55 protein-coding genes and 1 pseudogene (2 of these 56 only partly in view) are annotated in these 54,922 nt (G+C 64.5%); 34 read left to right on the forward strand and 22 right to left on the reverse strand.

Features of this window, described 5'->3' with window-relative positions; genetic code table 11:
* A protein-coding gene (gene gabT / locus TQ98_RS06315; RefSeq protein WP_103103132.1) for a 4-aminobutyrate--2-oxoglutarate transaminase crosses the window boundary here: on the forward strand, positions 1-782 show its 3' portion. Its footprint begins 499 nt before the window's first position; 782 of the gene's 1,281 nt are visible here — the last part of the coding sequence; its start codon lies beyond the left edge, outside the window; it ends in the stop codon at positions 780-782.
* A 924-nt stretch (positions 783-1,706) separates the two neighbouring features.
* Here the strand turns inward: gabT and TQ98_RS06320 are convergent.
* From TQ98_RS06320 to TQ98_RS06335, 4 genes are all read right to left on the reverse strand, one after another.
* Positions 1,707-2,333 carry a DinB family protein gene (locus tag TQ98_RS06320; RefSeq protein WP_197708593.1) on the reverse strand — a complete coding sequence of 209 codons (627 nt, stop codon included), beginning with the start codon at positions 2,331-2,333 and terminating at the stop codon, positions 1,707-1,709.
* A 57-nt stretch (positions 2,334-2,390) separates the two neighbouring features.
* Positions 2,391-3,224, reverse strand: coding sequence for a PhzF family phenazine biosynthesis protein (locus TQ98_RS06325; RefSeq protein ID WP_044875483.1), 834 nt, complete (start codon positions 3,222-3,224; stop codon positions 2,391-2,393).
* Positions 3,225-3,343: 119 nt separating this feature from the next.
* The gene (locus TQ98_RS06330; protein WP_044875125.1) at positions 3,344-3,973 is read right to left on the reverse strand and encodes a LysE family translocator; all 630 of its coding nucleotides are present in this window, start codon (positions 3,971-3,973) and stop codon (positions 3,344-3,346) included.
* A gap of 82 nt (positions 3,974-4,055) precedes the next feature.
* Positions 4,056-4,460 carry a VOC family protein gene (locus TQ98_RS06335; RefSeq protein WP_044875124.1) on the reverse strand — a complete coding sequence of 135 codons (405 nt, stop codon included), beginning with the start codon at positions 4,458-4,460 and terminating at the stop codon, positions 4,056-4,058.
* Positions 4,461-4,599: 139 nt separating this feature from the next.
* Between TQ98_RS06335 and TQ98_RS06340 the strand changes: the two genes are divergently transcribed.
* Both TQ98_RS06340 and egtB read left to right on the forward strand, forming a co-directional pair.
* A complete protein-coding gene (locus tag TQ98_RS06340) occupies positions 4,600-5,958 on the forward strand; it encodes a PLP-dependent aminotransferase family protein (protein WP_044875123.1) in 1,359 nt (452 codons plus the stop codon).
* A 490-nt stretch (positions 5,959-6,448) separates the two neighbouring features.
* Positions 6,449-8,557, forward strand: coding sequence for an ergothioneine biosynthesis protein EgtB (gene egtB, locus TQ98_RS06345; protein ID WP_044875122.1), 2,109 nt, complete (start codon positions 6,449-6,451; stop codon positions 8,555-8,557).
* A gap of 327 nt (positions 8,558-8,884) precedes the next feature.
* Here the strand turns inward: egtB and TQ98_RS06350 are convergent, their stop codons facing one another.
* On the reverse strand, positions 8,885-9,343 hold the full coding sequence (locus tag TQ98_RS06350) for an Ohr family peroxiredoxin (RefSeq protein ID WP_044875121.1): 459 nt from the start codon (positions 9,341-9,343) through the stop codon (positions 8,885-8,887).
* Positions 9,344-9,604: 261 nt separating this feature from the next.
* On the opposite strand from TQ98_RS06350, the gene TQ98_RS06355 reads away from it, so the two are divergent.
* Both TQ98_RS06355 and TQ98_RS06360 read left to right on the forward strand, forming a co-directional pair.
* Positions 9,605-10,081 carry a MarR family transcriptional regulator gene (locus tag TQ98_RS06355; RefSeq protein ID WP_242443055.1) on the forward strand — a complete coding sequence of 159 codons (477 nt, stop codon included), beginning with the start codon at positions 9,605-9,607 and terminating at the stop codon, positions 10,079-10,081.
* Positions 10,082-10,751: 670 nt separating this feature from the next.
* Positions 10,752-11,420 (forward strand): transporter substrate-binding domain-containing protein, encoded by a 669-nt coding sequence (locus TQ98_RS06360; protein ID WP_347337819.1) that lies wholly within the window; start codon positions 10,752-10,754, stop codon positions 11,418-11,420.
* Between the two features lie 126 nt (positions 11,421-11,546).
* On the opposite strand, the gene TQ98_RS06365 is transcribed toward TQ98_RS06360, so the two are convergent.
* On the reverse strand, positions 11,547-12,530 hold the full coding sequence (locus TQ98_RS06365; RefSeq protein WP_044875119.1) for a GlxA family transcriptional regulator: 984 nt from the start codon (positions 12,528-12,530) through the stop codon (positions 11,547-11,549).
* A gap of 207 nt (positions 12,531-12,737) precedes the next feature.
* Here TQ98_RS06365 and TQ98_RS06370 point away from each other — a divergent pair, with 207 nt between their 5' ends.
* Complete coding sequence (locus tag TQ98_RS06370) at positions 12,738-13,526, forward strand: cysteine hydrolase (RefSeq protein ID WP_082073315.1); 789 nt, start codon at positions 12,738-12,740, stop codon at positions 13,524-13,526.
* Between the two features lie 272 nt (positions 13,527-13,798).
* Here the strand turns inward: TQ98_RS06370 and TQ98_RS06375 are convergent, their stop codons facing one another.
* Together TQ98_RS06375 and TQ98_RS06380 are read right to left on the reverse strand one after the other, a co-directional pair.
* A complete protein-coding gene (locus tag TQ98_RS06375) occupies positions 13,799-14,362 on the reverse strand; it encodes a hypothetical protein (protein ID WP_044875118.1) in 564 nt (187 codons plus the stop codon).
* 10 nt (positions 14,363-14,372) lie between these two features.
* Complete coding sequence (locus tag TQ98_RS06380) at positions 14,373-15,701, reverse strand: aspartate aminotransferase family protein (protein ID WP_044875117.1); 1,329 nt, start codon at positions 15,699-15,701, stop codon at positions 14,373-14,375.
* Between the two features lie 385 nt (positions 15,702-16,086).
* Between TQ98_RS06380 and glnH the strand changes: the two genes are divergently transcribed.
* From glnH to TQ98_RS06405, 5 genes are all read left to right on the forward strand, one after another.
* Complete coding sequence (gene glnH, locus TQ98_RS06385) at positions 16,087-16,830, forward strand: glutamine ABC transporter substrate-binding protein GlnH (protein ID WP_044875116.1); 744 nt, start codon at positions 16,087-16,089, stop codon at positions 16,828-16,830.
* Positions 16,831-16,862: 32 nt separating this feature from the next.
* Entirely contained in the window at positions 16,863-17,519 is a 657-nt protein-coding gene (glnP, locus tag TQ98_RS06390) for a glutamine ABC transporter permease GlnP (RefSeq protein WP_044875115.1), read from the forward strand.
* Positions 17,516-18,238 carry a glutamine ABC transporter ATP-binding protein GlnQ gene (gene glnQ / locus TQ98_RS06395; RefSeq protein WP_044875114.1) on the forward strand — a complete coding sequence of 241 codons (723 nt, stop codon included), beginning with the start codon at positions 17,516-17,518 and terminating at the stop codon, positions 18,236-18,238. Before glnP ends, glnQ begins: the two co-directional genes overlap by 4 nt.
* Before the next feature lie 14 nt (positions 18,239-18,252).
* Positions 18,253-19,287 carry an acyl-CoA--6-aminopenicillanic acid acyl-transferase gene (locus TQ98_RS06400; RefSeq protein WP_044875113.1) on the forward strand — a complete coding sequence of 345 codons (1,035 nt, stop codon included), beginning with the start codon at positions 18,253-18,255 and terminating at the stop codon, positions 19,285-19,287.
* A gap of 94 nt (positions 19,288-19,381) precedes the next feature.
* Positions 19,382-20,272, forward strand: coding sequence for a MurR/RpiR family transcriptional regulator (locus TQ98_RS06405; protein WP_103103133.1), 891 nt, complete (start codon positions 19,382-19,384; stop codon positions 20,270-20,272).
* Here the strand turns inward: TQ98_RS06405 and TQ98_RS06410 are convergent.
* The 7 genes from TQ98_RS06410 to TQ98_RS06440 all read right to left on the reverse strand — a co-directional run bounded on the left by TQ98_RS06410 (position 20,256) and on the right by TQ98_RS06440 (position 28,267).
* Positions 20,256-20,894 carry a TetR/AcrR family transcriptional regulator gene (locus tag TQ98_RS06410; protein WP_052659262.1) on the reverse strand — a complete coding sequence of 213 codons (639 nt, stop codon included), beginning with the start codon at positions 20,892-20,894 and terminating at the stop codon, positions 20,256-20,258. The genes TQ98_RS06405 and TQ98_RS06410 overlap by 17 nt on opposite strands.
* 77 nt (positions 20,895-20,971) lie before the next feature.
* Positions 20,972-22,378: a cytosine permease gene (locus tag TQ98_RS06415; RefSeq protein ID WP_044875479.1), complete on the reverse strand. Its 1,407-nt coding sequence runs from the start codon at positions 22,376-22,378 to the stop codon at positions 20,972-20,974.
* Positions 22,379-22,482: 104 nt separating this feature from the next.
* Positions 22,483-23,628, reverse strand: coding sequence for an acyl-CoA dehydrogenase family protein (locus TQ98_RS06420; RefSeq protein WP_044875111.1), 1,146 nt, complete (start codon positions 23,626-23,628; stop codon positions 22,483-22,485).
* 2 nt (positions 23,629-23,630) lie between these two features.
* On the reverse strand, positions 23,631-24,788 hold the full coding sequence (locus tag TQ98_RS06425) for a CoA transferase (protein WP_044875110.1): 1,158 nt from the start codon (positions 24,786-24,788) through the stop codon (positions 23,631-23,633).
* A gap of 11 nt (positions 24,789-24,799) precedes the next feature.
* Entirely contained in the window at positions 24,800-26,476 is a 1,677-nt protein-coding gene (gene hutU / locus TQ98_RS06430; protein ID WP_103102891.1) for a urocanate hydratase, read from the reverse strand.
* 388 nt (positions 26,477-26,864) lie between these two features.
* Positions 26,865-27,617: a histidine utilization repressor gene (gene hutC / locus TQ98_RS06435; RefSeq protein ID WP_103102892.1), complete on the reverse strand. Its 753-nt coding sequence runs from the start codon at positions 27,615-27,617 to the stop codon at positions 26,865-26,867.
* A 95-nt stretch (positions 27,618-27,712) separates the two neighbouring features.
* Positions 27,713-28,267 (reverse strand): DUF4157 domain-containing protein, encoded by a 555-nt coding sequence (locus tag TQ98_RS06440; protein ID WP_242443057.1) that lies wholly within the window; start codon positions 28,265-28,267, stop codon positions 27,713-27,715.
* A 259-nt stretch (positions 28,268-28,526) separates the two neighbouring features.
* Here TQ98_RS06440 and TQ98_RS06445 point away from each other — a divergent pair, with 259 nt between their 5' ends.
* From TQ98_RS06445 to TQ98_RS06475, 7 genes are all read left to right on the forward strand, one after another.
* Positions 28,527-29,297, forward strand: a complete 771-nt coding sequence (locus TQ98_RS06445) for a transporter substrate-binding domain-containing protein (RefSeq protein WP_044873001.1) — start codon at positions 28,527-28,529, stop codon at positions 29,295-29,297.
* 217 nt (positions 29,298-29,514) lie between these two features.
* Positions 29,515-31,140, forward strand: coding sequence for a methyl-accepting chemotaxis protein (locus TQ98_RS06450; RefSeq protein ID WP_044873002.1), 1,626 nt, complete (start codon positions 29,515-29,517; stop codon positions 31,138-31,140).
* A 221-nt stretch (positions 31,141-31,361) separates the two neighbouring features.
* A complete protein-coding gene (locus tag TQ98_RS06455) occupies positions 31,362-31,682 on the forward strand; it encodes a DUF2388 domain-containing protein (protein WP_044873003.1) in 321 nt (106 codons plus the stop codon).
* A gap of 352 nt (positions 31,683-32,034) precedes the next feature.
* Entirely contained in the window at positions 32,035-32,550 is a 516-nt protein-coding gene (locus TQ98_RS06460) for a VOC family protein (RefSeq protein WP_044873004.1), read from the forward strand.
* Between the two features lie 9 nt (positions 32,551-32,559).
* On the forward strand, positions 32,560-33,345 hold the full coding sequence (locus tag TQ98_RS06465; RefSeq protein ID WP_044873005.1) for an SDR family oxidoreductase: 786 nt from the start codon (positions 32,560-32,562) through the stop codon (positions 33,343-33,345).
* An 11-nt stretch (positions 33,346-33,356) separates the two neighbouring features.
* Positions 33,357-34,112, forward strand: a complete 756-nt coding sequence (locus TQ98_RS06470; protein WP_044873006.1) for a glucose 1-dehydrogenase — start codon at positions 33,357-33,359, stop codon at positions 34,110-34,112.
* Positions 34,113-34,246: 134 nt separating this feature from the next.
* Positions 34,247-34,849 (forward strand): TetR/AcrR family transcriptional regulator, encoded by a 603-nt coding sequence (locus TQ98_RS06475; RefSeq protein ID WP_082073245.1) that lies wholly within the window; start codon positions 34,247-34,249, stop codon positions 34,847-34,849.
* A 68-nt stretch (positions 34,850-34,917) separates the two neighbouring features.
* On the opposite strand, the gene TQ98_RS06480 is transcribed toward TQ98_RS06475, so the two are convergent.
* Positions 34,918-36,624: an FAD-dependent oxidoreductase gene (locus TQ98_RS06480; protein WP_103102893.1), complete on the reverse strand. Its 1,707-nt coding sequence runs from the start codon at positions 36,622-36,624 to the stop codon at positions 34,918-34,920.
* 70 nt (positions 36,625-36,694) lie between these two features.
* Between TQ98_RS06480 and TQ98_RS06485 the strand changes: the two genes are divergently transcribed.
* The 4 genes from TQ98_RS06485 (at position 36,695) to TQ98_RS06500 (ending at position 40,133) form a co-directional block, all read left to right on the forward strand.
* A complete protein-coding gene (locus TQ98_RS06485) occupies positions 36,695-37,582 on the forward strand; it encodes a LysR family transcriptional regulator (protein ID WP_044873009.1) in 888 nt (295 codons plus the stop codon).
* A 74-nt stretch (positions 37,583-37,656) separates the two neighbouring features.
* Entirely contained in the window at positions 37,657-38,103 is a 447-nt protein-coding gene (locus TQ98_RS06490; RefSeq protein ID WP_044873010.1) for a nuclear transport factor 2 family protein, read from the forward strand.
* Between the two features lie 222 nt (positions 38,104-38,325).
* Complete coding sequence (locus TQ98_RS06495; protein ID WP_044873011.1) at positions 38,326-38,868, forward strand: helix-turn-helix transcriptional regulator; 543 nt, start codon at positions 38,326-38,328, stop codon at positions 38,866-38,868.
* Positions 38,865-40,133 (forward strand): HipA domain-containing protein, encoded by a 1,269-nt coding sequence (locus TQ98_RS06500; RefSeq protein WP_044873012.1) that lies wholly within the window; start codon positions 38,865-38,867, stop codon positions 40,131-40,133. The genes TQ98_RS06495 and TQ98_RS06500 overlap by 4 nt, the downstream gene beginning before the upstream one ends.
* Here TQ98_RS06500 and TQ98_RS28050 read toward each other — a convergent pair.
* Positions 40,122-40,352: pseudogene (locus tag TQ98_RS28050) on the reverse strand (MFS transporter); the annotation flags it as partial. The gene TQ98_RS06500 and the pseudogene TQ98_RS28050 overlap by 12 nt on opposite strands.
* Positions 40,353-40,713: 361 nt before the next feature.
* Between TQ98_RS28050 and TQ98_RS06510 the strand changes: the two are divergent.
* Positions 40,714-41,211: a hypothetical protein gene (locus tag TQ98_RS06510; RefSeq protein ID WP_044873014.1), complete on the forward strand. Its 498-nt coding sequence runs from the start codon at positions 40,714-40,716 to the stop codon at positions 41,209-41,211.
* A gap of 245 nt (positions 41,212-41,456) precedes the next feature.
* Here TQ98_RS06510 and TQ98_RS06515 read toward each other — a convergent pair whose 3' ends face one another.
* A complete protein-coding gene (locus TQ98_RS06515; RefSeq protein ID WP_044873015.1) occupies positions 41,457-42,086 on the reverse strand; it encodes an XRE family transcriptional regulator in 630 nt (209 codons plus the stop codon).
* A 4-nt stretch (positions 42,087-42,090) separates the two neighbouring features.
* Entirely contained in the window at positions 42,091-42,252 is a 162-nt protein-coding gene (locus tag TQ98_RS27875; RefSeq protein WP_177410162.1) for a hypothetical protein, read from the reverse strand.
* 361 nt (positions 42,253-42,613) lie between these two features.
* Between TQ98_RS27875 and TQ98_RS06520 the strand changes: the two genes are divergently transcribed.
* From TQ98_RS06520 to TQ98_RS06560, 9 genes are all read left to right on the forward strand, one after another.
* The gene (locus tag TQ98_RS06520) at positions 42,614-43,504 is read left to right on the forward strand and encodes a TauD/TfdA family dioxygenase (protein ID WP_044873016.1); all 891 of its coding nucleotides are present in this window, start codon (positions 42,614-42,616) and stop codon (positions 43,502-43,504) included.
* Positions 43,505-43,547: 43 nt separating this feature from the next.
* A complete protein-coding gene (locus tag TQ98_RS06525; RefSeq protein ID WP_103102894.1) occupies positions 43,548-44,594 on the forward strand; it encodes an ABC transporter substrate-binding protein in 1,047 nt (348 codons plus the stop codon).
* Between the two features lie 4 nt (positions 44,595-44,598).
* On the forward strand, positions 44,599-45,456 hold the full coding sequence (locus tag TQ98_RS06530; protein ID WP_044871651.1) for an ABC transporter ATP-binding protein: 858 nt from the start codon (positions 44,599-44,601) through the stop codon (positions 45,454-45,456).
* 13 nt (positions 45,457-45,469) lie between these two features.
* A complete protein-coding gene (locus tag TQ98_RS06535) occupies positions 45,470-46,336 on the forward strand; it encodes an ABC transporter permease (protein ID WP_044871652.1) in 867 nt (288 codons plus the stop codon).
* 129 nt (positions 46,337-46,465) lie between these two features.
* A complete protein-coding gene (locus TQ98_RS06540; RefSeq protein ID WP_044871653.1) occupies positions 46,466-47,683 on the forward strand; it encodes a threonine synthase in 1,218 nt (405 codons plus the stop codon).
* Positions 47,680-48,345: an amino acid ABC transporter permease gene (locus TQ98_RS06545; RefSeq protein WP_044871654.1), complete on the forward strand. Its 666-nt coding sequence runs from the start codon at positions 47,680-47,682 to the stop codon at positions 48,343-48,345. Before TQ98_RS06540 ends, TQ98_RS06545 begins: the two co-directional genes overlap by 4 nt.
* Positions 48,326-48,985, forward strand: a complete 660-nt coding sequence (locus TQ98_RS06550) for an amino acid ABC transporter permease (RefSeq protein WP_044871655.1) — start codon at positions 48,326-48,328, stop codon at positions 48,983-48,985. Before TQ98_RS06545 ends, TQ98_RS06550 begins: the two co-directional genes overlap by 20 nt.
* A complete protein-coding gene (locus TQ98_RS06555) occupies positions 48,982-49,743 on the forward strand; it encodes an amino acid ABC transporter ATP-binding protein (protein ID WP_044871656.1) in 762 nt (253 codons plus the stop codon). The genes TQ98_RS06550 and TQ98_RS06555 overlap by 4 nt, the downstream gene beginning before the upstream one ends.
* Entirely contained in the window at positions 49,740-50,633 is an 894-nt protein-coding gene (locus TQ98_RS06560; protein WP_044871657.1) for a transporter substrate-binding domain-containing protein, read from the forward strand. The genes TQ98_RS06555 and TQ98_RS06560 overlap by 4 nt, the downstream gene beginning before the upstream one ends.
* Positions 50,634-50,793: 160 nt before the next feature.
* Here TQ98_RS06560 and TQ98_RS06565 read toward each other — a convergent pair whose 3' ends face one another.
* The 3 genes from TQ98_RS06565 to TQ98_RS06575 form a co-directional block, all read right to left on the reverse strand.
* Positions 50,794-52,374, reverse strand: coding sequence for an MFS transporter (locus TQ98_RS06565; protein ID WP_044871658.1), 1,581 nt, complete (start codon positions 52,372-52,374; stop codon positions 50,794-50,796).
* 155 nt (positions 52,375-52,529) lie between these two features.
* On the reverse strand, positions 52,530-52,943 hold the full coding sequence (locus tag TQ98_RS06570; RefSeq protein WP_044871659.1) for a DoxX family protein: 414 nt from the start codon (positions 52,941-52,943) through the stop codon (positions 52,530-52,532).
* 202 nt (positions 52,944-53,145) lie between these two features.
* Complete coding sequence (locus tag TQ98_RS06575) at positions 53,146-54,066, reverse strand: LysR family transcriptional regulator (protein WP_044871660.1); 921 nt, start codon at positions 54,064-54,066, stop codon at positions 53,146-53,148.
* Positions 54,067-54,167: 101 nt separating this feature from the next.
* On the opposite strand from TQ98_RS06575, the gene TQ98_RS06580 reads away from it, so the two are divergent.
* Together TQ98_RS06580 and TQ98_RS06585 are read left to right on the forward strand one after the other, a co-directional pair.
* Complete coding sequence (locus TQ98_RS06580) at positions 54,168-54,554, forward strand: hypothetical protein (RefSeq protein WP_044871661.1); 387 nt, start codon at positions 54,168-54,170, stop codon at positions 54,552-54,554.
* Between the two features lie 27 nt (positions 54,555-54,581).
* On the forward strand, positions 54,582-54,922 hold the 5' portion of the coding sequence (locus TQ98_RS06585) for an alkene reductase (RefSeq protein WP_044871662.1). Its footprint extends 772 nt past the window's final position; the window shows 341 of its 1,113 coding nt (coding positions 1-341); its start codon is at positions 54,582-54,584; its stop codon lies beyond the right edge, outside the window.

Genomic DNA, 54,922 nt, shown 5'->3' on the forward strand with positions numbered 1-54,922 from the left:
TGTACCGCGCCCAGTACCCGAACGCCATCCACGGCGTTTCGGTGGACGCGTCCATGGCCAGCATCGAGCGCATCTTCAAGAACGACGCCGCCCCCAGCGACATCGCCGCGATCATCCTCGAACCCGTTCAGGGCGAGGGCGGCTTCAATGTCGCGCCGAAGGACTTCATGGCCCGCCTGCGCGCCCTGTGCGACCAGCACGGCATCCTGCTGATCGCCGACGAAGTGCAGACCGGCGCTGGCCGTACCGGCACTTTCTTCGCCATGGAGCAGATGGGCGTCGCCGCCGACCTCACCACCTTCGCCAAGTCCATCGCCGGTGGCTTCCCGCTGGCGGGCGTGTCCGGCCGTGCTGACGTCATGGACGCCGTGGCCCCGGGCGGCCTGGGTGGCACCTACGCCGGCAGCCCGGTTTCCTGCGCCGCCGCCCTGGCGGTGATCGAAGCTTTCGAAAGCGAGAAGCTGCTGGACCGCGCCAAGTCCGTGGGTGAAATCCTCACCGCTGGCCTGCGCAAGATCGGTGAGCGCCACAACAGCCTGGTGGACGTACGCAACCTCGGCGCCATGGTTGCCGTGGAGCTGTTCGAGGGCGGCAATGTGACCAGGCCGGCTGCCGAACTGACCGGCAAGATCGTCGCCAAGGCCCGCGAGAAAGGCCTGATCCTGCTGTCCTGCGGCACCTACTACAACGTCCTGCGCATCCTGGTACCGCTGACCGTCAGCGATGCCGACCTGGAGCGTGGTCTCTCCATCATCGGCGAGTGCTTCGACGAACTCGCCTAAGCACCACAAAGGTCCTGCGAGCCAGCGAATGACCAGGCGAGGGCGGCTGAGAAAGCGGAGTTCAGGTGTCCTGAATGAGCATTTCGAAGCCGCGCTCAACACCGTCATTCCGACGTGCAGCGGACCTGAGTTTTAGAGCGTCACCCTGGTCCCTGCTCACCCGACCTGCCCGGCCCACCGTCCCAGGCAGGGCGGGCTTTTTTCGTCCCGCGTCTGGTGATCGCGGAGGCCGACGCTGCCCCCAGGGGCACGACAAGAACAAAAGTAATGCCATGCAGACAGATAAGAACAACCTCAGTCACGGGTTGAAGTCCCGACAAAGGCGTGAGGGGCTGAAGCCCCGGGCAACTTCGAGTTGAACGAAAAGACACGCCTTCGGGCGTGTCCTTTTGTTTGGGGGGCGACAGCTCTCGACTGATTCTGTTGAAAAGTCGGTGCTGTCTCGGGGCCTGCTTATCGCGGCTACTGAGGGCCCGCTCTCACGCATTGGAACCTTAAGGGATGCGGGAAATATATCTACGCTAATGGGCTGATCACGATGATGCGGCGGCCTGGAGCCGATTTCGGCGGCAATAAGCAATGCCAAGGCAGTACGTGGCGCTACCTGCACCAACAGAATTTCGAGGCCTGCTCACCTACGGCCATATGCGATTGTCATAGTTTGCGCAGTTGGGCGGCGAAAAGCGGGTTGAACTGGACCCGGCCATGGATCGCCTGGACTTCCACGCGGCAATCGTGGTTATTCAGCCGCTATTGGAGGCACAACCTGACTCCTGTCGCGCTTGAGATAGCCGATAGCGGACCATCGTTCATCTTGCTGGAGCGAACCATGGTCAACGCTAGCCATCGACTCGGAGCGGAGCGCGTCCACGTCTCAAGCGGAATCACTGCCGGCCTGATCCTGCCCACCATAGCGGCATAGACTCACCGAGCTTTGCGATAGTGATCCCTGATGAATACCGGAAGATCGTTTGACGGTGGCGTAAAGGGAACCTGGTACATCATGTCGCCGACGAATCCGCGGTGATAGGTGGCGTGATTGACCAGATGCAACACGATTTCTTCCTGTGTCATGACGCCCTTTCCCCCTCCGACGAACTCGAAATGGACGACTTTGGACAGGTCCTCGACCGACCAGGTGTCGACGAGTTCGATGTACCAGCGGTCCATTGACTGAACCGCGTTCCAGAGGTCGCTCAACGGAGACGGATGTTCGGTGTTGCGGGAAATGTAGTGATGCTTCTTGCCTTGTAGATGGTGTCTGAAAATATCGTCCACCACGTAAACATGGTTCAGTGTATGAACCATGTTTCCAAAGCGCGTCGGCCTGGGGCGAAGCGCCTCGCCATCCGGCAGGTTCATCACGCTTTTGAACGTCAGCTCATTCGCCCAGGCTTTGTAGCGCACCAACATTTTCAACGTGTCCGTGGCGGATGCAGACGGAACAGCGGGGAGGGCGGCTCCGTGGGATGCAAGTTGGTTTTCCGGAGCCGAAGACATGCTTGTAAGTCCTTGTTTGAACACAATTGATGAGTAGATGACGTTCTTCAAAACACATCTCAGTGTTTGCGTGGACCGCTCCTGTCACCCATGCGGCATGCACCATGCCTAACACTCAAGGAGCCCCTGAAGTCGGCCTGCAACCTGTGTGTGCGTTTTGCCGCCGATCCAGAATTGGCCGGCGTTATCGCGAGCCACATGAATACGTCCTTTACGACCGAGGCGAGTGCCTTGGGCGGCGATATAGGCTTCATTGGCCACGCCCGCGGCGAACAGCCACTGCGCCAGTGAGGCGTTAAGGCTTCCCGTGACGGGGTCTTCGACAGTGGTGCCCAGGTGATCGCTGAAAAAGGCACGAACTTCGAATGCAGCCTCACCACGGGAATGAGGTCCCACCACGCCGATGTCGATTCTGCGGGGCCAGCTTCGTTGCGGATTCAGGGAAAGCACTCTCTCTGCCGAAGCCAACCTGATTCCCAGCCATCCGGGACCGTTGTCGATCCAGGCGGCATCGACGACCTCGTGTGTCCCAATCCCCAGAAATTGAACCGCCTCGGTCAATTCTTCCTTCGAGGGAGGGCCGGAACGGATCAGCGGCGGCGCGCCAAAGGAAAGCAGTCCTTGATCACGGCGAATCGTAACGAGTCCAACGCCGCACTCCTGGATGATTTCCGCCTCTTTCATCGGCGCACGCCCAGTCGAAAGCCAGGCATGACAACTGCCCAATGTCGGGTGCCCGGCAAAAGGCATTTCTCTCTCCAGTGTGAAAATCCTCACCCTGTAGTCCGCCTCCGGATGCGTGGGTGATAGCAGAAAGGCGGTCTCCGACAGGTTGAGCCAGCGAGTCAGGCGCTGCATTTCATCGGTTGCCAGCGCGTCTGCGCCCATGACTACCGCCAGCGGGTTTCCGGAAAGAGGTTCGGCGCCGAAAACATCGATCATCTGAATCACACAGTGCACAACACCACTCCTTATGTTCGTGCCAACACGGGCAAGTCCGATCAGCCTTGATGAGGGGCGGATCAATCGCCTCGGCTATCGGTTTCGGTACCCCGGGGACATCAATCTGGCGATACCAGAAGCTTCAATCCCGCGACGGCAAACAGCGCAGAGAAAAGCCCTTGAATCCAGCGTCGAAGCCTGGTGTAGCAAGCAATCATCCGGGACGTCGAAAAGATGATGGCGTAGCCACCGAATATGATGACCCCGAGCAAAGCGCAGCCGCCTATGATCGCGGGCAAGGTGCCGTTGGGGGCGTCCTCCCGGAGCCCCAGCGACATGATCGCCATCCAGGACATGATCGCCTTGGGGTTCCCGATGTGCATGAAGACGCCTTGGCGGTATAGCGGCAGATAGCGTGGGGTTGCCCGTCCGGCATCCACGCCGGTGAAAGCCGAGGTCGGCTGCATGGCGGACCTGCCAGCACGCATCGCCAGATAGAGCAGATAGATACCGCCGATCACTTTGAGGACGAAAAGCGCCTTGGCGTAGGTGGCCAGCAAGGTGGAGACACCGGTCGCCGCCAGCACCGCCCAAAAGAGCGAGCCGGTCATGACACCGGATGCCAGGATGAGGGCGGATGTGCGCCCATCACGCATCGCCGCTCCCATGATCGCCATGTTGCTCGGCCCCGGACTGGCAGCGGCGAGGAAATAAGTGCCAAAGGCGAGTGCGAGCGGACTGCCGATCATTGAGACATCCTCCAGCGCGTATCCCGAAACATCTGCAATGGTTTCGGCGATCCAATCCGCTCCATGGCGTGGGATTTCTTCATCATTCCTGGAGGTCTCCGCGATAGACAATGTGAACCTTGTTCCCATCGGGGTCGCGCAGATACGCGCCGAAATAGCCATCGCCATAGTGAGGACGCGGTCCAGGTATTCCTTCGTCCGTCCCGCCACTCGCAAGGCCCGCAGCGTAGGCAGCTTCCACGGCCTGCTCCGAGGCGGCCAGGAACGCGACCATGCTGCCGTTGCCAATCGTCGATGGCTCGCCATTGCGGGGGATGTAGACATAGAAGCGTGGCAGCGGCGCAGTAGCTGTCACCCAACACAGCGCCGCAGGCCCGCCATCCGGCACGACTGCGCGGCGTTTCAGGCCGAGCGGAGCGAGGGTGGCATCATAGAAATGGCCAGCGCGCTCCAGATCCTGCGCGCCAACAGTCACATGGCTGAACATCCGACCCTCCATTGCCCCGCCATCGCTGTGAGGCTGTTCGACAAACAGTTGAATTTCGCAAACAACCCTAATGCACGTTACACTTTTGATCTATTTAAATAGTGTCACGCGACACTATTAATCAATCTGGACGGAAACCATGCTTCTTCAATCGCCCTGGATGCCGCGTCTTGCGGAGATCGAAGCGAGCGTCGCCGAGCGGCTGGTACTCGCTCTGGCCGACGACATCATCGAGGGGCGACTGAAGGGGGGCGACCGCCTGCCTGCCCATCGAGACCTTGCTTGGCAACTGGGAATCGGCCTGGGATCGGTGACAAAAGCCTATGCAGCCCTTGAGCGGCGGGGGCTGGTGCGCAGCGTCAAGGGCCGGGGAATGTTCGTGGCGATCTGTCAGGCGCATGAGGATCGGGAGATCGATCTCTCGTCCAATGTGCCGCCGGCGATGCTTACCGCCCGACTGCTGGCGCGGACCCTGGCTGGGGTCGCGCGGAAGATCGACGCAGATCATCTCAATCTCTACTCGCCGCCCGCCGGGCACCTGGAGCATCGGCGTCTGTTAGCCCGTTGGCTTGAAACGCTCGGTGTAACGGTCGATCCATCGAATCTGGTGCTGACGAGCAACGCCCGCCAGGCCATATCACTGGCGTTCGATCTTGCCTGTGGCCCTCACGGGGTGATCCTGACAGAAAGAGTCACCTATCCCGGTGCGATTGCCCTGGCCCGGCGCAAAGGGTATCGGATGCAAGGCGTCGAGATCGACGCAGAGGGGATGGTGCCGGAGGCGCTCGCTGATGCCCTCGATGGGGTCGCATCTACCGCCAGCAGAGCGGTTTATCTCACACCGACGCTTCATAACCCGACCACGGCGACGATGGGCATGGCACGAAGGCAGGCTATCGTCGATGTCTGTCGGCGGTCGGGTGCCTGGGTCATCGAGGATGGCGTCTACGCACTGGGACCGCCACTTGCGCCTGCGCTCGCGACCTTGGCTCCCGAGAGAGTCTTCCACGTCAATGGGCTATCCAAGTCCCTTGGTCCCGGATTGAGGATTGGCATGCTCACGCTGCCGGCGGGAATGACTGCCGCGGCGCAAGAAGTCTTGCAAGACGTCCCCATGGCTCCGGCGCCATTGTCCTGTGCCGTGGTGGAGGACTGGCTGTCCAGTGGCGTCATCGCATCCATCCCGCAGGACCTGCGCCATGAAGCGCGCCGCAGATCGAGCCTGGCCACTTCGCTTCTTGGCGCGGTCGAGCTTGTTTCCCATCCGGATGCCTATCACGTCTGGCTACCGATGCCGCGCGACGCTGCCGATCGCTTCGCGACAGCGGCCGCCTCGGTTGGCATCAGAGTGACGGCCCCCGAATCGGTCCTGGTCGACCGCAGTGACCAGGCGGCCGGAATTCGCCTTTGCCTCGGCGGCCCGCCATTCGATGACTTGACGGAAGGACTGACGCTCCTGGCAAGGCTTATGAGGGACAAGACTGGCTCGGTTGCATGACGTCTGGCGAGACTGCGAACAGGCACCAAACATCTGCCGTTTTTCGCATGCACCGAGCGGCTCAATCGCGCCTACTGATTCGGGCTGTCAAAACCGGCCACGGGATTGATCGCGACGGACAGCTGGATAGGTAAGCGGGGAGGACGGGGCAAGGGGCGGTGCTGATGAGAGGACAGGTTATCCATCAGCCCGCGGTGAGGTATCGCTTCGCTCGGCCTATCCTTCTGAATAGCGGCTGTAGGCCAAGCCCGGAAAAGCAGCGAACGCATCTTCCGAAGAGGCAAGGGAAAGGTCTCGCAGCCGCCTTTCGTCAGCGTTCCTGGCGCTGATGCCGGCCGTGGTGCGAACAAGCCGAACTTTCCCCGGCCGCTGCGCATCAGACCTTTAATACCCCCGCCTGGTGACGATCCGTGTCGTTCGCATCGAATGCCCGGACGCCTGTATTCCGCGCATCCAACAGCCCTGGGAACAGCGCTGCAGAGAGACGCCGATGAACAGCACCGCACTGCTCGACCAGTACCTGCAAGTACGCCGCCACAGCGAATCGCTGGTGGCTTCCCTCAGCGAAGAGGACATGGTCGTGCAGTCCATGCCCGATGCCAGCCCCGCCAAGTGGCACCTGGCCCATACCACCTGGTTCTTCGAGACCTTCCTGCTGCGGGAACAGTTGCCCGGCTACCCCGTCTTCGATCCCGTCTTCGCCTATCTCTTCAACTCCTACTACGAGGCCCTCGGGCCACGCCAGCCACGCCCGGAGCGGGGGCTGCTGACCCGGCCGCCCCTGGATCGGGTGCTGGCCTATCGGCGCCATGTGGACAAGCACATGCAAGCGTTTCTGCCGGAAGCCCCTGAAGAGGCGCTGCCCCTGGTAGAACTGGGCTTGGCCCATGAGCAGCAGCACCAGGAGCTGCTGTTGATGGACCTGCTCCATCTGTTCAGCCGCTCACCCCTGCGCCCGGCCTACAACGAACGCTGGCGCGAGCCCGGCGGTGATCGCCCGGGCCGCTTCGTCGGCCTGCCCGGCGGACTGGTGGACATCGGCCACGACGGCGAGGGCTTCGCCTTCGACAACGAGGGGCCGCGCCACAAGGTGTACCTGCAGCCGTTCCAGATCTGTGACCGCCTGGTGACCAATGCCCAGTGGCTGGAATTCATCGAGGCGGGCGGTTATGGGCGCGCCGATCTCTGGCTTTCCGAAGGTTGGGCGCGGGTACAGGAAGACGGCTGGCAAGCGCCCATGTATTGGCAGCAGCAAGAGGGTGCCTGGATGGAGATGGGCCTGGGCGGCCTGCACCCGCTGGTGTCGGCCGCGCCGGTCAGTCATATCAGCTACTACGAGGCCTGCGCCTTCGCGGCCTGGGTCGATGCCCGCCTGCCCACCGAAGCGGAGTGGGAAGTGGCCGCCCGCGCCGGGGTGCTCGGCCAGGTGGAGGACTGCGCCTGGCAGTGGACCGCCAGTGCCTATGCACCTTATCCCGGCTTCCGGCCGTCCCGCGATGCGGTGGGCGAGTACAACGGCAAGTTCATGGTGAGCCAGATGGTGCTGCGCGGCGGCGCCAGCATCACCCCTGCCGGCCACGCCCGGCCCAGCTACCGCAACTTCTTCTATCCGGCCCAGCGCTGGATGTTCTCTGGCCTGCGCCTGGCGCGGGATGCCGTGGTCGGCCAGGCGGTGGGCGAGCATGAAACCTTCGCCGAGGACGTGCGCGCCGGCCTGTCAGCGCCGGAGAAAAGCCTGCCGCCCAAGTACTTCTACGATGCGGTGGGTTCGGAGCTGTTCGAGGCCATCTGCAACACCCGGGAGTATTACCCCACCCGCACCGAGACAGCGCTGCTGCGCAGTATCGCCGCCGAGCTGTCCACGGTGATTCCCCAGGGGGCGGCGCTGGTGGAGTTCGGCAGCGGCGCCAGCCTGAAGACGCGGCTGCTGCTGGATGCCGCGCCGCAGATCGGCCTCTACCTGCCCATCGACATCAGCGAGTCGGCCCTGCGCAAGGCCACCGCCATGCTCCAGGGCGCCTATCCCGACCTGCGGGTGCTGCCCCAGGTGGGCGACTTCACCCACTTGCCCCATCTGCCGGCGGAAGCCGCACGGCGCCCACGGGTCGCGTTCTTCCCCGGCTCCACCCTGGGCAACTTCACCCCGGAGGAGTCCCGGCGCTTCCTGCGTTCGGTGCGTCGCTACCTGGGACGCGAGTCGCGCTTCATCCTCGGCCTGGACATGCAGAAGGATGTCGCCACGCTGGAAGCGGCCTACGACGACGCGGACGGCATCACCGAACAGTTCAACAAGAATCTCCTGGCGCGTATCAACCGCGAACTGGGCGGCGACTTCGACCTGGACGCCTTCGATCACCTGGCCCGCTGGAATCCGGAGCGAAGCTGCATGGAGATATTCCTGGTCAGCCGCCGCAATCAGAAGGTTCAGGCGGCCGGCCGGACATTCGAGTTCCGCGCCGGAGAGCGCCTGCACACCGAGAACTCGCACAAGTACAGCCTGACGCAGGTCGTGGATCTGGCTGCAGAGTCGGGCTGGCACCTGGGGCGTTACTGGCTGAGCCCGGACCCTCAGGTGGGCATATTCGTGCTGGAGGCCTGAGCCCCTCTGCACAGATTCAGGCAATGAGTCGGCATCAGGGTTGCCGCGCCCTGTCAGGCGCGAGTCCCCCCTCGCCCTTTGGGAGAGGGGCCGGGGGAGGGGGATGCATCAGATCGGTGCGGAGGTCTGGAAGGCCTGTACTAGACGTTTCTGATCGGTAACTCAGAGCTGGCCTTTGCAATGCTCTTCAGGCATCCAGCAATGCCTGGCTACCGTCCCAGGAAGGCGAGCGTGTGCGGCTGGCGATCCGTTCGCCTGCACTGTCGAACTCGGCCCCTGCCGAACTCACACGTCTGTCGACGCAGCTGGCAGGGGCCGTGCCTTGCGTTAATCCGCGATCACGTTCAGGGCGACGTCGATATTGCCGTGCGTGGCTTTGGAGTACGGGCAGATCTCGTGCGCTTCCTTGGCAATGGCCTCGGCAACCTCGTAGGGAACGCCCGGGAAGCTGACGTTGAACCGCGCCTGGATGAAGTAGGCGTTACCCGTCATGCCCAGGTCGACCTCGATTTCGACGGCCAGATCCTGCGGCAGCACAACCTTCCTTTCCTGGGCCACCAGCCCGATGGCGCTGATATAGCAGGCCGACCAGGCGCCGGCGAACAGTTGCTCCGCCGTGGGGTGGGGCAAGGTGGCATCGAAGCTGAGTTCCGAATTCGCTCCGGCGCCGCGGGGTGCCGAGAGCTTGATATCGACGCGGCCGTGATCCTTGCGCGAAGCGCCTTCACGGTGGGCTACGGTGGTGTGGGTTTTGCCGGTGAACAGGACTTTTTCGATCTTGGTCATGGGGGAGTTCCTCATCGTTTCGTGCGTTTGAATAGTGGCCAGGGCCGTTTTAAGTTTAATCGCATACGAATAAATCGTATGCGATGAATTAATCTTTGCGCACAAACAAATTGCCGTCAATAGGGGCTCGTCGCGCTTCTGGACGAACGGTTGCCCGCATGATTTCGATCCTGCAGAGCAAATCGGTGCCGAACTACTCGCATCCGATGTATCCTGCGTCGGGCTACGGAGCGGGTTACGACACTAGTGAGAGAGGCGTTTATGAAGGGAATGCAGACCGGATCGAATGGGCCGATCGAGGTTACGGACGTGAAGCTGGCCGACTTCCTGTGTTTTGCCGTGTATTCGACGAACCTGGCGTTCGGCAAGGTTTACAGGCCGATCCTCGAAGAGCTGGGCCTTACCTACACGCAGTACGTCACGATCATCGCGCTATGGGAGGAGGACGATCAGACCGTCAGTGGCCTGGGCGAGAAGCTTTTCCTTGAATCGAACACCCTCACGCCGATCCTCAAGAAGCTCGAGTCGATGGGCTACCTGACGCGTGAGCGCGACAAGGCCAACGAACGCCAGGTGCGCATCAGCCTGACGGAGAGCGGAAGGCAGCTCCGCGAACGAGCCTTCAGCATCAACCTGACGGACGCCTGCGGGCTCACGTCCGAGGAGTTCTCGGCGCTGCAGAAAGAGGTCGTGCGGTTGCGCAGCAATCTCCTCAAGGCGGCGCACGGCGAGGAGTGATGCAGGGTAGGGTGCGCCGCGCGCACCAACGTCTGGATGCAGCACCGGAACCGACCCCGAAAGCGATGCGCACACCGCCTCCAACCTGGCCCGCCACTTAGGGATTAATCCGCCAAAGGAGGCCGCCGAAGCTTCGCGAGTGCTCGCGGATGGGGAAGGCGCTACGACGGCCAGAGACCCTTCTCCTTGGGGCCTTACTGTAATTTTAGTTTGGGCGGGGCGATGCCCGTGGCGCCAATCGATGGGAGGTGCAGATTCAGCAGTTTTCCTCCCGGACCGGAATAAAAAAGGCGCCCGTGTGAAGGCGGGCATCTTGCCGGTGAATTGGCGGGGATGGAGGGGACATGGAGCGCCGTGTGGAGGAACGGTGATGGGTATCGCGGAGCTCCACCCATCCTACGGGGAGTGTGATTCGTAGGATGTGGTGGAGCGGAGCGATACCCATCAAATGAAAAAGCCCGGCATATGCCGGGCTTTTTTGTTCAACGCATCACTCCGCCGTTGCTCGGGAAGGCGAACTGCGCCGCAACGGCAGTGGCCCCGCCCACGACAGCTGTCATGTGCCCGTACTAAGCTGCACGCCATGTTGTCTTGAGGGTGTTTCATGAGGCGCGTAGTCGGATCGCTGTTGTTTCTGTTTTCCTGCGCCGTCAGCTCGACGGAGCTGCACATGCTCACGGATCACCACCCGCCGCTGCATTTCCAGCAGAACGGCGAGATGCAGGGTTTCGGCGTGGATCTGGTGCGCGAGTTGGCGAAAGCGTCCGGCGATTCAGCGCGCATAGAGCGGGAGCCGCTGCTGCGGGCCCTGGCCGACAGCGTCTCGGCGCCGGATACCGGGCTGTTCATCATCATGCGCACGGCGGAACGTGAGGCGAGCTACCAGTGGGTCGGTCCCGTGATGGTGTCGGAGTCGGCGTTCTATGGCCTGGGCGATCCGGCTTCGCCATTGCCCAAGCTGAGCGACGTCCGAGTGGCCCGTCGCATCGCCCTGCCGCGCAAGTGGCTGGCCTATGGCGTGCTCCAGGAGCAGGGCTTCACCAACCTGTACGGCGTGGATACGCCGGAACAGATGATGCGCCTGCTGCGCGTCGGCCGGGCGGACCTGATCGTGGCCGATACCCTGACAGTCGCCACCCTGGCCAGGGAAGCCGGGATAGAGCCGTCACAGCTGCAGTTCCAGAGGTCCCTGATGACCCAGGGTGCCTACATCGCCTTCTCCCGGAATACGGACCCGCAGGTAGTGGCTCGCTGGCAGGCGGCGCTGGACACCCTGCGCCAGGATGGCCGGTTGCAGCAGATGCTGCAGCGCTGGCAGCTGGACAAACCGCTGCGCTGAGGCGGGAACGGGGAGGCTGTTCCCCGGCGCCCGTTGAACGGTGCCGGGCTGATCCTGCCACCCCGCAACAAGCGATCGCTCAACCGTGGCCGCATCATCAAGCCCCTGAGCCTTCGCGAGCGCGGACTACCGCTCTGCCTTTCTTCCGGACCCACCATCGCCTTTGGCCTGGCGAGCGCTCCGGCGCAGTTCCTGTGGTGTCCGCCCAACGACTCGCATGAAGCTGCGCAGCATGTGGTCGGCATCGCCGAATCCGAAGCTCCGGGCGATCTCCTCGAAACTTTGATGCCCATCCTCGATCAGCGGCCTCGCGGCCTCGATACGAATGCGCTCGACCGCTTTCGCCGGCGTCACCCCGACGGCTGCCGTGAACACGCGGCCGAACTGACGCACGCTCATGTGCGCCACGTCTGCCAGGCGCTGAACGGACAGGTCATCACGTAGATGATCGCGTGCATAGCTCAGCACCGTACGGATGCGATCCGAGCCGGGGTCGAAATCCAGCAGCGAAGAAAACTGATACTGACCCCCTGGCCGCCGATAGTAGACAACCAGCATGCGTGCGACGAAGCGCGCCACCTCCTTGCCCAGGTCCTGCTCGATCATGGCCAGGGCCATGTCGATGCCGGCCGACATGCCTGCGGACGTCCAGACATTCCCGTCTTCGGTCCAGATTCGATCGCCATCCACGCGCAGCGACGGATAGCGCGCTTGCAATTGCGGCGCGTAGTTCCAATGCGTGGTCGCGACGCGACCGTCGAGCAGGCCGCTCTCGGCCAGCACGAAGGCACCGGTACAGACGCTGGCCGTGCGGCGAGAGCGCAAGGACAAGTGCCGGATCGCGGCCGCCATCGGCGTCACCCAGTCGCCGACTGGAGCAGCTGGCGAGCCGACGATGATGAGCGTGTCGAGGCGGTCGACATCCTGCAGGGCTTCGGTCGCGACCTGCAGTCCGTCCGAAGTGCTGATCAAGCCGCCGTCAAGCGAAGCGACCGTGAATCGATAGCCCGAAGGGCGGGCACGATTGGCGTTGGAGAAGGCTTCCAGTGGGCCACTCAGGTCCAGCAATACGAAGCCCGAGTAGATCAGGAAGCAAACGTGACGTGGCATGAGCTGTAGGCCAAGAGCCTGGCTGAGGCGTCATTAGACGCCCCGCCTGATTGCAGGGTCAACGGGTGTGTCGACGAGGCTCGGCGTTGGTGCCCGCCTCACCCGAAGTGGCTGCGCGAGTCGGCCGAAATCCAAGGATAAACGTCCTTTTCGTTCCGTCCTCTCGCCGTACCGTACACACACCAACCCACTTCGAGGACACGCAAAATGACCTTCAACAGACTCCACCCCAGAAGAATGCTCTACGCCACCTTGCTGGGTGCCATCCTGGCGGCGCCCGGCGTCGGCTTCGCCGCCGACAATCCCTACGCCGATCCGGTCAAGCCGGCGCTTCCGGCGTCGACCTTTCAATGGGACATGAGCCGGACCGCCCTGGTCGTGATCGACCCGCAGATCGACTTCATGAGCCCTAAGGGCGCAGGGTGGCCGGTCTTTGGTGAGAGCGTGACCGAGCAGCATCTGGTCCCGAACCTGGGCCGGCTTTTCGCGGCCTTCAAGAAGGCCGGTGCGACCGTGGCCATCTCGCCGCACTACTACTACCCCCACGATCACAAGTGGGAGTTCGAGGGGCCGGCCGAGACCGTTCAGCACAAGCTTGGCCTCTTCGATCGCAAGGGCGCCCTGACGCTGGATGGCTTCCGCAACTCGGGCGCCGATTTCATGCCGGAGTTCAAGCCCTTCATCGAAGACGGCAAGACCATCGTCGCCTCACCGCACAAGTTGTATGGCCCGCAAAGCAACGACCTGATGCTGCAGCTGCACAAGCAGCGGATCGACAAGATCGTCCTAGCCGGCATGGCCTCCAACCTGTGTGTCGAGTCGCACCTTCGCGAGTTTCTGGAGCGGGGTTTCGAGGTGGTCGTCGTGCGCGACGCCGTCGCCGGCCCGAAGCTTCCTGACGGCGACGGATACGGCAGCGCGCTGGTCAACTTCCGCTACATCGCCAACGATCTGGTGACCACCGAGGAGGTCGTGGACAAGCTGGAAGGCCGCTGACCGTGGCCGGCCAATCGACCGACCAGACACGGGAGTCCTTGTGGCTCCCGTGCTGGCTGCACTGCGCACCAGGTAGTGCTCGTCTGCCCGCTGCATTCAGGCGTTTCAGCAGAAGGTCAGGCGGGCTTGAAGCAGTAGACCGCTGCAAACTGAAGGAGGGCAGCGACCGTAGGGCGACACGCTCCGCGAGCGAAACGCTCCCCATCGGGGACGCTGGCCTGGGGTTTCAAGGCGCCGTCGACGCAGGGTGCGCCATCATGGGCGCGGGTCTTTCAAGCCTCCGGAAACGGCAGAGGGGTATCCGTACCGCGCCGCACCTGGAACACGTTCAGGGTCATGGCCACCAGCGCGTAGTAGCCGAACACCCCCACCAGCTCCACCACCGCCGGTTCGCCGAACGCTGCGACGGCTCCGGCGTAGAGCGTTTCGTCGACGCGCCGTGTGGCGTACAACGTGCGGCCCAGGCGATAGATGAGGCGTTCGTCGTCACGCTCGAAGGGCGGCTCCACGCCCTGGCGCAAGGCCTCGATCACCTCATTAGCCAGTCCTGCCTGGCGAGCGATGGGTTCGTGGATCTGCCATTCCGCCTGGGATTGCCACCAGGACGCGGTGAACAGGATCGCCAGCTCGGTCAGGCGCAGTTCCAGACCTGTGCCATAGCGGCAGAAGGCGCCCAGGCGCTGGGCGTGGTCGGCCAGTTCGGGGCTGTGGATCCAGGCCAGGAAGGGGCCATCCAGGTTGCCGCGCGGGCCGCTGAGGATGGCCTTCAGCACGGCGCGCTGAGCGTCGCTCATCTGCGCTTCGGTCAGGGCGGTCAGCCGCGATTCGATCTTCATCACCGGCTCCTCAGGCATCGGCCAGGGCGTCGCGCAGGGCGGTGTCGAGCTTGTGAACCAGTTCGTCGAGGTGCGGCTCTTCAAGGATAAAGGGCGGCGCCAGGAGGATATGGTCGCCCCTGCGGCCGTCGAGGGTGCCGCCCATGGGGTAGCACATCAGGCCGTGGGCCATGGCGGCTTTCTTCACGCGGGCGTGGAGTTTGCGCGCCGGGTCGAAGGGCGCCTTGCTGGCGCGGTCCTGAACCAGCTCCAGACCCTGGAACAGGCCACGGCCACGGATATCGCCGACATGGGGATGGTCCGCGAAACGCTCGCGCAGGCGGGTTTGCAAGGCTGCGCCCAGCTCCCGCACGCGGGGCAGCAACTGGCGTTCCTCGATGCTCTTCTGCACCGCCAGGGACGCCGCACAGGCGGTGGCGTGGCCGATGTAGGTATGGCCGTGCTGGAAGAAGCCCGAACCCTGGCGGATGGCGTCGACGATGCGGCCGCTCACCAGCGTTGCGCCGATTGGCTGGTAGCCGGCGCCCAGGCCCTTGGCGACGGTAATGAGGTCGGCGCTGATGCCTTCCTGCTCGGCGGCGAAGAGGGTGCCGGTACGGCCCATGCCGCACATCACCTCATCCAGGATCAGCAGCACGCCGTGGCGGTCGCACACTTCGCGTATCCGCTTGAAGTAGCCGGGCACCGCCGGCACCGCGCCGAGGGTGGCGCCCACCACGGGCTCAGCGATAAAGGCCATGACGTTCTCGGCGCCGAGATTGAGGATTTCCGCTTCCAGTTCCGCGGCCAGGCGAGTACCGAGGGCTTCGAGCGACTCGTCCGCTCGTTGTTCGCGGTAGGCGTAGCAAGGGCTCACGTGGCTGACGTCGATCAGCAAGGGCTGGAACTGCTGGCGCCGCCAGGCATTGCCGCCGGCCGCAAGCGCGCCGAGGGTGTTGCCGTGGTAGCTCTGGCGCCGAGCGATCACGTGGCGGCGCTGGGGCTGGCCGATCTCCACGAAGTACTGGCGCGCCAGCTTGAGGGCGGCTTCCACGGCCTCGGAGCCGCCGGAGACGAAGTACACCGACGCCAGTCCCGCCGGTGCGCGCTCGATGAGGAAGTCCGCCAGCGCTTCCATGGGTTCGCTGGTGAAGAAGGAGGTGTGGGCATAGGCGAGCTTGCCCACCTGCTCGCGGATGGCCTCGATCACCGTCGCGTCGCTGTGGCCGAGGCAGGACACCGCCGCGCCGCCGCTGGCGTCCAGGTAACGCTTGCCCTGGCTGTCGATCAGGTAGGGGCCGTCGCCCTGGACGGCGGTCGGGTAGCTCTGGGTGAGGCTGCGGTGGAATACGTGGCTCATGGTGCCCTCCGGTGCATTTTGGCAAATAATATATGCAAAAGCAGGATGTGCAATAATTTTTTGCCGAGCCTTTGGAAGGCGTTCGTTCCTGGCTGGAGCTTTTTAAAAGCCTGTATACCTTGTTTTTAGTGGTCTGTAGCTGGGTAGGAGAGAGGAGTGAGGTGTCGAGGTGTTGCGCAAATCGCTATTGCATTTGTGAAAAATGCATGTTTATCTTGCTCGAAAGCATGGTGGCCGTGCAGCGCATCGCTGACTGGCCTAGCAGCTGATAACAACAAACCGGCAGGGCGCCTTCCTCGGGTCCCTGCTGAACCTTGACTGCCAGAAACGCCTGAAGCCGTACCGGCCAGGGCCAGTTCGTCCACGACCGAGAGGAAGCATGCATATGAAGCACCTGCTGAAAGCAGCCCTGGCTGCGCTCGCCATCGCCGCAACCACCCACGCCAACGCCACCGACAAGGAACTGCTGGTCGCCACCGACACCGCCTTCGTGCCCTTCGAGTTCAAGCAGGGCGACCAGTACGTCGGCTTCGATATCGATCTCTGGGCGGCCATCGCCAAGGAACTGGGCTGGAAGTACACGCTCAAGCCCATGGACTTCAACGGCATCATCCCGGCGCTGCAAACCCGCAACGTGGATGTGGCGCTCGCCGGCATCACCATCAAGGAAGAGCGCAAGCAGGCCATCGACTTCTCCGACGGCTACTACGACAGCGGCTTCCTGCTGATGGTCCGCAGCGACAACGACAGCATCAAGGGCGAGGCGGACGTCGCCGGCAAGACCCTGGCGGTGAAGAGCGGGACGTCCTCGGCCGACTACGCCAAGGCCAACCTCAAGGCCAGCGACCTGCGCCAGTTCCCCAACATCGACAACGCCTACCTGGAGCTGCGTACCGGCCGCGTCGACGCCGCCATGCACGACACCCCCAACGTCCTCTACTACATCAAGACCGCGGGTGAAGGTCAGGTGAAAGCCGTGGGCCAGCAGATGATGGCGCAGCAGTACGGCATCGGCTTCCCCAAGGGCAGCGAGTTGCGTGAGCCGGTGAACGGCGCGCTGAAGACGCTGCGCGAGAACGGCACCTACGCCGAGATCTACCGCAAGTGGTTCGGCACTGATCCGCAGTAAGTCCTTCCTGTAACTGAAGTAGGAGCAGTGCAATGATTTTCCAATGGAATGCCATCTGGAGCGCGCTGCCCGTGTTGCTGGAGGGGGCCAGGCTCACCTTGTGGATATCCGTGCTCGGACTCCTGGGTGGGGTGGTCATCGGCCTGGTCGCGGGCTTTGCCCGCGCCTATGGCGGCTTCCTCAGCAACCGGCTGGCGCTGGTATTCATCGAGCTGATTCGCGGCACACCGATCATGGTGCAGGTGATGTTCATCTACTTCGCCCTGCCGCTGATGGTGCCGGTGCGCATCGACCCGTTCAGCGCGGCGGTGGTCACCATCATGATCAACTCCGGCGCCTACATCGCCGAGATCACCCGGGGCGCGGTGCTGTCGATCAACCGCGGCTTCCGTGAAGCGGGCCTGGCGCTCGGCCTCTCGGGGCGCGACACCCTGCGGTACGTGATCGCGCCGCTGGCCTTCCGGCGGATGATCCCGGCGCTGGGCAACCAGTGGATCGTCAGCATCAAGGACACCTCGCTGTTCATCGTCATTGGTGTCGCCGAGCTGACCCGCCAGGGCCAGGAAGTGATCGCCGGCAACTTCCGCGCGATGGAAATCTGGACGGCGGTGGCAGTCATCTACCTCATCATCACCCTGGCCCTGAGCTACACCCTGCGCCGCATCGAAGGGAGACTGAAAATTCTATGATCGAGTTCAAGGGCGTCTCCAAGCACTTCGGCACTACCCAGGTGCTTCACGACATCAACCTGAAGATCGGCAGCGGCGAAGTGGTGGTCATCATCGGGCCTTCGGGCTCGGGCAAATCGACCCTGCTGCGTTGCATCAACAAGCTGGAAGTCATCAGCGGCGGGCAGCTCTACGTTGACGGCTTCGAGGTCAACGACCCGAAGGTGGAGGAGCGGTTGATCCGCCAGGAAGCCGGCATGGTCTTCCAGCAGTTCCACCTGTTCCCGCAGATGACCGCCCTGGAGAACGTCGCCTTCGGTCCCATCCGCGTGCGCGGTGCCGCCAAGGCCGATGCCGAGAACCTGGCCCGCGAGCTACTGGCCAAGGTGGGTCTGGCCGAGCGCGCCGGGCACTATCCCTCGGAGCTTTCCGGCGGCCAGCAGCAGCGCGTGGCCATCGCCCGCGCCCTGGCGGTGAAGCCCAAGCTGATGCTGTTCGACGAGCCGACCTCGGCCCTGGACCCTGAGCTGCGCCACGAGGTGTTGGGCGTGATGAAGAACCTGGCGGAGGAGGGCATGACCATGGTCATCGTCACCCACGAGGTGGACTTCGCCCGCAAGGTGGCCAGCCGCCTGATCTTCATCGACAAGGGCCGCATCGCCGAAGACGGTGACCCGGCAGTCCTCATCAGCAATCCGCCGAGCCCGCGCCTGCGCGAGTTCCTCCAGCACGTTTCCTGAACAGGTAGAGAGACATGGCATTCACTCACCTCCAGCTCGGCGGCAGCGCCTACGACGTCGGCCACGGCCTGGGTGTCTTTGGCCGCGAGGCAGTACACCGGCACCTGCGTCCGCTGGCGTTGTGGCGGCACCTGGCGGGGCTTGCCGGCACCGACGCGGCGCGCGGCATGCGCAGCGCCGTGGAGCAGTGCTTCCCGCGCCACTGGCAGGAAATCGAAGGCCTCGCGGCCGGACTGGAATTGCCGGTAGACGAAGTCTTTCTCTGGAACTGCCGCGGCGACTTCGTGCAGCAGCAGAGCGTCGACGGCTGCACCACGGTGCTCGGCCCCACCGCCAGCGGCACCCTGATCGCCCACAACGAAGACGGCCTGCCGCAACTGCGTGGGCACTGCGCGTTGGTCAGCGTCACGCCGGAGCAGGGCCTTGGCTTCACCTCCTTCGTCTATCCCGGTTCGATTCCCGGCCACACCTTCGCGGTAAACCAGAAGGGGCTGGTGGTGACGGTGAACAATATCCGCCCCCGTGCCATTCCGGCGGGCCTGCCTCGTCAGGTGCTGGGACGTGCCAGCCTGGATGCGGCGAGCCTCGATGAGGCTGTGAATATCCTGGCCAGCGAAGGCCGTGCCGGCGCCTTCCACCACGCCCTGGGGCAGGTGGGCAGTCGTCGCCTGGTCAGCTTCGAGGGTACGTCCGAAGGGTCGTCCGTGGTCGATGTGGAGCGGCCGTTCGGTCATTCCAATCATCTGGTCCACCCAGCACTGGAAGACGTTGCGCAGCGCATCACCGGCAGTTCGGGCAATCGCCAGACCTGCGTGGACGGGCGCGTCGCCTCTCTGGGCAACACGCTCGATCGCGACGATGCGCTGGCGATCCTGCGCGACACCTCGGGCGGCGAACTGCCGGTCTACCGGTGTGCCGCCGACGATCCGGACGACGAGAACACCCTGGCCACGGCGCTGTTCCTGATCGGCGCGGACGCAGTGGACTGGTCGGTGTACACGGACGCCGACACCCGCACCCCGACCCTCAGCGGAAGAGTGGTCGCCTGACCCGAATCCGGCCATCGCGGCCGGGTTCAAGGCTCGGTAGTATGGGCGCCTGCCACCGGGGCGGGCCCCGGGAAACCTTCAGATGGATGCTGTCATGGCAAATCCCCCAGATACCCTAGCGGGCCTGAAACTGCTGCTCGAAACCATCGAACGGCGCGAGGCCGACATCTCCCTCGGCAGCAGCTCGCGCCGCGTGCTCACCGCCCTGATCGAGGCGCCCCAGCGTGCGGCGGTGTCCTCCATCAGCGAACTGGCCGAGCAGTTGGGGGTGAATCCGTCCACCTTCTCGCGCCTGGCACAGAAGCTGGGCTACGGCGGCTTCAGCAAGTTCCAGGATGTATTCCGTCGCGAAGTCACCGAGGGCCGCACCTTCTACAGCGACCAGGCCCGGCTGTTGGTGCCCACCGGCGGCAACGACAGCATCGGCCAGCTCACCCGTCTGGGACGCCAGGAAAGCGCCAACATGGCGAGCATGATCGAGCAGGTGGATTGCGCCGACTTCGACGCCACGGTCGAGCTGCTCACCAGCGCCCGGCGGGTGCGCATCCACGGCATGCGTCAGTTCACTTCCCTGGCACTGTTCATGTCGTATGCCCTGGGCATGTTGCGCCCGGACGTGGCTGCGCTGGACGCGGCCCGCCAGGGCGTCGCCGATGCCCTGGCGCAACTGGATGAAGGTGACGTGCTGGTGGTGGCGAGCTGCTTCCCCTACACCCCGAGCGTGCTGGCCACGGCGGAAGTGGCGGCCAAGCATGGCATCAAGGTCGTCGCCCTGACCGACTCCAGCAGCTCGCCGCTGGCGAAGATCGCCCGCTATAGCTTCAACGTGCCCAACCAGAGCCTGTTCTTCAGCAACAGCATGTGCGCCTTCATGTTGCTGGCCGAAGGCATTCTCAGCGCCGTGGCCAGTCGCCTGGGCGAAGCCTCCGTGGCGGCCCTCAAGCACCGCGAGGCGCTGATCGCCGAGCTCAACGCGTCGCTCTGATTCCCGGCCCCGCGCTGAAGGACGGCTCCAGGCTGGCGGCGGCGCCGAGGATCATCTCGGTGAGCTGTTCGGCGATCAACTGGGGTGGCAGGGGCGACTCGGTGTCCTCGGCGTCCGGGAGGCTTTCCAGCATGCCGATGACCCCGCTGGTGAAGAACTTCATCCGCGAGCCTTCAAGGCCCCGGCGGGCCGGGGTGGAACCGATGATGCCGGTCAGGCACTGCGTGTAGTCATTGCGCAGTGCGGCGAGCAGGCGATTCTGTTCGGCCGTCAGGTTGCGCCGCTCCCGCAGCATGAGCTGCAACCTTTTCCGCTCGCCCTGCTGGAACTCGATGAAGGCGCCGACGAAGGCGCGCAGGCGGGCCCGCGTGCCCTGGGCGGGCTTCAGCCTGGTGCGGGTGAGGCTGAGCAGATCGCTCATGCACTCCTCGACCAGGTCGAAGAGCAGCGCCTGCTTGCTTTCGATGTGGTTGTACAGCGAACCCGCGCCTATCCCCAGGCGGGCGGCCAGGTCGCGCAGGCTGGTGTTCGGGTAGCCCTGTTCGGTGAACAGGTCCAGGGCCGCCTCGCGCAGGCGTTCCTGCGTGCCGGTCGGCTGGACGGAATTCGAGTTGCCGTTCATGGGGACTCGGAGCCTGTTGGCGGAATGGACGGGGAACCGGCTTGCCACCCGGTGGGGCGGAAAGCCGCGTTCAAGGTCTAGCGCTGTCCCTGGGCAAGGCCCTGGACGTGCGCCTGCGACTGGCGCCGGGCCCACTGCCGGGCGAGCGGGCAATAAACCAGCGCCGGCACGATCAGGCCCACCAGCCAGGAGATGTCGGTATCACCCAAGTGCTGCACCAGCGGCCCGGTGTAGAAGCCGGTGGCGATGAAGGGCATCTGCACCAGCACGCCGAACCCATAGGTGCCGATACCCACCCAGTTCCAGCGGCCGTAGCGGCCATCCGGGTCGTCCAGGGCGGCAACGTCGTAACGCTCTTTGGTGATGAAGTAGTAGTCCACCAGGTTGATGGCGCTCCAGGGCGTGAAGAACGCCAGCAGGAACAGCAGGAACGACTTGAACGCGCTGAGGAAGGAATGCTGGCCGATCAGCGCCAGGCTGGTGGAGACGCCGACAATGCCGAGGACGAACAGCAGGCGCTGGCCGTGGGTGACGGTGAAGCGGCTGCGGAACGCGCTGACGATGGTGGCGATGCACATGAAGCTGCCGTAGGCGTTCAGGGTGGCGATGGTCACTTTGCCGAAGCCCACGCTGAAGAACAGCAGGCTGGCCATCAGGCCGCTGGCGCCCAGGCCGACGATGTAGCTCACCTCATGTCCGGAGAAGGCGCCGCCCGCCAGCGCGGCGGCGAACACGCCGAGCACCATGGACGTCTGCGAGCCCAGCACCGAACCCAGGCCGACGGCGAGGAAGGTGCGCATGGGGGACGTGGAGCTGGGCAGGTAACGCGAGTAGTCGGCAACGTAGGGGCCGAAGGCGATCTGCCAGGAAGCCGACAGCGAAACGGCCAGGAGGAAGGTGTTCCAGCTGAAGTGCCGGTTGTCGAGCAGGGTGGCGATGTCGTTCACCGACAGCAGGCGCACGAAGAGGTAGGCGAAGGCCACCACGCCGAGCACGCTGGCGACCCGTCCCAGCAGGTGGATCACGCGGTAGCCGCAGACCGTCAGCACCACGATCACGGCGGCGAAGATGAGGATACCCGCCGTGTCGCTGACGTTCGCCATGCGGCCGATGGCCTGGCCGGCGAGGACGGTGCCGGTGGCGTTGAAGCCGATGTACATGATGCAGACCAGCACCAGCGGGATCACGGCGCCGAACACGCCGAACTGCACGCGGCTGGAAATCATCTGCGGCAGGCCGAGGCGCGGCCCTTGGGCGCCGTGCAGGGCCATGACGATGCCGCCGAACACCTGGCCGATCAGCAGGCCGATCAATGACCAGAACACATCACCGCCCAGCACCACGGCCAGGGCGCCGGTGACGATGGCGGTGATCTGCAGGTTGGCCCCGAACCACAAGGTGAATTGGCTGAAGAGGCGGCCGTGCCGTTCGCTCTCGGGGATGTAATCGATGGAGCGCGTTTCGATAAGGGACTTGCCAGACATGCGGGTTTCCTCCTGCGGCGCCATTGCCCATGGCGCCTCTATTGTTGTTATTGCAACGGATGCCCTGCGGACCTGGACGGCTGGCGCCGCCCGGGTTGGCCGCCTCAGCTGCGGGCGGCGTCCAGTACGGCGCGGGAGATGATGATTTTCTGGACCTCGGAGGTGCCTTCGAAGATGCGCAGGATGCGTGCATCGCGCACGAAGCGTTCCAGTGGCAGGTCGCGGATGTAGCCATAGCCGCCGTGCAGCTGGAGGGCGGCATCGGTGATGAAGCCGGCGGCCTCGGCGGCGAACAGCTTGGCGGTGGCCGATTCCAGGCTGAAGCGCTCGCCCGAGTCGCGGCGAGCCGCCGCCTGCATGGTCAGCAGGCGCGCCGCTTCCAGTTGTGCGTGCATGTCCGCCAGGCGCCACTGGGTGCCCTGGTAGGCGGCCAGGGGCTTGGGCCCGATCTGCCGTTCCTGGACCCAGCCGAGGCTGTATTCCATGGCCGCACGGGCGATGCCCAGGGACATGGCCGCCACCTCGACCCGGCCACGGTCCAGCACTTCCATCGCAGTCTTGAAGCCCTGGCCTTCCTCGCCCAGCAGGGCCGAGGCGGGCAGCCAGCAATCCAGGGCCAGCTCGTAGATGGTGCTGCCGCGCAGGCCCATGGTCTTCTCCGGGCTGGAGAAGGTGATGCCCTCGGTGCCCTTGGGGATGAGGAAGGCGCTGATGCCACGGTGGCCGGCCTCGGCATCGGTCTTGGCATAGAGCACGATGAAGTCGGCTTCGCGGGCGTTGGTGATGTAGTGCTTGCTGCCACGGATGCGCCAGCCGTCGTTCTCCCGGCTGGCGCGGGTGCGCATGTCGGCCGGGTTGGAGCCGGCGGCGGGTTCGGTCAGGCCGAAGGCGCCGAGCAGCTCGCCGCTGGCGGCGCGGGGCAGCCATTCCTGGCGCTGCGCCTCGGTCGCGCCGATGAGGATGGAGTCGGTGGCCAGGAAGTGCGCGGTCAGCGCCGAGGCGGTGGAGGCGCAGGCGGCCGCCACGGCTTCCACCACGCGGCTCATCGCCAGGCTGCCGATGCCGAAGCCGCCGTAGGCCTCGGGCAGGTTGATGCCCATGAAGCCCAGCTCGCCCAGGGCCTTGAGGCTGTCGCCACAGAACGACTCGGCTTCGTCGTAGCGTTGGGCGTTCGCCTGCAGCACATCACGTGCGACGCGCTCGGCGGATTCGATGACCGCGAGTTCCGCGGCGTCCAGTTCGAAGTTCATCTTCATTCTCCAGAGGGGGTCAGGCCGAACAGGGCATTGGCTTCGCCCAGGTGCGGGGCGGGCGAGGCGGCGTGGGGTTTGCTGCCGTTGAAGAACACCGGCTGCGGGACCAGCGGCGAGCGCGCGCCGGCCTCCACCAGCAGTTGGCGGGTCTCGGCCTGCTCGCTGCCGGTGGCCTGGGCGAGGTTCCACACGGGAGAGGAGGGCACGCCGGCGTCCAGCAGCAGGTCGCAGATCTGCTCGACGCGGCGGGTGCCCGTCCAGGCTTCGATCTCCGCCTTCAGTGCGGTTTCGTTGGCGGTACGCGAGCCGTCGTCGACGAAGCGCGGGTCATCGGCCAGGGCCTCACGTTCCATGCTCTGGCACAGGCGGCGGAACAACTTGTCGCTGGCCACCGCGATCACCACCAGGCCATCGGCGGCGCGGTAGGTGTCGAAGGGCGTCGAGACCGGGTGGCGGTTGCCCACCAGGCCAGGGGCGTTGCCGTGCGCGAAGAGGTTGGACAGGCCGGTCATCTGCAGGCTGACCAGCACGTCGAACATCGCCACGTCGAGGTACTGTGCGCCGGCACCGTGGAACTCGCGGGCGAACAGCGCGGAGCTGATCGCCCAGGCGGCGTAGACCCCGGCGCAGAGGTCGCCGAGGGCTTCGCCGCTGCGGGTCGGGCCGGTCTCGGGGAAGCCGGTCACGCTCATCAGCCCGGACATGGCCTGGGCGACGATGTCGTAGGCCGGGCGGGCGGACAGCGGCCCGCTCTGGCCGAAGCCGGAAATGCTGGCGTAGATCAGCCGGGGGTTGTGCGCCGTGAGGCTGTCGAAATCGATGCCCAGCCGCTGCGTCACGCCGGGGCGGAAGTTCTCCACCACCACGTCGGCGTCGGCCACCAGTTCGAGGAAGCGCTGCCGCTCGGCGGGGGCCTTGAAGTCGAGTTCGACGCTGCGTTTGCCACGGTTGATCAGGCCGAAGTAGATGCTCTCGCCATCCTCGCCGAAGGGGCCCAGGTGGCGGCTGTCGTCGCCGTGGCCGGGGACCTCGAACTTGATGACCTCGGCGCCCAGGTCGGCCAGCATCGCAGTGCAATGCGGGCCGGCCAGCACGCGGCTGAGATCGAGCACGCGGATGCCTTGCAGCGGCTTAGGGGTGTGGTTCTGCTTGTTCATGACGTCAGCCCTCAGCGCTTGCCGGTGATCATCGGCAGGTTCAGACCCTGTTCCTTGGCGCAGTCGATGGCGATCTGGTAACCGGCATCGGCGTGGCGCATGACGCCCGTGCCCGGGTCGTTGGTCAGGACGCGGGCGATACGCGCCGCCGCTTCGTCGGTGCCGTCACAGACGATCACCATGCCCGAGTGCTGGGAGAAGCCCATGCCCACGCCGCCGCCGTGGTGCAGCGAAACCCAGGTGGCGCCGCTGGCGGTGTTCAGCAGGGCGTTGAGCAGCGGCCAGTCGGAGACGGCGTCGGAGCCGTCCTGCATCGCTTCGGTTTCGCGGTTCGGGCTGGACACCGAGCCGGAGTCCAGGTGGTCGCGGCCGATCACGATCGGCGCGGACAGCTCGCCGGAGCGGACCATCTCGTTGAAGGCCAGGCCGAGCTTGGCGCGCAGGCCCAGGCCGACCCAGCAGATCCGCGCCGGCAGACCCTGGAAGCTGATGCGCTCGCGGGCCATGTCCAGCCAGCGGTGCAGGTGGGCGTCGTCCGGGATCAGTTCCTTGACCTTGGCGTCGGTCTTGTAGATGTCCTGCGGATCACCCGACAGCACCGCCCAGCGGAACGGGCCGATGCCGCGGCAGAACAGCGGACGGATGTAGGCCGGGACGAAGCCGGGGAAGTCGAAGGCGTTGGCCACGCCCTCTTCCTTGGCCATCTGGCGGATGTTGTTGCCGTAGTCGAAGGTCGGCACGCCCATCTTCTGGAAGTCCAGCATGGCCTGCACGTGCACCGCCATGGACTGCTTGGCGGCCTTGACCACGGCAGCCGGCTCGGTCTGCGCGCGGTCGCGGTACTGCTCCCAGGTCCAGCCGATCGGCAGGTAGCCGTTCAGCGGGTCGTGGGCGCTGGTCTGGTCGGTGACCATGTCCGGGCGCACGCCACGGCGGACCAGCTCCGGCAGGATTTCGGCGGCGTTGCCCAGCAGGGCGACGGAGATGGCCTTGCCCTCGGCGGTGTACTTGGCGATGCGCGCCAGGGCGTCGTCCAGGTCGGTGGCCTGCTCGTCGACGTAGCGGCTGCGCAGGCGGAAGTCGATGCTGGTCTGCTGGCACTCGATGTTCAGCGAGCAGGCGCCGGCCAGGGTGGCGGCCAGGGGCTGGGCGCCGCCCATGCCGCCGAGGCCGGCGGTGAGCACCCAGCGGCCGGTGAGGTTGCCGTTGTAGTGCTGGCGGCCGGCCTCGACGAAGGTTTCGTAGGTGCCCTGGACGATGCCCTGGCTACCGATGTAGATCCAGCTGCCGGCGGTCATCTGGCCGTACATGGCCAGGCCCTTGGCGTCCAGTTCGTTGAAGTGTTCCCAGTTGGCCCAGTGCGGCACCAGGTTGGAGTTGGCGATCAGCACGCGCGGGGCGTTGGCGTGGGTCTTGAACACGCCGACCGGCTTGCCGGATTGCACCAGCAGGGTCTCGTCGTCGTTCAGCTCCTTCAGGGTCTCGACGATCTTGTCGTAGCACTCCCAGTTGCGCGCGGCACGGCCGATGCCGCCGTACACCACCAGCTCTTTCGGGTTCTCCGCCACCTCGGGGTCGAGGTTGTTCATCAGCATGCGCAGCGGCGCTTCGGTCAGCCAGCTCTTGGCGTTCAGCTTGGTGCCACGCGGGGCGCGGATTTCGGTGTCACGGAAGCGGGAGGCTTTCATGGTGGTTTCCTTCTTGTTAGGGCGGGTGTTGCTCCGGGCGGCGATTTCCCGATCGCACCTGGGGCGTGGGTGTGGGTTTCTCATCTCTTATACATACAACCATATATCAACCTGTATATACAAGCTAAGGCAAAAACAGGACCAACCTGCCGAGGGCGCCTTGCATCGGGGCCTCAGGGAATGGAGATGCGCTTATTTTTCAATGGGTTGAGTGGGCGAGACAGGTACTGTCGGCGCGCGCTGGGGCGGACGGAGAAGCCGGCCAGGGCGACGGACGGAGCGAAAAAAGGTAACGGCGCCTGTTTCGGGTAACGCCCGAACGGCGAAAAAACGCAACAAGGCACCCTCGGCTGGAGGCAGCCGAGGGCGATGCGGGGCGTGGCGGGCGTTACTGGCCGAAGCGGCCTTCGAGGCGGTAGCGTGAGCCGGGGTAGACGAGGCGGGCGCAGCCCACTTGCCCCTTGCCGGACCAGCTGCGGCGGCGGATGAGCAGGCAGGGATCGGTGCGCTTGATGCGCAGCAGCTTGCATTCGGTGGGCGTCGCCTGGATGGCTTCCACCATGTGCTCGGCTTCGGTCAGCGGCGCCAGTTGCACGAGATAGGCGAAGGGGGTGACGCGGGTGAAGTCCTGCTTCAGGTAGTCGGGGGCGACGTCCGCGTTGACGAAGCGTTCCTCGATCTGCACCGGGATTTCGTTTTCGTAGTGCACCAGCACCGAGTGGAACAGCGTGCGTACCCCGTCCAGGGGGAAGGGCAGCGAGGCCGCGTCCTGGTTTGCCAGCGCTTCGAGCAGGATCACTTCGCTGCGATGGGTGTGGCCGCGCGAGGTGATTTCCTCGGCGATGTCATGGATCTGGAACAGCGCGGCATGGCCCTTGGCTTCGGCAACGAACGTGCCCACCCCCTGCACCCGCACCAGCACGCCTTCGATAGTGAGTTCGCGCAGCGCGCGATTGATGGTCATGCGGCTGACGCCCAACTGGTTGAACAGCTCGCTCTCGGAGGGAAGCTTGAAGTTCGGTCCCCAGACGCCGGTACGAATCTGCTGCAGGATGATGTCCTTGACCCTGGCGTAAAGCGGGGCGGGGCTTTCGAGGGCAAAGGCGGCCAAGGATGCGCGGTCGTCGGAGGAGTGGGGCACGGATTTTCCTGGAAGTGGTTGGGCGGATCGAATCGCCCGCCAGTGTAACCCTGCCCATCAGGCGGCGCCTACCTGCGCCCCGGCGGCGGGCCGCGCTATTGGGCGCTGCTCGCCATGGTCGGCTTCAGCGCCCGTCTCACCTCGGCCTGAATCTTGTACGCCGGCGCCTCCACGGTGTTGTAGTCGCGGGTGTAACGCTGGGCGAAGCCTGCCACGCCCCATTCCTGGTACTGCTTCACGTGATGCAGTTCGTGGGCCCAGAGGGCGACGTTGTTCTCGGCGTCTTCCGCGTTGCGGAAAACGATCACGTCCACCAGGGTCACGGCTTCCACGTCGGGGTTCTGCATCAGGGTGTTGGCGGCGTTCACCTCGTCGTCGACGCCCACCTTGTAGCGCACGGTATCCAGTACCCCCAGGTCGTACCAGGGTTCCAGCTGCGCGCGAATGTGCAGCGGAATGGGCTGCAACCGGCTGGCGTCCATGTTGTTGCGTGATTCCACGATCCACTGCTGCAGGCTGGTGGAGGCCATCTGGTTGACGCCTTCCAGCAGCGGCGCCATGTCCCCCTGGCTGCCCGGCGCGCAGAAGCAGGTCACCACGCAGACCTTCGATTGCCCGGCGGGGCAGGCGAGGGCGGTGGTGGAAATCAAGGAAAGTGCAATGGCGAATGTGCGAAGAAACGTGCATGTGGATACAGCGAGCAACTAGGGCCTCCCGGGAACGCTGACGGCGCGCGCCATTATGGACAGCGGCGCCCGGATTTGGTTGCGCGCCGCCCGGTCGGCCGACGGCCGGGAGGGGACACCGATTCAGTTGAAAACAGGGTGCTGCTGAAGGGCAGAAAAAGAGAAGACTGCCGGGATCGGGCCAGCCTACACTGAGGCCCTCCCGCAAGGTTGTCGTTCTTCTATGCCGATCCCGCTGGTCATCCACCGCTGCCGAGCGCACTGGTTGGTCACACTGCTGCTCGCCGCTTTCTGGCTCCAGCCTGTGCAGGCCGCCGAGCCGACCGAGTATCGCGTCGGCGTGGAGCAGGTGGATTACTACCCGATCTATTCCGCCGTACCGCCAGACAACCAGTACCGAGGCTTTGCCCGCGACCTGCTGGACCTGTTCGCCGCCCGCGAGAACCTGCGCTTCACCTACGTGGTGCTGCCCGTGAGGCGTCTTGCCCATGCGTACCGTGCGGGCCAGCTTGACCTGGTGTTCCCTGACAACCCGCGCTGGGAGGCGGAGCAGAAACCGGCGGACATCGCCTATTCGCAGCCGGTGCTGCAATTCCAGGACGCCATGCTGGTGCTGCCGCAGCGTCGGGGCCAGCCGCGCGAACGTTTCCACAGGCTCGGCTTCGTTCGCGGCTTCACGCCGTGGAAGTTCCAGGACGATATCGCCGCCGGGCGGGTGGTCATCCAGGAGGCGCCCAATCCCGAGGGGCTTATCCACATGGCGCTGGCTGGCCACATCGACGCGGCCAACATGGCGTTGCAGGTGGCGCACTTCCACCTCAAGCGCCAGGGCCAGGAGCACGGCCTGGTAGTAGCGCCGACGTTGCTGCCGCTCGCCAACAGCTATTACTGCCTGTCCAGCATCCGTCATCCGGAGTTGATCCGCCGCTTCGATGCCTTCCTCCAGCGAGAGCAGCAAGCGGTGCAGGCGTTGAAGGCCAAGTACGAGCTTTGAGCCGCGCCACCGACCATCCGGGGCAGTGGCTTTGCCGCCCGAATCCAGTCGCTCGAATTCACTCATAATCCGAGCGGATATTTCGTTCTCATGGCATTCTCCGCACGGGGCGCGGAGGTAGTGGCCCATCGCCACGCCATTGCGAAGCTTTCGCATCGCGGCTAGCGCGACGTCGGTTCCCCGTGAATGAACAGGTTGGCCTAAGAAGGAGCTGGACGTGGATCTGCGGAACTTGAACATCGGCCTGCGGGCAGGACTGGGATTCGCCGTGCTGACGCTGATCACCCTCGCATTGGGTGGCTTCGGTCTTATGCAGATGAATCAGATGGACAAGATGTCCGAAGTGGTCGACACGAAATGGCTGCCGTCGATCGTCGCCGTGAACGACATCGGCGTCGCCTCGTCCCGTGTCCGGTCGCTGACGTTGCGGATGCTGGTGCAGCGCGGCGAAAGCGCTCTGCGCGAAACCGGCCAGCAGCTCGATGCGGCGAAGCAGGCGCTGGAAACGGCCGAGCGCACGTACCAGGCGATGATCTCCAACGCCGAGGAACGGACCGCCTATGACGACTTCGCTGCGGCGAAATCGCGTTACATGGAACAGCAGGCACAAGTGCAGACGTACGTGCAGCAGGGCAAGCGTGCCGATGCCATCCAGGTCGTGAACTCCAGCCTGCACGGCCTGGCCGACCAGATGAGCAAGGAGCTGCAGGATCTGGCCGCCCTCAACAAGGACGGTGCAGCGCGCGCGGCGGAAGAAAGCGACGAGGTCTTCCACAGTGCCGAGAGTCTGATCCTGTTCCTGCTGGTCGGCGCCGCTGCGGTCAGCGTGTTCATTGCCCTGGTGCTCACCCGCAGCATCGTGCGGCCCCTGTCCCAGGCGGTTGAGGTGGCCCGCACGGTCGCCTCGGGGGATCTCACCAGGACCATCAGCATCCAGGGCCGCGACGAGCCCGCTCAGTTGCTCCAGTCCCTGGGCGAAATGCAGCAGCATCTGCGCGATACCATCCAGCGCATCGCGGATTCCTCCAGCCAGCTGGCGTCTGCTTCCGAGGAACTGCATGCGGTCACCGAGGACTCCAACCGTGGGCTGCACCGGCAGAACACCGAGATCGAGCAGGCAGCCACGGCCGTCAATGAGATGACTGCCGCAGTGGAAGAGGTGGCGCGCAACGCGGTCACGACCTCCGAAGCTTCCCGGCGCACCGACCAGACGGCCCAGAGCGGCCATGCCCAGGTGCGTCAGACGGTCGACTCCATCAATCAGCTGGCGACCGATGTCACGGTCACCTCCGAGGAAGTGGGACAACTGGCCGACGATGTGAGGAATATCAGCCAGGTGCTCAACGTCATTCGCGCTATCGCCGAACAGACCAACCTGCTGGCGCTGAACGCCGCCATCGAGGCGGCCCGTGCCGGCGAGCAGGGGCGCGGTTTCGCGGTGGTCGCGGACGAAGTGCGCGCACTGGCCCACCGGACCCAGCAGTCCACCACGGAAATCGAGCAGATGATCGGCGGCATCCAGCAAGGCGCGGAGAAAGCCGTCGGGGCGATGCAGAACAGCATGGTCCGGGCGCAGTCCACCCTGCAGGTGGCCCAGGCGGCCGGAGAAGCGCTGGAGGACATCACCCGCGCCATCACGGAAATAAACGAGCGCAACCTGGTCATCGCCAGCGCGTCGGAGCAGCAGGCCCAGGTCGCCAGGGAAGTCGATCGCAACCTGGTGAACATCCGCGACCTGGCGGTACAGACCTCGGCCGGTGCCGACCAGACCAGCGCGTCCAGCCAGGAACTGTCGCGGCTGGCCGTGGACCTCAATGGCCTGGTGACCCGCTTCAGGGTCTGAATCCCGTAGCCAACGACAAAGGCCGGCCCAGCGCCGGCCTTTTTCATGGGTAGGGTGCGCCGTGCGCACCGGCGGTTCGGCGGGGTGCCGAAGCCGATCCCGGAATCGGTGCGCGCAGCGCACCCTACGGTCCAGCCCCGGCCAAAATTGTCTGCAGCACGGCCGGAACTCGTTTCACGGGGCGCAATCTGAGGGGGAACGCACACACCCGAGGAGTCCCCATGCGTTTCCGCAGTACCGCTACAGCCCTTGCCCTGATCGCCCTTCCGTTTGCCTCGGCCATGGCCGAAGACGACGACCTGCTGCGCAACCTCCTTTCCACCGGCGCCACCACCGCCTCCAGCTACATCACCAGCGGTGGTGACGACAAACTCGTCGGCCCCGTTCAGGACGACGCCAGCAGCTTCATCGCCAGTGACGGCGCCATACGCGGGCCGTACCTCGAGGCCGAGCTGCAACGCCTCCGCAACGCGAATCCTGCTCTGCGCGCGAGCAGTGACCTGGAACTGGCCGGCGCGATTCTGGCCGCTGAACCGCACTGATTGCACGACGATGCCCGCGGCTTGGCGCCGTGGGCATCGCTGCGTTTCCCCGGCGCCACGCTGAACCTGGGCGACCGGGACCTCCCCGCCTGAAGAGCTGGCTGCCCACAGCAGGCTTTAAACAGCCATCGGTATCCTGACGTCCTGTCACCCCTGATCCCCGCCGCCCCTGCGTGCAACGTGCGTTCGCGCCCTACATTGTCACAAAAAGTATTTATGTGACATTATCTGTCTCCAATCTATATTTTGTGACATAGGGCGTCCGTCGCCATACCCCAGCGTTTGTTCCTCCCACGGCAGGCAACGCGGCCCACCAGACCGCAGGCCATGACACTCAACAGAGCGAGAAGAAATGAGCAAAGCACTGATGGGCCCGATTGATCAGCTCGGCTACCTGGTCGACAACTTGGACCAGGGCATGGATCGCTGGGTGCAGCGTCTCGGCGTCGGTCCCTGGACGGCTTTCCGCGACGTTGTCCTGGACGGGCGCTACCGGGGTGAGGCGGTACAGGTGGAGATGAACGTGGGGCTGGCCTATCAGGGCGATGTCCAGATCGAGTTGATCGAGGTTGTCCAGGACAGCGCGTCGCCGTACCGCGATGCTCAAGGGCGTCCGTTGCTCGGGCTGCACCACATTGCCTGGGTGGTCGACGACCTCGACCGTGAACTGGCTCGCCTGACGAGCAATGGCCTGCAGGTGGTGTTCGAGGCCCACAACCCCGCGACACGGGTTGCCTATCTGGAGGATTCGGCGGAGCCCGGCGTCCTCTTTGAAATCATCCAGGGCGCGGGCATGCGTGACCTGATCCGAAACGGAATCGCCGTTACCAAGAGCTGGGACGGCAGCCAACCCATCCGTACCGTCTGAGAAAACGACATGACGAATCGACTTGAAGGCAAGGCCGCCCTGGTGCTTGGCGTGGCGCCCGGCAATGTCGGCGAAGCCATCGCCCGCCGTTACCTCGACCAGGGCGCGCGCGTGCTGGTCGCCGGCCGCCGCGCCGATGCGCTGAATGCCGTCGCCGCCGACCTGGGCTGCGATGCCCGGGTCTGCGATATCACCGTGGAAGACCAGGTGAACGCCTTGGTCGCGGACGCCGTACAGCGCCTGGGCGGTCTCGACATCGGCGTCAATGCCAGCGGCTGGGGGCTGCTCAAGCCGTTCCTGGATCACAGCCGGAACGACCTGGAGCAGATGAACGCCATCCAGTTCAGTGGGCCTTTCCAGTATTTCCAGGCACTGCTGCGGCACATGCCGGCAGGCGGTTCGATCATCCAGATCTCGTCGGTCACGGCGACCATCATGTTCGACCAGCACGCCGCGTACATGGGTACCAAGGCCGGAATCGACCACGTGATCCGCTGTATCGCCCATGAGTTCGGGCATCGCGGCATCCGCGCCAACTCGATCGCGCCGGGCGGCGTGGCCGATGCGCCGATGTCCGGCGGCGGTCTGCACCATCCGGCCATTGCCGCGCTTTACCAGCGTGAAATCCCATTGGGTCGTAGTGGACTGGCCGCCGACGTCGCGGATGCCGCGCTGTGGCTGGCGAGCGACGAATCCAGTTTCGTGACCGGTCAAGTCATCCATGTGAGTGGCGGCCAGACCCTGCGGCGCAACCCGTCGATGGTCGACGTCATTGCCGCAGCAACATCCAGCTGAGGAGCACTGCAATGAAGCGATTGGAAGGCAAGGTGGCATTGATCACGGGCGGCGCCCGAGGCCAGGGCGAGGCGGAAGCCCGGCGCTTTGTCGCCGAGGGGGCGCGGGTGGTGATTGCCGACGTGCTGGATGCGGAAGGCCAGCGGGTTGCATCCGAGTTGGGCGAAGCCGCGCTGTTCCAGCATCTGGACGTCACCCGCGAGGACGACTGGAGTGCTGCGGTGCGTGTGGCGCAGCAGCACTTCGGCAAGCTCGACGTGCTGGTCAACAATGCCGCGATCCTCAAGATGGCGTCTCTTGAGACTTGCTCGCTGGAGGACTATCGCCGGGTGATCGAGGTAAACCAGGTGGGCTGCTGGCTGGGCATGAAGGCCGTACTGCCGGCGATGAAGGCCGCAGGCGGTGGGGCCATCGTCAATGTCTCGTCCACGGCGGGCATGGAGGGGGTGGCCTGGGGCACGGCCTACGTGTCCAGCAAGTTCGCCGTGCGTGGCATGACCAAGGCCGCCGCCCTGGAGCTCGGCGCGTACGGCATCCGGGTCAACTCCGTCCACCCCGGTGGGATCGACACGAACATGGCGCGGCCGCCGGAGATGGCCGACATCGATCCGTCGACGATCTACCGTGGCTTGCCGATCCCGCGTATCGGGCGCCCGGACGAAGTGGCGAATCTGGTGCTGTTCCTCGCCAGCGATGAATCGAGTTACTGCACCGGCTCGGAGTTCATCGTCGATGGCGGTCTGTTGGCGGGCAAGGCCTTCAACTGATTGGTCGCTCGGACTGACAAGCCTGGCCGAAGTTGCCGGCCAGGCGTGTCAGCGCCCTTCACCGCACCAGGGCACGCTTCTGTGCGCCAAACCATGGGAGAATCGCGTCTCCATGTAGAGGCGGGGAGGGTTGCATGAGTCGGAAACTGCGCTGGGGAGATGCCAGCCGGATGGAGAGTGTCGGCGAGGGTCGCGCGGTCATCCTGAAGGCGGCGCTGGACGCCATGATCGAAGATGGTTTCGACAGTTTCTCCATCGACGATGTCGCCATGCGCGCCAACATCTCCCGCCGAACCCTTTACCGTTACTACGGCAGCAAGAAAGAGCTGATCCAGGCGGTCATCAGCGTCGAGAACAGTGCCTTCTTCGAAGAGATGCAGCGCAGCCTTGCCGAATTCGAGGACGACTTCGAGGCTTACCTGATCGAGTGCGTGTGTTTTTCAGTCCGCTACCGTGACCATCACAACGGCGGGTTCCACCACAGTTACCTGGCCAAGAACGTCTCCCCGGAAGTCTCCGCCTATATCCTCGAGAACATCGCGCCGATGTGGCACAGCCTGCTGGAAGGACCCTACCGGCAATACATCAAGCGCCTGTCATTCGCTCCCGCTGCCCTGGAAGACATCATCGAACTGATAAGCCGCCTCGGGTTGAGCTACTGCCTCGCCCCCGTCGAAGAAGCTGACATCAGGCGCCATATCCGACTGATCCGACTGGTGTTGGACGCCCCGCGATAACCCTGGCGAAGGGGCCCGGCCAGCCCCTTCGATCCTGGTACGCGACTCATCCACGAATGCGCCGCCGATCACTCGGCGAGCGTGGCTCCCGAGATGTGTTTGGCCGCCTGGTACGCGAAGGTCATGGCCGGCCCCAGCGTCGATCCCGGCCCCGGATACGCCGGCAGGATCGAAGCCGCGCAGTTGCCCGTGGCATACAGGCCACGGATGACCTCGCCCTGTTCATTCCTGACCTGGGCGTTGGTGTCGATGTCCAATCCGCCGTTGGTACCGAACTCGCCGAGGTGGATGCGCACCGCATAGAAAGGCCCACGGCCGATCGGCGCGAGACAGGGGTTGGGCTTCACCGACGGGTCGGCGTAATAGCGGTCGTATTCGCTGTCGCCCCGGCCGAATTCTTCGTCCCTGCCGGCTACGGCGAACCGGTTGAAGCGCTCGACTGTCGCCGCGAGTCCGGCAGCGTCGATACCGACCTTCAGTGCCAGCTCTTCGAGCGTGTCGGCCTTGCTCAGGAAGGCTTCGTCGAAATAGGACTTGGGAATGCGCCAGTCCGGCATCAGCTTCGACGTCAGGATCGGGCTCACGATGTACTTCCGCCGGAAATCGGCGTCGAAGATGATCCACAGCTGGCTCGTATCCGTGCCCGCCTGATGCAGGCGATGACATTCCCGCACATACATCTGGTAGTTCATCGATTCGTTGGCCACTCGCTTGCCGCCTTTCTCCACGACGATGCTGCCGGGATAGGACTTCTCCATGATCGAGGGGTACGGATACGGGATACCCGGCACGCGGAAGGTCGGTACCCACCATGCCCCCTGCATGCGCGCCAGGCGCGCACCGTGGCGATTGGCGATCTCGATCGGTGCGCCGCAATTGCCCTTGTGCGTGGTCGTCCAGCTGGTGTGGGTGGGGGCGGGGAGGTAGGTCTCACGCATCTGCTGGTTGTGCTCGAAGCCGCCCGAGGCCAGCACCACGCCACGACGGCATTGAATCACTCGCTGGCGCCCCTCCGTCTTCACGATGATGCCGGTGACTGCACCGCGTTCCATCACCAGATCGACCATTTCGCTCTTCAGGTCGAGCGCAAGCTTGCGGTCTTCCATCGACCACAGCAGGCGTGCCACGCCGGCACTGCCACAGGTGGCCCGGCGTGACCGGTGCGTGCGCAGTCGTTGCGGCAAATCCAGGAAATATTGCGCCAGGAGCTTGGCGGCCAACAGGCGCCAGCCCGGCGCCTGCACATTGAAGCTGTGCGCTTCGGTCTGCGTCATCGGTACGCGGCCGAGCATTTTCAGGATCGGGTGATGATCGCGGAGGTACTGGCCCCGCTGGTCTAGCTTCGTGATGTTCACCGGCTCGGGCTCGATGGAACGATGTCCCGGCCGCGACCCCGGCAGCGTCGAAAAGTAATCCGGGTAATGCGCGAGCGACCGGTACCGCATGCGCGTGCGTGCATGCAGGAAGCGCAGCATCTTCGGCGCATTTTTCAGGTAGGTCTCGATCATCTCCCGGGGGACGGTGCCTTCAGGATCGGTAGCCAGCACGTAGGCCAGGGCGTCTTCGTAACTGTCCTGGATGCCTTCGGCCTCGGCGTAAGGGTTGCCGGGAATCCACACACCTCCACCGCTCAACGCGCTCGTCCCGCCCGCCTGGTCCGAGGACTCGATGACCAGCACGTCGTTGACGCCCATTTCGTACAGGCAGAGTGCGGCGGCCAGCCCACCATTGCCTGATCCCACTACCACCACATCACGGCTTTCTGTCCAGTTCATAGGTCTACTCGATTCAGCTCGAGGCCTAATATAGGAACCTGCTCTGGACACCCGGAATGAGTGATTTCGCATGACCCAATGCAAAAATGCCCGTGGCCCGCTCCGATGGGATGATCTGCGGTTCTTCCTCACCGTCGCGCAAACGGGCTCCCTCCTTGCCGCAAGCAAAAGCCTGCACGTCGACCGAACCACGGTTGCTCGCCGCCTGGATGCGCTGGAGCGCTCCATCGGCAAGCGGCTTTTTACCGCTGAGGACGGTGTAACCCGGACGACCGAGGCGGGACGTGCCGTGTTGAAGGCATCGGAGCGCATCAGCGACGAAATCCGGGAGCTCGAACGGCTCTTGTACGGGAGCGGTGAGGCCATTGAAGGGACCGTCAAGATTGCCATCGCCAAAGGATTGGGCGATGCGTTCATCCCGGACGTCCTGGCCATCCATGCCATACACCCCGGGATCACCATCGAGATCGCCAGCGTCGCGGACCCGATGCGCGTGGTGATGGAGCGCAAGGCCGATCTCGGTATTGGCGACGCGTACGAACGCCCCGAGCGACTCGACACTGTGCTGCTGGGCAATATGGAAGTCGCCATGTATGGCGCCGTAGAACGAAATGGCAGGCCCCCGACCACCTGGATCGGTTGGAGCGAATACGCGCCCAAACCCTTCCTCGACTGGGTCAACGAACAGGTCGGCGAGGGCGCCTCGATCAGTACGCGGGTCAACAGCTGGGAGACGATGCGCAGCGCCGTCCTGACCAGCGATGCGGCCGCGCCGCTCTGGTGCATGCTGGCCGATGGCGATTCGCGCCTCGCACGGCTCAGCGACGCCAGCGCCCATTACATCGCGCTCTGGCTGGCGTCCCCGGACGGCCTCAAGCGCCAGGCGGCCCACGAAGCGACCTGGCACTTTCTCCACCAGCGATTATCGCGGCGCGTCGCAGAGGCCGATCAGTCCTAGTCCACCGGGACGAAGCCAGGGGAGTTTCCACGGCCCTACATTGGCACCCACAACCGATGCAGGAGGAGGCGTGCATGAGCAACAGCGAAACGGAGATCGCCAATCTGCTGTACCGATACGCCGAGCTGCTGGATGGTGGAAATCTGCAAGGTGTCGCCGAGCTGTTCCGGCATGCGCAAATCAAACTGCAGCCGGGCGATGAGCGGGTCGGCGCAGACGAACTCCTGTGCATCTTTCGTGAGCAGGTAAAGCTCTATCCCTGTGGCACGCCTCGTACAAAGCACCTGGTCACTAACCCGATCATCGAAGTCGATGAGGCGTCACACCGCGCCACCGCAAGGTCGTATTACACCGTTCTGCAGGGAACAGACAACCTGCCACTCCAGCCCATCGCCACAGGTCGGTATCACGATGCATTCGAACGCATCGACGGCGTATGGCGCTTCTCGTTCCGGGATTACTCCATGCTGGATATGGTCGGCAACTTGAGCGGCCACCTGAACGGAGCAGCCGCTTCCTGACGGGCCCGGCTCCCCAAACTGGAGTCCTTGGCCCGTAAGCGGAGCCGACTCTTTCCGCGCGGCGCCTGTAATTATTCTGGCGTTTTTTAGCTGAAAAACATGAAATATTGCCTCTAGTGGCGATCAGGGTGACGTTCAATTGCCGCGTGGCGTTGGTCGCCCTACCGCTAAAGTGCTAATATTTTGGCTGTTCTTATTGAAAAGCGATGGAATATTAGCGCCATGGCCAAGAAGACAGCCCCTCTCTTGCCGTCGACCAACAAGCTCCTCATCGAATTCGGTGAGCGGCTCAAGCTAGCGCGTCTGCGCCGCAAGCTGACGGCCAAACAGGTTGCCGAGCGCGCGGGGATGTCCCCCATGACCCTGCGTTCGCTGGAAGCGGGCGGATCAGGCGTCACGATGGGTGCTTACCTGTCTGTCATGCAGGTTCTTGGCCTGGCCGGCGACCTGGCGAAGCTCGCCGATGCGGATGAACTTGGCCGCCAGCTCCAGGACGCGCGTTTGATCGGGAACGACGCTGTACACAGCCGCCGCGCCGCGCCCACGAAAGCAGCTCGCAATGCGCCCCCAGTAGCGCGAGCACCCCACAAACCCTCTTCGATCACGAAAAAGAATGCGGAGACGAAGGCCAACAAGCCGGCGCCTGAAGGCGCCGGGAAAGAGGTCGCTGCCAGCGCTGAGGCGCCCATAGACGTCGCGACGAGCACGGATGCTCTGACGTCATTGCTTCGCAAGCCGAAACGCAAAGGGAACGTAGAGTCATGAGCCTGATTGCCGTGTATGCGGACTGGGACGGACTGCCTGGGCCCAGACGACTTGGCTTCCTGCACAGCCGCAGGACCAGAGCAACCGAGCGGTTCGAGTTCGAATACGACACTGCAGCGCTTGCCGACCCTCACCTTGCCGGATTGCAGTTGGACCCGAGCCTTCAGCCCTTCGGCGGACCGCAATATCCCGCCCCGCCCAGAGACAAGTTCGGGGTCTTCGATGACTCGAGCCCAGATCGTTGGGGGCGCCTGCTGATGGATCGCAGGTTCGAGCGTGACCAGCGGGCAGGGCTGTTGCCTGCGGAGGCGCGTCTCTACGAATCGGACTACCTGCTGGGTGTGCATGACCTGTATCGCGTGGGCGCGCTGCGGTTCCGGATCGAAGACGAGGGCGATTTCCTTGATGACCGGATCAACGTCGCGGCCCCGCCTTTCACTGAGATTCGTGCCCTGGAGCAGGCCAGCCGCGCGCTTGAGCAGGATCCCGACAACATCGCTGCAGAGGGGCAGGACTGGTTGCGCATGCTCATCGCGCCGGGTGGATCGCTCGGCGGCGCCAGGCCCAAGGCGAGCGTCGCGGACGATGCGGGGCACCTGTACATCGCCAAGTTCCCAAGCACACGGGATACCTATGATGTCGGTGGCTGGGAGATGGTGGTCAATGCCTTGGCCAGCGGTTGCGGCCTGGATGTCGCGCCAGCGCAGGCTCGGAAGTTCGCCAGCGATCATCACTGCTTCATGGTGCGCCGCTTCGACCGCACCGATGCAGGCCGCCGGCTGCACTTTGCTTCGGCGATGACCCTGACCGGGCACAGCGATGGCGACGATGCCTCGACCGGGGTGAGCTACCTGGAGCTCGCAGAAGTACTCATGAACCAGGGCTCGCAGCCTAATAAGGACCTGCGAGAACTATGGTCGCGAATCGTCTTCAACATCCTCGTCTCCAACACGGACGATCACCTGCGCAATCACGGCTTCATCCTGATGCCCGGCAATGGCTGGAAGCTCTCGCCGGCCTACGACATGAACCCTGTTTCCCATGCCGACGGGCTGAAGCTCAATATCACTGATGCGGACAACGCCCTCGACCTTGAACTGGCCCGCGAAGTTGCTGGGTATTTCCGCGTGAACCTACGCGAGGCGGACGAGATCATCGAGGAGTTTCGAGAAATCGTCGGTCAATGGCGGACGCTGGCCGGAGGTGTGGGCCTGTCCGCGCGGGAGCAGGATCGAATGGCGGATGCCTTCCGGCTTGCCGAGTGAGATCCGTTGGTGGTGGCGCAGGTGCTCCAGCCAGGACTCATCGACGAAGAGTTCCAGCCAATGACGCGGGTTCTCGCTGTCCTGCACCAGTTTCCAGGAGATCGCCCCGTTGCGCTTGCGCATGCCGCGTACGTCCCTCATTGCATCCTGGAAGGCTGCCGCGTTTTCCGGATCGGCGTCGTATTCCAGGGTGACCAGCACCGGGCCGCGTTCCTGATCCTCACCTTCGACCAGGGTCGGTCTCAGTCATCCGTTGAAGTGACTTGTTGTGTCCAGAACCTCGGTCAAAACCGCGTAATTGGTGAGAAAGATCGCCTGGGCTTAGATTTTTTATTCACTAGGGTTATTTGCTAAGCGTTTGATCGCATATCCATTTCGCCGGTTTCGGCGCCATGGCCGAGGGGCTGATCGCTATGGCAGCCAGTCCTTCGTTATCGCATCGAATCCGTTTGCGGCACGCGAAAAATCAGTGGCCCGGCGTCGTTCGCCGACGCTGGCTCGTCATCTTGTCCGGCATCCGGGCGTTCCTAGAATGGCCGCCATTCCGTTTACCCATTCCATCCTTTGAGGGAGCGCCACCATGATGAATGCCATGCAGATGCCGATGAACGCCAACACCATGATGCCGATGATGGGCATGCCCATGATGATGGCCACCATGCAGTGTGAAATGCAGGCCGACGGCATGCTGTGCAAGATGATGCCGGCGATGGGCATGGACATGGCGATGTTCCGCAACAGCGCCGAGATGATGGCGATGATGTTGAACTGCGGCATGCCGATGATGATGCACTGCGGCAACATGTCGATGATGGGCATGTCCCAGTCCGGCATGGCCATGATGCCGATGATGAACATGATGCCGATGATGGGAATGGGCATGCCCATGCCGTCCATGAAGTGCGTGATGGAGTGCTCCATGGAGGGCGGTCCCCTGATGTGCAGGATGATGCCGATGCAGGGCATGAACATGGAGATGTTCAAGAGCTGCTGCGCCCTGATGATGAAGATGATGGAGTGCGGCATGCCGATGATGATGAGCTGCAACGGCATGCCGGTGATGTGCTGCACCTGCTGATCGGCAGGATACGAAAAAGCCTGGCTGGGGAACCCGCCGGGCTTTTTTTGTGCCTCAGCTCCGGGGAACCTTTGGTGGAAATCGCTTCGCTATTTTCACCCTACGGCTCTGCCACTCGGGCGCCGCAGGGGGCAGCTTCGCCGCCCTTGGCGAATGAATTCGCCCCTACAAGGAGACGCCCCCACCCTCCAGCCCCGTAGGGTGGACAGCGCTTTTCTATCCACCAGTCGGGTAGACGTGCCGACTCAATCGAGGCGCTCGGCATAGGTGGTGACCAGGTAGGCCACCGCTTCGCTGTCCGAGGGGTTGCGGTAGGTATGGGGCTGGTCGGCGTAGAAGAGGATCGAATCGCCGGTGGCGAGCAGGAAGCGCTCGTCGTTGACGCTGATCTCCAGCACACCTTGGGCCACCACCAGGTTCTCCTGGGTGCCAGGGGCGTGAGCGGGGGAATCCTCGCTGGCCAGTGCCGCCAGGCGCAGCTCGTAAAACTCCACCTGGCGCGAACAATCGAAGGGGAACAGCGCGCGGCTGACGAAGCTGCCGTCGCGGCTCACCAGGCGTTTGCTCTGGCGCGCCGGCAGCACCGCGACACCGTCGAAGGCACGGTCGTCAAGGAAGGCCGCCACCGAGACCTTCAGGCCCTGGGCGATCTTGCACAGCACCTTGATGGAGGGAACGCTTCGCCCCGACTCGATCTGCGCCAGCATGGCCCGGCTCACGCCGGATACGCGCGACAGGCCATCCAGGGAGAGATTTCGTTTGCTGCGCAGGCGCAGCAGGTTGCTGGCGACTCGTTTGCCAATGGGGTCGTCCACGGGGCTTGGCGCCGCGATCAACACCTGGTCATGGGCGCCGGCAAGAAAGGACTGCCCCATGGTTTCACGCCTCTCGAATGCCGCCGTCCCGTCGCTGCTGCAGAATCTGGCATGCCCCGTATCCCGCGCGCGAGGCGTACATCAGCCACATCAGCTCGGCAATGCGGCGGGCCTGGCGGCGCGTGCGATAGCGGGCGATGTCGATGACGTTGTCGGCGCGGTCCATTTGCGTTGCTCCTTTGGAGTCATGGGGTACGGGGCTAGCCTAGTCGCTCCGCCTTAGAACAATAAATACTGAATTAGAATTTGTTTATTCCATATTGTGTTGACTGGTGATTGAGGCTTCCTAGGATCGAGGTGGCTCTAGGACGCGCGATAGCGGGTGGTGGAATGAGAGGTGGCGGAGAGAAGTGGTCGCCATATGTTTATTCCCAAACGATATTTAAATTAATTTTCTTATTTCGATACTGTTTCTCCATGCGTACCTGCCGACCAATCGGCGCGCCGCTCGATGAACCTTTGCGGACACCCCGCGGTTCTTGATCGATGCGCGCCATGAACGCGCAGTTAATGCATGGAGAGTCGCCATGTCCGTGGCACAAAGCCTTTCTGCGGCAGAGCCGCAGTCGTTCGAGATTCGTCCCTTCGCCGGCGCCGCCCTGGGGGCCGAGGTGATCGGCCTGGACCTGTCCCGGCCCCTGGTCGAAGCGGATTTCGCCCGCATCCACCGCGCCCATCTGGACCATCACGTGCTGGTGTTCCGCGACCAGCGCATCACCCCCGAACAACAGATCGCCTTCAGCCGCCGCTTCGGCCCCCTGCAGATCCATGTGCTCAAGCAGTTCCTGCTGGCAGGGCACCCCGAGGTCTTCATCATTTCCAACATTGTCGAGAACGGCCGTCCCGTCGGCCTGGGCGATGCCGGCAAGTTCTGGCACTCGGACCTGTCGTACAAGGAATTGCCGAGCCTGGGCTCCATGCTGCTCGCCCAGGAGCTGCCGGAGGAGGGCGGCGACACCCTGTTCGCCAACCAGCACCTGGCTTACGACACCCTGCCGGCGGCCCTGCGCCAGGCCATCGAAGGCAAGCGCGCGTCCCACTCCTACACGGCGCGCTACGCCGACGAAGTGTTTGCGGGCATCCAGCGACCCCAGCTCACCGCAGCCCAGCTCGCCGAGGTCAAGGCGGTGGTCCACCCGGTGGTGCGCACGCACCCGGAAACGCGCCGCAAGGGGCTGTTCGTCAACGAGAACTTCACCACCCACATCCTCGATATCCCCGAGGACGAAAGCCGGCAGATCCTCGCCGAGTTGTTCGCCCACAGCGCCCGCCCCGAATTTATCTACCGCCACCCGTGGCAGCCCCACGACCTGGTGTTCTGGGACAACCGCGCGCTGATCCACCTGGCCACCGGCTGCCCCAACCACCTGCGCCGGCGCATGCACCGCACCACCATCCAGGGCGACGCCCCGTTCTGATCCGCTGAGCCTTTCTCGCGATCCCTTTTTCATGGAGCTTCATATGTCTCTAGGCAAACGCTTTCCTTTCATTCCGCGCTTTGGCCGACTGGCCGGCACCCTGGGCCTCGGTCTCAGCCTGTTGACGGCGGGGCTCGCGACGCCCTCCGTGGCCCAGGCCGAAGGCGAGATCCGCATCGCCGAACAGTTCGGCGTGGTCTACCTGTTGCTCAACGTGGTCCGCGACCAGCACCTGATCGAGAAGCACGGCAAGGCCGAGGGCCTCGACATCAAGGTGGACTGGACCCAGCTGTCCGGCGGAGCCGCGGTGAACGATGCGCTGCTGGCCGGCTCCATCGACATTGCCGGCGCCGGCATCGGCCCCCTGCTGACCATCTGGGACCGCACCCACGGCCGGCAGAACGTCAAGGGTGTGGCATCCCTGGGCAACTTCCCCTACTACCTGGTGAGCAACAATCCCAAGGTCAAGACAATCGCCGACCTGAGCGACAAGGACCGCATCGCCGTGCCCGCCGTGGGCGTTTCCGTGCAGTCGCGCTTCCTCCAGTACGCCGCCGCCAAGCAGTGGGGCGACAAGGCGTACGACCGTCTGGACAAGTACACCGTGGCCCTGCCGCACCCCGACGCCACTGCCGCGTTGAAGGCCGGCGGCACCGAGCTGACCGGGCACTTCTCCAACCCGCCGTTCCAGAACCAGGCCCTGGAGAACCCTGACGTGCACGTGGTGCTCGACACCTACGAACTGCTCGGCCCGAACTCGCCCACCGTGCTCTACACCACCGAGAAGTTTCGCCAGGACAACCCGAAGACCTACAAGGCCTTCGTCGCCGCGCTGGCCGAGGCCGCCGACTTCGCCCAGAAGGACAAGGGCGCGGCCGCCGACACCTATATCCGCGTGACAGGCGCCAAGGTCAGCCGCGAGGACCTGCTGAAGGTGATCGGCAACGAGCAGATCCAGTTCAGCGTGAACCCCACCAACACCTACCCGCTGGCGGATTTCCTGCACCGCGTCGGCGCCATCAAGAACAAACCGGCTTCCTGGCAGGACTACTTCTTCCAGGACGAAGCGCACCCGCTGCAAGGAAGCTGATGAGATGAATGCCCCGCTGCAAGGCCGCACGGCCAGCACGCTCACGCACCTGCAGCCGTTGCTGCAGGTGGAGTCGGTGAACCTCGAATACCGCACGCCGCAACGGGTGGTGCGGGCAACCCATGGCGTGAGTTTCGAAGTGGACCCGGCGGATCGCTTCGTCCTGCTCGGGCCTTCGGGCTGCGGCAAGTCGACCCTGCTCAAGGCGGTGGCTGGCTTCATCGCCCCGCGTGCCGGGCGCATCCGCCTGGACGGCGCACTGGTCCGCGAACCCGGCCCCGACCGCATCGTGGTGTTCCAGGAATTCGACCAGCTGCCGCCCTGGAAGACGGTGAAGGAGAACGTCATGTTCCCGCTGCTGGCCTCGCGCACCGCCAGACGCCAGGAGGCCGAGGAGCGTGCGCTGCACTATCTGGAGAAGGTCGGCCTGGCCGGTTTCGCCGAGGCCTATCCGCACACCCTGTCCGGCGGCATGAAGGCGCGGGTGGCCATCGCCCGGGCGCTGGCGATGCAGCCGAAGATCCTGCTGATGGACGAGCCCTTCGCCGCGCTGGACGCCCTGACCCGGCGCAAGATGCAGGAGGAGCTGCTGCAACTCTGGGAGGAGGTGCGCTTCACCCTGCTGTTCGTCACCCACTCCATCGAGGAGGCGCTGGTCGTGGGCAACCGCATCCTGCTGCTGTCGCCCCATCCGGGGCGGGTGCGGGCGGAAATCAGCAGCGACCGGTTCGACCTGCACAGCCTGGGGGGCGTGGCGTTCCAGAACGCCGCCCAGCGTATCCACCGTTTGCTGTTCGACCAGGAGGACGGGGCTGCACCCGAGTCCGACCTGGGTTTCCAGGACATCCGCATCGCCTACTGACGAGAGAATCCCCATGAGTGTTTCCGGCGTTCGCCGCGAGGAATATGAAATCACCCTTGCGCCTCTCGACAACCTGCCCCTGGAGCTTCCGCTTCCCCTGCACCAGCGCATCTGGCAACAGGGGTGGCTGCGCAAGCTGGTGATCCTGGCGCTGCTCGCCCTGGTCTGGGAACTGGTGGCGCGTTACCAGGCCAACGACTTGCTGCTGCCGGGTTTCCTGCAGACCATCCGCGCCTTCGCCGAGGGCCTGGCCAGTGGCGAGCTGCTGCAGAAGGTCGCGATTTCACTGGTTGTGCTGGTCAAGGGCTACCTGATCGGCATCGTCCTCGCGTTCCTGCTCACCACCCTGGCGGTGTCCACCCAACTGGGCCGCGACCTGCTGTCCAGCCTGACCGCCATGTTCAACCCGCTGCCGGCCATAGCGCTGCTGCCGCTGGCGCTGCTCTGGTTCGGCCTGGGCGAGAACAGCCTGATCTTCGTGCTGGTGCACTCGGTGCTCTGGGCGCTGGCGCTGAATACCTACGCCGGCTTCCTCGGGGTTTCCGAAACCCTGCGCATGGCCGGGCGCAACTACGGCCTCAAGGGCCTGCGCTTCGTGCTGCACATCCTCATTCCGGCGGCGCTGCCGTCGATCCTCGCCGGCCTGAAAATCGGCTGGGCCTTCGCCTGGCGCACCCTGATCGCCGCCGAACTGGTGTTCGGCGCGACCAGCGGCAAGGGCGGCCTGGGCTGGTACATCTTCCAGAACCGCAACGAGCTCTACACCGACAAGGTGTTCGCCGGACTCATCGCGGTGATCCTGATCGGCCTGCTGATGGAGTACCTGGTGTTCGCCAGCCTGGAGCGGGTGACCGTCAAGCGCTGGGGGATGCAGCGGTGAGTGAGCGTGTCGCAAGCGGTGGGTGGGCCGGGCGGCGTTCCGCTTCAGCCCACCAACTCCAATGGTGGGCTCAAGCCCGCCCTACGATCCGTGCCGCGTTCCAAACCCTTTCCCTGCCTGGTGTTTCCCATGCCCTATAGCTACTTGTCCCACCTTTACTGTCCGAAAACCGGCGAGCGCTACGACGCCGATCGCATCCAGCAGCTCAGCGACGTTGGTGCGCCGCTGCTGGTGGACTACGACCTCGACGCCCTGCGCGAGGCCTGGAAGCCTGCCGACCTGATCGGCCGCGAGGCCAGCCTGTGGCGCTACCACGAACTGCTGCCGGTGCTGGACCCGGCCCATGTGGTGAGCCTCGGCGAAGGTTTCACGCCCCTGTTCAAGACGCCGCGCATCGGCCAGGACCTCGGCATCGACGACCTCTGGCTGAAGGACGAGGGCATCATTCCCACCGGCTCCTTCAAGGCCCGTGGCGCGGCGGTGGGTGTTTCCAAGGCCAAGGAACTGGGCGTGCGCGCCCTGGCCATGCCCACCAATGGCAATGCCGGCGCGGCCTGGTCGCTGTATGCCGCGCGGGCCGGCATCCAGGCCACAGTGGTGATGCCCGAGGACGCCCCGCTCATTACCCGCAACGAGACCGCCATCTCCGGTGCTCGCCTGTTCCTGGTCGACGGCCTGATCTCCGATGCCGGCAAGCAGGTGGCGCAGGCGGTGGCCGAAGGCGGCCTGTACGACGCCTCCACGCTCAAGGAGCCGTACCGCATCGAAGGCAAGAAGACCATGGGGCTGGAGATTGCCGAGCAGTTCGGCTGGCGCTTGCCCGATGTGATCCTCTATCCCACCGGTGGCGGGGTGGGGCTGATTGGCATCCACAAGGCCTTCCAGGAGCTGCGCGAACTCGGCTGGATTCCCGCCGACCGTCCGCTGCCGCGCCTGGTGGCGGTGCAGGCCAGCGGCTGCGCGCCCATAGTCCGGGCCTGGGAGGCGCGGGCGGAGGCATCGGAATTCTGGCAGGACTCGCGCACCGTCGCCTTCGGCATCAACGTGCCCAAGGCCCTGGGCGACTTCCTGGTGCTGCGCGCGCTGTACGAGAGTGAGGGCTACGCCATCGCCGTGGACGACGCCGAGCTGCTGGCCGAACAGCGCAAGGTGGCCGAGCTGGAAGGCGCCTTCGTCTGCCCCGAGGGGGCTGCCCTCTACGCCGCCGCGCGCAAGCTGCGCGAGGGCGGCTGGATCAGGGACGGCGAGCGCGTGGTGGTGCTCAACACCGGCGCCGGCATCAAGTATCCGGACACCGTGCAAGTGGACGTGCCGCTGTTGCAGCCGGGGGAGAGACTGCCCCGATGAGTTTCGACTGGATCTTTGTGATTTCCACCTTGCCGGCCTTTGCCAAGGCCGTCGGGGTGACCGTGCAGGTGGGGGCGATCGCCATCGCCACCTCCCTGCTGGTGGCGCTGGTCAATGCGACGATCCTGGTGCTGCGCTTGCCGCTGCTACGCCCGCTGGTGAAGGGGTATATCGAGGTGGCGCGCAACACGCCGCTGCTGATCCAGCTGTTCTTCATCTACTTCGCGTTGCCCGGCGCCGGCATCCGCCTGTCCGGGTTCAGCTCCGCCATCATCGCCATGACCTTCCTCGGTGGTGCCTACCTCACCGAGGTGCTGCGCGCCGGGGTAGAGGCGGTACCCAAGGCGCAGATCGAGTCCGGGCTGTCCATCGGGCTGTCGCGCTGGCAACTGCTGCGCCACGTGATCCTGCCCCAGGCGGGCATCCTCAGCCTGCCGGCGCTGTTCGCCAACTTCATTTTCCTGCTCAAGGAAACCACTGTGGTCTCGGCGGTGGCGGTGCCGGAAATTCTCTACACCACCAAGAGCAACATCGCCCTGTACTACAAGACCTATGAAATGCTGGCGGTCATGACCGCGCTCTGCGTGCTGTTGTTCGTGCCGCTATCGATGGTGCTGGGCCGTCTGGAAAGGAGGCTGCAGCATGGCCAGTTCGGGTCTTGAGTTGCTCCTGGTTTCGGCGCCGCAATTGGCCCGGGGCGCCTGGGAGACGCTGTCCATCTCGGCCACGGCGATCCTCTTCAGCAGCGTTGGCGGCGTGCTCTACGGCGTGCTGCGCAGTCTCGGCAAGCCCTGGCTGGAGCTGCCGCTGCGCATTTACCTGGAGTTGTTTCGCGCCATCCCGGTGCTGGTCTGGCTGTACCTGTTCTTCTTCGGCTTGCCGATCTTTCTCGGCGTCAGCGTGCCGAGCTTCTGGTGCGCGGTGCTGGTGCTGTCGCTCTGGGGGGCCAGCGAGGTGGGTGAGGTAGTCCGTGGAGGCCTGCGTTCCCTGCCGCGCGGGCAGCGCGAAGCGGGCCTGGCCATCGGCCTCGACCTGCCCCGGCTCTACGCCGAGGTGCTGCTGCCCCAGGCGCTCAAGCGCATCACACCGCCGACCATCAACGTCTACACGCGGATCATCAAGACCAGCTCGCTGGCGGTGCTGATCGGCGTGGTGGATGTCATCAAGGTGGGTCAGCAGATCATCGAACGCACCTACGAGTCGGTGCTGATCTACGGCTTCCTATTCGTTTTCTTCTTCCTGCTCTGTTATCCGCTGTCGGCCGCATCGCGCGTGCTGGAGCGTCGTTGGAGTCACCCATGACCGCCTTGATCGAACTGTCTTCGTTCAGCAAGCGCTTCGGCGCCACCCAGGTACTGCGGGAGGTGGACCTGCAAATCCGGCGCGGCGAGGTGGTGGTGATCCTCGGCCCCAGCGGCTGCGGCAAGAGCACCCTGTTGCGTTGCCTCAATGGCCTGGAGGAAGGGCAGGGCGGCAGCCTGCGTTTCGCCGGCCGCGAACTGAACGGCAAGACCGACTGGCGCGACGTACGCCAGCGCATCGGCATGGTCTTCCAGAGCTACCACCTGTTCCCCCACAAGACGGTGCTGGAAAACATCCTGCTCGGCCCGCTCAAGGTACAGAAGCGCGCCTCCGGCGAGGCCCTGGCTCAGGCCGAATCGCTGCTCGCCCGGGTCGGCCTGCTGGACAAGCGTCATGCCTATCCGCGTGAGCTTTCCGGTGGCCAGCAGCAGCGCATCGCCATCGTCCGCGCCCTGTGCATGAACCCCGAGGTGATGCTCTTCGACGAGGTCACCGCGGCACTCGACCCGGAGATGGTCAAGGAGGTGCTGGAGGTCATTCAGGACCTCGCCGAGGGTGGCATGACCATGCTCATCGTCACCCATGAAATGGCCTTCGCCCGCGCGGTGGCCGACCGAATCCTGTTCATGGACGGCGGCGTGATCGCCGAACAGAACGACCCCGAAACCTTTTTCAGCAACCCGCAAACCGCACGCGCGCAGCAGTTCCTGGAGAAGTTCTCCTACGTGGAAAACAAGCCTGGAAGGAAATTGTCATGAAACTTGGAACAGCCCTTATTTTCCCCTTGCTCGCCGCCGGCATCCTGGTCGGTTGCGGTAACTCGGATGCGCCCAAGCAAGCGACCAAGGAGGCCACCCCGGCTCCGGCCAAGGAAGCCGCGCCCAGCGCCGGCTACCTGGACAAGATCAAGGCGCGCGACAAACTGGTGGTCGGCGTGTTCAGCGACAAGCCGCCGTTCGGCTTCGTGGACGAGCAGGGCAACTACGTCGGCTTCGACACCGACATCGCCAAACGCTTCGCCAAGGACCTGCTCGGTGACGAGAAGAAAGTGGAATTCGTGGTGGTGGAGCCCGCCAGCCGCATTCCCTTCCTGCAGAGTGACAAGGTGGACCTGATTCTCGCCAACATGACCGTGACGCCGGAGCGCGCCGAGGCGGTGGACTTCACCAACCCCAACCTGCGCGTCGCCGTGCAGGCCATAGTCCCGGAAGGCAGCCCGGTGCAGAAGCTTGATGACCTGGCCGACAAGACCATCATCGTCACCGCCGGCACCACTGCCGACCTCTGGCTGACCCAGAACCGCCCGAACTGGAAGCTGGTCAAGTTCGAGAAGAACTCCGAGTCCCTCCAGGCACTGGCCAATGGCCGAGGCGATGCCTACGCCCAGGACAACCTGGTGCTGTTCAGCTGGGCCAAGCAGAACCCGGGCTACCGCGTGCTGGCCGACAAGCTCGGCAACGAGGCCCCGATCGCCCCGGCAGTGAAGAGGGGCAACATCGAGCTGCGTGACTGGGTCAATACCGAGCTGGCCAAGCTGGGTGAGGAGCAGTTCCTGCTCAAGCTCTACGATCAGTACGTGCGCAAGGAGCTGGCCGACGGGACCGATCCGAAGTCGGTCATCGTCGAAGGCGGCAAGTGGGAAGGCTGATCCCTCTTCCGATAAGTGCAGAGCCCGCCGATATGGCGGGCTCTGCATTTTTGCTCGTCCGGCGATCTCGAATAATTCGGTTTCTTCACGCGGGGCTTGAAGTGGCGCGCCGTCCGCGAATCCGCATCAAGGATGAAGCCTGCAATGCCCCCCGCAGACGTCATGCTCCTTTGAGGTAGTGGCGGATGCGGATGTCCACGCCCGAGGTCTGGAACTGGCGTGCGGCCGCTTCGATCTTCAGTTCGCCGCGCGTGACCCGTTGGTGGTGGCGCAGGTGCTCCAGCCAGGACTCATCGACGAAGAGTTCCAGCCAATGACGCGGGTTCTCGCTGTCCTGCACCAGTTCCCAGGAGATCGCCCCGTTGCGCTTGCGCATGCCGCGTACGTCCCTCATCGCATCCTGAAAGGCTGCCGCCTTTTCCGGATCGATGTCGTACTCCAGGGTGATCAGCACCGGGCCGCGTTCCTGATCCACGCCTTCGACAAGGATCGGCGCCGGCCAGTGCAGCGACGGCGCCAGGTCTTCCGCATCGGTGACCGGTAGCCGGAAACGCAGGCTGGCGAGCAAGCCCAGCAGCAGTACCGCGCTGGCGCACAGCAGCGCGAGGGGGATCGAGGCGCGGCTGGCCACCAGGCCCCACAGGGTGCCACCGGCGGCCATGCTGCCAAAGAACACCAGGATGTACACGGACAGCGCCCGCGCCCGGACCCAGGCCGGCACCGAGGTCTGGGCCGCCACTTGCAGGCTGGACAGCACGGCGATCCAGGCCGCGCCACTGAGCAGCATCACCGGGATCAGCAGGTACAGGTTGCGCAGCAGCGCCAGGGCGATCAGCACCAGCGCGTAGACCGCGCTGGAGAGCACCACCAGGCGGTCACTGCCGAGTCGCTCGCGCAGGGCTGGCAGGAATGCGGCGCCGAGGACCGCACCGACGCCGACGCTGCCGAGCAGCAGGCCGAAGTCGATGGCGCTGCCCTGGAGTTCGCCGCGCACGATCAGGGGCAGCAACGACATGCCGGCGCTGGCGCCGAGAAAGAACGCCAGCGCGCGCACCAGCACCGCCTGCAAGGGGCGCGAGCTGCGGCTGTAACGCCAGCCGGCGCGCAGCGCGCCGAGCAGCCGTTCGGCTGGCAGCACCGAAGGCTTCGTTTCACGCTTCCAGGCCAGCAGCACACCGATCACCGCGAAGAACGACAGCGCGTTCAGGGCGAAGGTCAGCCAGGTGCCGACGAGGCTGACCAGCACGCCGGCGATGGCCGGGCCGACCGCTCTTGCCAGGTTGACGCCAACGCTGGACAGCGCCACCGCTGCCGGCAATTCGCCCTTGCCCACCAGCTCCGGGATGGTTGCACTCCAGGCGGGCATCATCAGTGCGGTGCCGATGCCCATGCACAGGGTCAACCCCAACAGCAGCCAAGTCGTCGTCAGTCCGAGCAGGGTAAGTGCCGCCAGCAGCGTGGCCACCGCCGCCATCCAGAACTGCACGCCAAGCAGGTAGCGGCGTTTGTCGACGATGTCCGCCAGGGCGCCGGCCGGCAACGCCAGGAAAAACATCGGCAGTGAACTGGCCACCTGCACCAGGGCGACGTTCAAGGGGCTGGCCGACAAGGAGGTCATCAGCCAGCCGGCACCTACTTCGTGCATCCAGGTACCGATGTTCGAGGCGATGCTGGCCAGCCACAGCCAGCGGAAGGTGGCCTGGCGCAGTGGACTCCAGGGGGAGGTGGCGGGTTGGGGCATGGTCAGAGCCAACCTTTCAGAGGGTATTCGAGAATCAGGCATAGCCGGTCGAGGTCACCCGCAGCCTGGGCGTCAAGTATCCCGATCAGGGGGGCCAACAGGACTGGGCATTTCAGGGGCCGAGGCATGACGCGGCACCAGAACAGGCTGGGCAGTCAGGAGAGCCACGCAGGCGAGGGTCTGTGCTCCAGCACCTTGCCGTAGATGGACAAGCGGCCCGGTCCGGCGATGAGCACCGTGACGAAGATGATCAGCAGCAACCAGGCGAACTGTCCTTCGGCCAGGCTCCATTCCGGATGCACGAAGAACAGCGAAACCAGCAGCACTGCCAGGATCGGGAGGCAGGCCAGCCGCGTCAGCACGCCGAGGATGACCAGCAGAGGGCACAGCACTTCGGCGAAGATCGCCAGGCTCAGTGTGGGCCAGGCGCCGAAGTGGAATGGGTCCTCGATGACGGTCAGCTCGTGGCTGAAATTCAGCAGCTTGGGCAAGCCATGGACCCAGAGCAGGAGCAGGCAGCCGGACACACGCAGGAACAGCAGGGCCCAGTCGATTGAAGAACGGTGCATGGCGTCATCTTCCAGGTTTGTTTGAAGACCATGACGATGAGCCATGGACCCGTTTGCTTCTTGTATCGATGTGCTGGATTGGAAAAACCGTTCGACCGATGTCCCCGTCAGTCCGGAGCGCCTGACTGATGAAAGCGCCGCCATCTGGACGGGATAGCTACGGGAGAGCGAGCACTCCCGCGCGCGTCATCGGCGGGTCGTTTCATGGGGAAGCGTGGTCCCAGTAAGGCGGATCGCCAAAGCGCTCTGAGAAGAAGTCGATGAATGCCCGGACCTTCTTCGAGTTGCGCCGGTTCGGCAGGTACAGGGCGTACACGCCGCCGTCCTCACTGTCGAGCCCGGCCGTCCATTGCGGAAGAACCACCTGCAGCCTGCCGGCCTCGATGTCCTCTCCCAGGAGCCAACTGGCCATCAGGATCAGGCCCATGCCGTCGAGTGCGGCTTCGCGCAGCACCTGTGAATTATTGGCGCGTATGGGGCCGCTCACGTGCACGCATTCTTCGCTGGGTCCGCTGAAGTGCCACAGCCGGCTGCCGCGCGCGTAGGCGAAGGTCAGGCAGGCATGGTGCGGGAGGTCGGCGGGGGAGCGGGGAACGCCGTGGCGGCGCAGGTAGTCCGGGCTGGCGCAGAGCAAGCGGCGATGTGGCGCCATCCGCCGGGCCACGACATGGGGGGAATCGACGCTGCCCAAGCGAATGGTGAGATCGAGCCGCTGTTCCACCAGGTCAGCCACATCGTCGGATAGCACCAGGTCCAGCGTGATGCCGGGGTAGCGCTCGTTGAAGGCATGCAGGCCGGGAGCGATGTGCAACTGCCCGAAGACTACCGGAAGGCTGACACGGAGCAGGCCGCGAGGTGGCCCTTCGGCTTCGCTGACCTCCAGGTTGGCGCTTTCCAGGTCCGCCAGCAGGCGTACCGCGTGCTCGTAGTAGCTTTCCCCGGCCGCCGTGAGCGTGACCCGTCGGGTCGAGCGATTGAGCAGCCGCGTGCCCAGGTGTTGCTCCAGGGCATCCACCTGCCGGGTGACCGAGGAGGTCGCCACGCCCATCTGCCGGCCGGCCGACGCGAAGCCGCCTGCTTCCACGGTGGCGGTGAACGCCTTGAGTGCAGCAAAACTATCCATGGATCAGCCTTTGCGTTCTGCGCAACGAAGTTGCCCGATTCTGCCGGATTATCAATCAACAGAGTCAAGCATAGATTGCCTCCCAACCGGAGGACGAAACCATGCCTGACCTGAACATTCCACCGCAGTCCGCACGTCGCGCGCTGGTCATCGGCGGCTCCCTGGGTGGCCTGTTCGCCGGCAACCTGCTGCAACCTGAACAGGCCATTCGCGATCTCGCCATGGCGCGAATGGTGGATCGACGCGTTCTTCTGCTTGGCGATGCCGCCGCCATACCCCGTCCGCATACCGCCGCCAGTACATCGAAGGCGGCGAGCAATGCGCTGACGCTGGTCAGGGCACTCGAGCGATTTCCAAACGACCCCGACAAGGCGCTGGCGCGCTGGGAAGCGCCCCAGGTCGCGCTCGGACGAAGCCTTTATGACCATGGCCGCGAAATCGGCGACCACCTCCTGTTCCACCGCCGGCCAGCTCACTGTGCGAGCTGATGTTCACCCCGAAACGGAGCATCCGAGATGACCCAGAACCTGTTCCAGCCGATTACCGTCGGCCCCTTCACCTTGCCCCACCGCGTGGCGATGGCGCCGCTGACCCGCTCGCGCGCCGGCCAGCCGGGCGACGTGCCGACTGCACTGAACATCGAGTACTACCGCCAACGCGCCAGTGCCGCGCTGATCGTCACCGAGGCGACGCAGGTTTCCCGCCAGGGCCAGGGCTACGCCTGGACGCCGGGCATCTACAGCCAGGCCCAGATCGACGGCTGGCACGAGGTGGCCGACGCGGTGCACGGAGCCGGCGGGCTGATCTTCATGCAGCTCTGGCACGTGGGCCGGGTTTCGCACCCCAGCTTCCAGCC

Source organism: Pseudomonas sp. LFM046, from assembly GCF_000949385.2.
Lineage (GTDB): Bacteria > Pseudomonadota > Gammaproteobacteria > Pseudomonadales > Pseudomonadaceae > Metapseudomonas.

Bases quoted from the DNA above. Each gene is read 5' to 3' on its own strand.
- TQ98_RS06325 (WP_044875483.1), bottom strand. From the start codon at position 3,224: ATGATCGATGTTTTCGGCGCCGAACCTCTTTCCGGAAACCCGCTGGCG.
- TQ98_RS06330 (WP_044875125.1), bottom strand. From the start codon at position 3,973: ATGATCGGCAGTCCGCTCGCACTCGCCTTTGGCACTTATTTCCTCGCC.
- TQ98_RS06335 (WP_044875124.1), bottom strand. From the start codon at position 4,460: ATGTTCAGCCATGTGACTGTTGGCGCGCAGGATCTGGAGCGCGCTGGC.
- TQ98_RS06340 (WP_044875123.1), top strand. From the start codon at position 4,600: ATGCTTCTTCAATCGCCCTGGATGCCGCGTCTTGCGGAGATCGAAGCG.
- egtB (WP_044875122.1), top strand. From the start codon at position 6,449: ATGAACAGCACCGCACTGCTCGACCAGTACCTGCAAGTACGCCGCCAC.
- TQ98_RS06350 (WP_044875121.1), bottom strand. From the start codon at position 9,343: ATGACCAAGATCGAAAAAGTCCTGTTCACCGGCAAAACCCACACCACC.
- TQ98_RS06355 (WP_242443055.1), top strand. From the start codon at position 9,605: ATGAAGGGAATGCAGACCGGATCGAATGGGCCGATCGAGGTTACGGAC.
- TQ98_RS06360 (WP_347337819.1), top strand. From the start codon at position 10,752: ATGCTCACGGATCACCACCCGCCGCTGCATTTCCAGCAGAACGGCGAG.
- TQ98_RS06365 (WP_044875119.1), bottom strand. From the start codon at position 12,530: ATGCCACGTCACGTTTGCTTCCTGATCTACTCGGGCTTCGTATTGCTG.
- TQ98_RS06370 (WP_082073315.1), top strand. From the start codon at position 12,738: ATGACCTTCAACAGACTCCACCCCAGAAGAATGCTCTACGCCACCTTG.
- TQ98_RS06375 (WP_044875118.1), bottom strand. From the start codon at position 14,362: ATGAAGATCGAATCGCGGCTGACCGCCCTGACCGAAGCGCAGATGAGC.
- TQ98_RS06380 (WP_044875117.1), bottom strand. From the start codon at position 15,701: ATGAGCCACGTATTCCACCGCAGCCTCACCCAGAGCTACCCGACCGCC.
- glnH (WP_044875116.1), top strand. From the start codon at position 16,087: ATGAAGCACCTGCTGAAAGCAGCCCTGGCTGCGCTCGCCATCGCCGCA.
- glnP (WP_044875115.1), top strand. From the start codon at position 16,863: ATGATTTTCCAATGGAATGCCATCTGGAGCGCGCTGCCCGTGTTGCTG.
- glnQ (WP_044875114.1), top strand. From the start codon at position 17,516: ATGATCGAGTTCAAGGGCGTCTCCAAGCACTTCGGCACTACCCAGGTG.
- TQ98_RS06400 (WP_044875113.1), top strand. From the start codon at position 18,253: ATGGCATTCACTCACCTCCAGCTCGGCGGCAGCGCCTACGACGTCGGC.
- TQ98_RS06405 (WP_103103133.1), top strand. From the start codon at position 19,382: ATGGCAAATCCCCCAGATACCCTAGCGGGCCTGAAACTGCTGCTCGAA.
- TQ98_RS06410 (WP_052659262.1), bottom strand. From the start codon at position 20,894: ATGAACGGCAACTCGAATTCCGTCCAGCCGACCGGCACGCAGGAACGC.
- TQ98_RS06415 (WP_044875479.1), bottom strand. From the start codon at position 22,378: ATGTCTGGCAAGTCCCTTATCGAAACGCGCTCCATCGATTACATCCCC.
- TQ98_RS06420 (WP_044875111.1), bottom strand. From the start codon at position 23,628: ATGAACTTCGAACTGGACGCCGCGGAACTCGCGGTCATCGAATCCGCC.
- TQ98_RS06425 (WP_044875110.1), bottom strand. From the start codon at position 24,788: ATGAACAAGCAGAACCACACCCCTAAGCCGCTGCAAGGCATCCGCGTG.
- hutU (WP_103102891.1), bottom strand. From the start codon at position 26,476: ATGAAAGCCTCCCGCTTCCGTGACACCGAAATCCGCGCCCCGCGTGGC.
- TQ98_RS06445 (WP_044873001.1), top strand. From the start codon at position 28,527: ATGCCGATCCCGCTGGTCATCCACCGCTGCCGAGCGCACTGGTTGGTC.
- TQ98_RS06455 (WP_044873003.1), top strand. From the start codon at position 31,362: ATGCGTTTCCGCAGTACCGCTACAGCCCTTGCCCTGATCGCCCTTCCG.
- TQ98_RS06460 (WP_044873004.1), top strand. From the start codon at position 32,035: ATGAGCAAAGCACTGATGGGCCCGATTGATCAGCTCGGCTACCTGGTC.
- TQ98_RS06465 (WP_044873005.1), top strand. From the start codon at position 32,560: ATGACGAATCGACTTGAAGGCAAGGCCGCCCTGGTGCTTGGCGTGGCG.
- TQ98_RS06470 (WP_044873006.1), top strand. From the start codon at position 33,357: ATGAAGCGATTGGAAGGCAAGGTGGCATTGATCACGGGCGGCGCCCGA.
- TQ98_RS06475 (WP_082073245.1), top strand. From the start codon at position 34,247: ATGAGTCGGAAACTGCGCTGGGGAGATGCCAGCCGGATGGAGAGTGTC.
- TQ98_RS06480 (WP_103102893.1), bottom strand. From the start codon at position 36,624: ATGAACTGGACAGAAAGCCGTGATGTGGTGGTAGTGGGATCAGGCAAT.
- TQ98_RS06485 (WP_044873009.1), top strand. From the start codon at position 36,695: ATGACCCAATGCAAAAATGCCCGTGGCCCGCTCCGATGGGATGATCTG.
- TQ98_RS06490 (WP_044873010.1), top strand. From the start codon at position 37,657: ATGAGCAACAGCGAAACGGAGATCGCCAATCTGCTGTACCGATACGCC.
- TQ98_RS06495 (WP_044873011.1), top strand. From the start codon at position 38,326: ATGGCCAAGAAGACAGCCCCTCTCTTGCCGTCGACCAACAAGCTCCTC.
- TQ98_RS06500 (WP_044873012.1), top strand. From the start codon at position 38,865: ATGAGCCTGATTGCCGTGTATGCGGACTGGGACGGACTGCCTGGGCCC.
- TQ98_RS06510 (WP_044873014.1), top strand. From the start codon at position 40,714: ATGATGAATGCCATGCAGATGCCGATGAACGCCAACACCATGATGCCG.
- TQ98_RS06515 (WP_044873015.1), bottom strand. From the start codon at position 42,086: ATGGGGCAGTCCTTTCTTGCCGGCGCCCATGACCAGGTGTTGATCGCG.
- TQ98_RS27875 (WP_177410162.1), bottom strand. From the start codon at position 42,252: ATGGACCGCGCCGACAACGTCATCGACATCGCCCGCTATCGCACGCGC.
- TQ98_RS06520 (WP_044873016.1), top strand. From the start codon at position 42,614: ATGTCCGTGGCACAAAGCCTTTCTGCGGCAGAGCCGCAGTCGTTCGAG.
- TQ98_RS06525 (WP_103102894.1), top strand. From the start codon at position 43,548: ATGTCTCTAGGCAAACGCTTTCCTTTCATTCCGCGCTTTGGCCGACTG.
- TQ98_RS06530 (WP_044871651.1), top strand. From the start codon at position 44,599: ATGAATGCCCCGCTGCAAGGCCGCACGGCCAGCACGCTCACGCACCTG.
- TQ98_RS06535 (WP_044871652.1), top strand. From the start codon at position 45,470: ATGAGTGTTTCCGGCGTTCGCCGCGAGGAATATGAAATCACCCTTGCG.
- TQ98_RS06540 (WP_044871653.1), top strand. From the start codon at position 46,466: ATGCCCTATAGCTACTTGTCCCACCTTTACTGTCCGAAAACCGGCGAG.
- TQ98_RS06545 (WP_044871654.1), top strand. From the start codon at position 47,680: ATGAGTTTCGACTGGATCTTTGTGATTTCCACCTTGCCGGCCTTTGCC.
- TQ98_RS06550 (WP_044871655.1), top strand. From the start codon at position 48,326: ATGGCCAGTTCGGGTCTTGAGTTGCTCCTGGTTTCGGCGCCGCAATTG.
- TQ98_RS06555 (WP_044871656.1), top strand. From the start codon at position 48,982: ATGACCGCCTTGATCGAACTGTCTTCGTTCAGCAAGCGCTTCGGCGCC.
- TQ98_RS06560 (WP_044871657.1), top strand. From the start codon at position 49,740: ATGAAACTTGGAACAGCCCTTATTTTCCCCTTGCTCGCCGCCGGCATC.
- TQ98_RS06565 (WP_044871658.1), bottom strand. From the start codon at position 52,374: ATGCCCCAACCCGCCACCTCCCCCTGGAGTCCACTGCGCCAGGCCACC.
- TQ98_RS06570 (WP_044871659.1), bottom strand. From the start codon at position 52,943: ATGCACCGTTCTTCAATCGACTGGGCCCTGCTGTTCCTGCGTGTGTCC.
- TQ98_RS06575 (WP_044871660.1), bottom strand. From the start codon at position 54,066: ATGGATAGTTTTGCTGCACTCAAGGCGTTCACCGCCACCGTGGAAGCA.
- TQ98_RS06580 (WP_044871661.1), top strand. From the start codon at position 54,168: ATGCCTGACCTGAACATTCCACCGCAGTCCGCACGTCGCGCGCTGGTC.